This is a genomic window from Lactiplantibacillus pingfangensis, assembly GCF_005404945.1.
GTDB classification, from domain to species: domain Bacteria; phylum Bacillota; class Bacilli; order Lactobacillales; family Lactobacillaceae; genus Lactiplantibacillus; species Lactiplantibacillus pingfangensis.
This window is the reverse complement of record NZ_BJDG01000003.1, coordinates 115343-170855: the sequence shown is the minus strand read 5'-3', so window position 1 is coordinate 170855 and position 55513 is coordinate 115343. Positions and strand designations below refer to the sequence as shown.

The following is a 55513-nucleotide window of genomic DNA, read 5'->3' as shown; positions in this document are numbered from 1 at the left end:
AGTCGGCAGGAATCAGCCCAGAAATTACCTTGTCAGCCAAGACCTGCAGGTCAAATTCAAGCGTAGTTACACTGTCGCCATCTTTCATGATTCTAAAAAACGCCTGCACGTAGCTACCAGCTACCGCAAACGCTTGTTTTGGCATGTCAAATCTGAATTGCCCATTCAGTGGGTCTAAGATGATTCCGTGGCTAGCGTCCAGAATCTTGTGCACCTTGTCGGGCAAGATTCCTTCAAACCAGATGTTGCAACCGGTTAGGTCAAACGGCGTACCGTCCTCGTTTTGGACGTTAGCAAAGACTTGGCGCATAGTGCTTTCATATTGCCGAGCTTGAACCCAGTTAAACTTCGAAGAATCGAAATTAATTTGAAAGTTCTGCACGTTATTAACTAGCGCACGTCTATCTGCACCGATTTTATATGTTAGTGTTTGCATTCTAAATCACCCCCTTTTCTTGTAAAATTTCTGTTACAACAATTCTTATCGACTCATCATCGGTGCCTACAACAATGCGATTAATTCGGGCTCCGAGCTGTTTAAGCTGCTTATCAAGGTTAGCTTCTAACTCTACTTGTAGATCCTTTACTTTGGCATCAGTATCTGTATCCACTTTATCGGCTAACCCATCAATCCCACCTAATAAGGCCTTGATGATCTTAAAATTGCCAACTAGTTGATTTCTAAAATTTTCGTCTAAAACAGTCGAAAATCCATCTGTTACAATGTCTGAAGCACTTGCCATTTGCTCACCCCTTAATATTTGAGTGGAATTTTCATATTTATAGTTCTCATAGCGTTTGCATCCACCGAAAACTTGTGCTCAACGCCGATCGTCATTGTCTTGCCTGAGGTTGCCGAGATGTATGCGTTGCCTACATTGCTCTTGTCGTTTGCTACGCCGTAAAGCCCAGTATCACCAACAATTACATTAGGCGTTCCAGTTGAACTGCTGATTGTTGCCACGTCCCATGATGTATTGGACAATTGTGGGTTAACGCAAACTGCATTAAAGAGCAAGCTCAGATAACCGATCGTGTCAGTCAATTGCACGGCATAGATGACGGCATTAGTGACCGTCCATGAAGCATTGACGGGCATTAGGCTTGCTGACAAGTCCACAACTTTTGGATAAACAGACTTGGCGCCGATTGTCGCAGCAGTTTGCGTCTTGTAAGTAGTAAAGTCGGTTGTGGCGACCTTGCCAGCAATTAGACTATTTAGCGTTGCTTTGTCTGTCGTCCATGTCGTGTTTTTGACAAAGGTTGAGTTAGCGTAGCTCTCCGCGTCTGTGTTGGCCTGGCTGGCAGCACTCGTCGCATAGCTTTTCGCTTGGCTAGTGCTGACCGCCACCGCACTGTCCGCATAAAGATTTGCCGAACTAAGTGCCTTAGAACTACCGCTGTCTGCATAGCTGTTGGCCTTACCAGCGGCACTGGTAACTGAACTGGCGGCCTGAGATTTATAGGCATTGAAGTCGTTAGTCCCAACCTTGGTAGCCATCTGAGACGTAGCTGCGGCTTGATCAGACTTGTAGGCTGACTCGTCAACCTTGGTCGTCAACACTTGAGAAGTCACCGCATTAGCACTCACGGCCTGACTCGCAACCCCAGACACTGCACTGATTTGCGCGATGTTGCTGTTTACTTGGCTTTGGAGCCTGATAACGCCGCTTGAATTTGTAACTGCCGCCGCACTCGTCTTCACAATACTTGCCGAGTTGGCCTCGATTGCACTGGCAGCCGATCCAATTGATGACTTTGCCTCACTCAGCCCAACAGCATTGGTTGACGTAGCAGACTTTAAATCGTCGATTGAACCCTGTGCAGAGCTTAGCTCAACACCCTGCGACTCAATTTGCCCGGCGTTACTTGTCGCGACCTTGCCAGCACTATCTGCCGCTGATTTGCCAACTTCAGCTGCCGCAGAAATAGCTGTAATGCCACTGACCGCCTGACTACTTGAAACGGCCATTGACTCAACAAGCGACGCACTACTATCAAGCTTTAACTTATCGCTCGCCGCCATTAGGCCGTCACTAGTCTTAGTCACAAGGCTATAAGTCCGCAGGCCGTTGAGCTTAATCTTATCGGTGGCAGACATGAGACCGTCGCTTGCCGTGGTTGCATTTGCGTAAAGGTGTAGGCTATCAAGTTTGGCCTTATCGGTGAAAGACATCAATCCATCGCTAACTATCGTTGCCACTGAATAAGTAGGCAATGCGTCATGCCAAGCCTCAACGTTCGCTTTGATTAAATTAAAAACTGCCGCCGGATTACTTTGTATATAGCCGTTCACACCAGCGTCAAAACCTTTAACAGCTTGATAATGTGTTTGTGGATAAAACTCGATCTTATTTGCATCGGCAATCGGCCTAATTTCAGTCATTTACGTCACCGACCTTATCAAGTGCCGTTATGCTAGCAGCCACCCCAGTAGCCAAGTGATTATTTTCATTTTTGATTTGTTTGATCTCTTCAACTGTTTGATTATGGTTCGCTCGTAGGCTAGCCGTAATCATGGCTGGGTCTTCCTTTAGATTCCCAAATGTCACCGTTGAGATCGAATGGTTGTTTTGCAAATACAGCGTTTTGGCTGTGATCCGCGTATTTACGTCAACTCCACTTCGTGTTCGCAAATAACCGTAATTGCCAATCGAAGCGTCATTCTCTACCCCAATTGGCGAAGCTTTACCAAAAGTATTCAAGTTTGCCGTATATTGAATCTTCGGATAGGATTGAACTTTGCTTGGAAGCAACTGTTTTAATTGATCGACAGTTGTAATTGAATCAGACTGGAAGTCATCAGCCTCAATTTCGCCATAAATACTTACATTGGGGTTTGTATAGTCATATATACATACCGGCTTGTCGTTGTCATCATGCTTGCCCTCACCATGAATTTTAGTCGTGATTGTCGTATAGTCTTGGGTCTCAGCTACCGCAGAAACGTCATCGCCATCAACGAATACAAAAGCATCTTTCCTGCCGACAGTTCTGTAGATGTCGATATGGTAGTTTATATTGGTCCATTCAAAGTTAAAGCTGCCTGACAGGGTGTTTAAGAACAAATCTAATCCGTGACCATTTCCAAATCCCTCATCACCGAAATCATGATTGCCAATATTATCGTGGATCGTATAAGTGAATTTGGTGCCACTTACAATCATGTTCATACATGTTTGTAAAGACTGGCTCCCCGTAATCAACGAATGAACCATCTTATCGTCAAGGTCCTGCATGACGCTCAAAAAGGTTAATGAACGACTATAATAGGTTCCCTGTGTGGCTCCGTCATTTTCTGTAACTCGAAACAAATCCCCAGTTTCTGGCAATTCTACTAAACAGCGCGGTGAAAGCATGTTATATGCGGCCAAATTTGATTCTTCGTTCCATGTCGTAAAATCTAACTGTGTGACTTGGCCTAATTGCTGTGTTTCTTGCAAATCTGCTACTTTGAGAGCTTCTGTTGCTCCCGTGTAATCCGTTATGATCAACATTTCCGAAGCCTCCCTTAGTAGTAGAAATGTGTCTTAAAACTGATTGTAAAATTGCTTATCCCACTAACTGATAATTGGTTGTTACCAGGCATGAAATCTAGGTAGGCATGATTTGATTTGCCATACACTGACGTAGAACCAACAGCCATCTTTAATCCGTAAATCATTAATGGTTGTCCTCTAGTGAGTGGTGCAGTAACCGTGACAGTTTGATTTGTTGTCTGATTAGTAATTGACACTGACTTGCTAGTAGCACAATCAATGCTAATTAAAACAGGGTGTTCCTCTGCTCTCAGTGGGATTGTGCTACCATTCCAAACCGTAAAACTTGATTGATTAGTGAACTGGTATTGTGGAATATTGATTAAATTCGCACTCATTCCGAATCCATTCAAGAAGCCTTTATCAAGCGTTGTCAGAACTGTTTCAGCAGCACCATCAATGCACGTCAGGTTGACCGTTGTCGCTTGAGTTCCCCAAAAGTTGGACTGGCGCGAATATGAGTAGCTCTCGGGAACTACTTTCCATCTCAAATATGAAATGCGGGTATTGATAACGTAAAACGGTTCATAGCCCGCAAACGTCTTCAATACTCGCATTCGCATTAATTCGTAATCATAGTTATCATTCGCGACAACCTTAAATACCAGAGGGATTGACGTTTGCTGCATTTGAGTATCAGTTAAGACGGACCGGTACTCACTCATTTGGGTAAAAGTGTACTGGTAATTAGGACCGGGTGGATCAAAAGATATTACCCGAATGCCTAATTTATCCAGATCATAAGTAGTTCCGTCCATTTTCTGAATCAGAATTGTACTCATTAACTTAATCCCCCTTTCTTAGCTTGAATCGTGATGTCACGCTGTTGTAATAACTTCGTCTTTGGATAAATTTCATGCGCAATCACTGCACTGTCAAGCTTTACGGTAAGACTCATATCGCCACCAATAGCAGCGTTACCACTAGTCAGCTGACCAGTCATATTAACGCCACCGCTAGTTGCAAAGCTTGGAGCCGTCCGCTGCATGCCCAATTTTGCTTGATTGACTACTCGCATAGTCTTGGCAATTAAACCATTAGGCGACTTCTGTGCACGTGCTTTGGCAGCTTCAATAATATGTCCGTCGGCGCTAGACCGTGATGGATTTACTACAATTTCAGGTTGACTCTTATCCTCATTAAAGATGTCGAAATCATGATTTGGATTACCCCAACCACCGTCAGCATACCAGCCAACGCGATTACGGTACGCCAGCGCTTGATTAGTACCACCGTAGCGACCATCAACATACGATTTCATCCACTTTAACTGGGTAATCGGATTGGTCCGCCAGTCGCTACCTGCACTAGCCATTTTGCTAGCTGGTAAAGATTGGGGAATCCCATAAGCACCCGAACTTGGGTTTACAGCTCTCGGATTCCAGCCAGATTCTTGTGAGATTATCTTATTGGCCGCAGCGTATTCAGAAGAACTGAATCCTGCTTGTTTTAGCCAATTCATATGACCGCCAGTTGGTTTTGTACCACCAGAACTAGCACCATAAGTCATAGGATTGTAACTTTTACCGCCTAGACCTGCACGCAGTTCATAATGGACGTGCGGCCCACTTGATTGGCCTTCGCTACCAACCCACGCAATCGTTTGACCAGCTTTAACTTTCTGGCCTTTCTTTACTTTCATCCGTTTCATATGACCGTAAATCGTATCTACTGACGCTCCTGATGGTTTAATAACAACCCAGTTACCAAATCCACTTGCAGGGCCTGCCTCTACGACAGTCCCGCCATATTGAGCAGGGATGGGAGTCCCGCGGGGTGCCGCGAAGTCAATCCCTTTATGAAACCCTCCTGATCGTGGGCCATATCCTGATGATTGTTTGAACGGCGATCCAAAATGAGGTGCAAGCGATCCAGAACCACCACCGTCATCTTGGTTGGCTGTAAATTGGTCAAAGAAGTCTTGGACATATTTAATTGCATTTTCAATCAATGAATCTTTAGCACTGCTGGCAATCGCTCCGAACGCGGTTGTGTTATCAGTAAACTTCTTTGCTAGTCCACTAATCCCAGTTGCGTCAGCAATTTTATTTACAACGCCATCCGCACCTTGTGTGACTAAATCGGCAGCACCCTCGGCACCTTTCTTCAAAGTGCTAAAAGTGTTAGTCAGCCAGCCGGGCAAGCCAATTTTATAGCCGGGAAGGCCTTGTGCCATCTTGCCAAATTCAACCGACATACCATGAGGAAGAATTGAAGCACCGGCTGGGATGTTTCTAATTTCCGGCCCATCAGTCCCAATGGGCGTAATCGAACCGTCATTGGTGCCCATGTATTCAAATCCTTCTTCACCAACCAGGGCCGTATGTTCGCCCATTGAACCATTTAAACCGGCGGCATGCTTACTGCCCACTTTCCATTCTGGGATATTGCCCCATTTTTTATTCAGTGCATGTAAAACACCATTAATCCCGCCAATCATGCCATTCCACGAGCTACGCATGTTGGTAATAAATTCACTCCAAGACCCCTTAACTTCACCAGTTTCGGAATCAACAGCACCCTTATGCTCACCAGCCTGCTTGGTTGCCTCTGCAACAACCTTTTTATGTGTATCCTGGGCTTTTTCGACTGTGCTCTTTCGCTGATTTTCCGCTGCATCTATCGTTCTGTCACGCTGGTCTCGGGCGTCTTTGACAACTTCGTTGTACTGTTTTCGGCTCATAGTACCATTTTCATAACGTTCTTTGTCCGCAGCGGCAACAGTCTTCTTGTACTTCGAATTAGCAGAATCAACTACTTTGTCACGCTGTTTACCAGCGTTCTTTATGGTTTCATCGCGTTCTTTGACAGAGTTTTTGATGCTCTCTGTCATTTCCTGTTTTGAAATCTTGGTCTTACGCGACTTCAAGTTTTCAAGAATATCAAGCTGTTTTCCTGACGAAATCTTAGTTGCCTTGGTAACTGAATCGTTCATTTTTGATTCGTCTTTGGACAACGACTTGATATACTTCTTGCGGGCGGCACTAGCATTAGCTTGGTACTGGCCTTCAATTACCTTTTTATCAGATAAGTAAGCCTTGTGATTCTTACCATCAGCCGCACGTGCTTTCTTCAAATCAGCGTTTTTTTGATCCTCGGTCTTCTTCATAGACTTATAGTAAGAATCCGAGTCTTTCTTCATCTGTTTAATGTTTGCTTTTTGGGCGGCAGCCTTCTTCTTATCGTTTTCTTTGCCTTTTTTCAGCATTGAATCCGCTTCGTCTTGAAACATAACATCATTTTTTACTAATGTTTTGTAGTCAGATTTGGAAGATTTTTGCTTATTCCTATAATACTTATCAACAGCCTTACCCATTTGCTGATAAAGCGTATCAGTTGACTGCTTGGCTAAATCTAGGCTTTTAGGATCAGCTTTAATTTTAAGTGCGGCTTCACTATTTAAGGATTTCGATAGCTTGGTATATTGCTTTGAGAACTCCTTAGCGTTAATCGACGGCTTAAACTTACTACTGAATTTGCTTGACAAATCCGTGCCCAAATCTGACATCTGATTGCTCAATTTGGGGAAAGATTCTTTAACACCTTTTTGAAGACCATCACCAATTGATCGCCCTAGCTTACTGCCAATCAATCCACCAGCTGCACCGCCGATAATCGTGCCGACACCCGGCATAATTGCAGACCCAGCGGCTGCACCAGCAATGGCGCCACCGGTAGAACCCGCAAACCCACCTACATGCTTACCGGCCGTGCCAGCAGTCGTCCCAAAAAGTTCAGGAATTGATGCAAGTACACTCATGTACGGGACCATCTTGCTGATACCAGAAACCCCCGCTAAAAGTTTTCCCCCACCAAGACCGCTTGCTGCCTCCAATTCAGCAGTTGATGTAGCGCCACCCTTAGCAAACAGGCGCCCCAGCATTCCACTTGAAGCCGCTGAGCCTGCCACATTGGCGGCTGTTTTACCAACCGACTGAGTTGCGGTAGCTGCAGCGCCAGAACCACCGCCGGACAGATCAACGAGCTTCTGCACGGCAGCAGTTTGAATTAGCGAGCTTCTTAGGCTTGCAAGCATTCCAATGAATTCCATACCTTTTTTTATGGCAAACATTGCAATGAAGGCCTTAGTTAAATTCTCGACCAGAGTTTGATTCTTGGCTAATCCCTTCAAAGCGTCATCAAGTTTATCTAACGGATCCTTGGATTCTTTCGCCTTACTGCCGACTAACCCAAACATTTTGGCAATGTCGTAAATAATATCACTAAATGTCGCCCAGATTGTCTTGCCGATAATCCCAACAATCTTACCGAGATTACCGATAATATCGACAATAGTTTCTTTATGGGCGTCAATGTATCCAATGAGCTTGACAAACCAACTCATCACAGTTGAAATTGCACCAGACGCCACTGCAGCATATTTTTTCATCATGTCATCGCTAAGCAGGTTTTTCATATCGCCAGCAACGCCCTTAGACATTTTGAACGAGGATGCCATAACTTCACCAGTCAACACTGACCAGCGAGACTTGATGTACATTGACATGCCTTGGAAGCTTGTCATGGCTTCCTGAGTACCGCCCTTGTACTTCTTTCCCAAGTAATCCAACGCCTCGGTAAATTGAGTTGCAGTCATCTTCCCAGACGCTGACATAGCGTAAAGCTGTTTCATACTCTTTCCGGTAGCCTGTTGTAAAGCTTCACCAAACATAGGGAACCGGTTAATCATGACACTCATGTCTTCGGCGGACGCCTTGCCACCAGCAACAATTTTCGCGAATTGTTCGCCAGATTCGGCTAAAGCATCGTTAGACATGTGAAGCGTCGATCCTAAGGCAACAAACGAGTCTGTCCAACGCTTGGTTTCCTCAACATTACTGTGAACGTGATAGAAGCTTTGGGCCATTTCATTGATCGTTCCAGCAGCATAAATCGAGTGCTGCGATAACGAATTAATATAATCGACTAATTGTTTGCCATCTTTGGGCGCCTCAGTCGTTAGAGCGGTCCAAACAGTCTTCATAGTATCTTGCTCTTTGTTGTACTCCATGCCGGCCTTGGCAGCGTCTTTTAATCCTGTGACTACCCCTTGAACACCAGCTTGGATCGCACCACCCAAGAAGGTACCGGCCATGATTTCTTTAAGGTGTGAGAAGCCTTTACCAGTTGATTCAGTTTGGTTCTTAAGTGAAGTTAGACCCTCCGACGCTTGGTTTTTATCTAACTTCATTTTGGTAATAACCGAGCGTGGCATTTTACGCATTGTTTCTTCCCAGTTAATGGCTTCACCACGTTCAGCCTTAGCCATCAGCTCGGTACGTTTTTCTTTCGGAATTCGTCCCAGTAATGACTTAAAATTTTTGATACCGGCTTCTTCACCTTTAGCAATCAATTTAGCTTCAACCGGCTGACCGAATTCAGATTTAACCTTGCTATGTGCTTGCTCAGCATCATTCTTAACTTTGCTAGCGTTCTTCTCAAATGATTGGTCCATTTGGTCACCGGCATTAGCACCAAGCGTAGTAAGCAGGCTATTAATCCGCGGCCGATCACTCATGAGTTGCTCGGTTCCAAGTAAAACATCAATTTTAATTGTTCCGTCTGCCATGGATTAATCCTCCTTTGCTTTGACTGCCAGCATGCTAAATACAGCTCCCATTTGGCTGTCTAAATTAGATTGCGTATCATCATCGTCTAGCCGATAGAATTCTTGAGCATCAATCAAATCACTAAGTTCTTCGCCTTCAAGGCCAGTCGTTGAACGCTGACGGATTGCCACAATCCGTCTGAACTGAGTAGATTCACTCAGGCCATTAAACAGTGCCCGAAACTTCTCCCACCGTAGCTTGCCTTGTTCATCAATTAGGTCAATTTTGTAATCGGCCATAAACGATGAGTAAATCGCTTCCGCGTCTTTCTGATAACTGAAAAAGTGCTCCTGAGGTACAGGGTCGCCATTCAGATCAGTTTCAGGTTCATCGTCGCTATCACCATAAACCGTTGCTTGAATATAATCAGAGACCTGTGATACTGCGTTGACTTGCTGATCAGGAGTAGCTTCGGTCCCGAAACCAACAAACATATTAAATGCCTGCTCAATTTTTATGGTGTCATCAACTGATTCATCATCTAGCAGTTCATACCACCGCAGTACATTATCAAAGCTCAAGTCAAGTGCCCACTCTGCTTCGTCAATCTTGATTGAATCTTCAAGTGGCTTTGTTAGGCTCAACATTCACATCACTTCTTACGACGTGCTTTGCGATTGGAATACATCAACTCAATATTATGATCACGGCGCTCGCGTAAAGTGTCGTACTCCCGTGCAACCATATTAAAGGCCGCGGCCATTCGCTCAGTGCTCTTATTAGTGAGTAAATACAGCTTGTCACCCGTTCCCTTGCCAAATTGTTCGTCAAAAAACTCTGTCAGTTCTTTACGCAAATCTGCATACAACTTGACCAGATAGTCGCGTTGCTGGTCAACGGTCTTATCATCAAGTGCTGCCATCTCTTTTTGGTCGCCTAATGCTTTGAGCCGCTTGCTAACGCTAAGTTGAGTGTTTGCAATCTTCAAATTCAAATCGTCGTTGTAATAGAGCTTCTTTGTTACATCACCGATCTTGAACTCCGCAAATTCTTGTGGTCCGCCTGCCAAGTTGATTGTATTAATTGCCATTTTGAATTCCTCCTAGTTTATGGTTATGTATGGGGCCGAAGCCCCTAAATTATGCTGGTGTTTTGGTCTTGCCAGCATCAGAACCGGTACTAATCGTGCCATCTGCACTAGTTGTTTCGTCTTCGTCATATTCAACAGTCTTACCGGACTTATCAGTCATAAGTGGCTTGCCATTAAATGACATCGTGAAGCTAAACGTTTGCTTAGCGTTGGCATTGCCACCCATTGGGACAATGGAAGTCATAGTGACGCTTGCAACGATAGTTGAACCATCTGGATTGGTCCAACGGCCTAAAGTCTTTAAGCTACCGCCGATGGCTAAGAACTTAGACGCCACGAAGTCTTGTGCGGCATCACCGAGAACACGATGACCAGTGAACGCCAAGGTAATCCGTTTACCAGTCACATCGGCATCTGTGAACCCATCTCCATCGTAATATGCAGTGTTATCGTCTGTTTCATTGGCAGCAGGCGTAACACCGGAAATACCAGCCGCTAAAAGTGCCCAAGTTGCTTTGGTTGTATCCTTCGGGTCTTGAGTCCCAGCAGTGTCAATTTCAAATTTATTCTTGTAATTCATTGCAAATTTTGACATTTAATAACTACTTCCTTTCAATTTTGGTATTAAAAAAGACGCTAAGCAGCGTCTAATGAGGTATTAACAATTACAGAAAAACTAAGCTGATAAATCGTGAAGCCTTGAGTGTCTTGCTGTGAGATACTTGGCTGCCCATTGATGTCTAGCGATTGGAACTCAAAACTATGATTGGAGCTGACTAATTCTTCATCAGTCAGTAAATCAAGGTGCCGGGACGCTAGCCACAATACCGCATTAGCCTGCTCCTGATCAGTAGTCCTAATTCCAAGCTCGTAATTCATCTGCCACGTTTGATTGCCAGCATAATCTTCATCAAGCACCCGGCTTCCGGGCAGCGGATAAAGTACAAGTGATTCACTGACAGACAAATAGCCAAGTTTACAATGCAACGGCAACTCAGAAATCGTATTAATTGAATCTTTAAGACGTTCTAGCAGATCCATTACTTCATCATTCCCTTCTTAAACACATCCATCCAGTCACTGATAAACATTGACTTGGCTCTCAAGTCCCAGCGTCTTGAAGTTCCCGGAGTTGTGTAGTTATGAATCCGACTGCTACCAATCATGCCGTAGAATTGAGCCTTAGCGTACGGCATTGCGTAGACAATCGAATCGCCAGAAGAATTTAAATGAGCCGAATCACGTAAGTGGTTCTGTTCCTTGGGGACAAATTGCTCCATGTCAGACATCACTTGATTAACCAACGCATACTGTGCAAGCTTGATGTTCCCGGGGCTTGTCTTTTCCATAAACCCATCAAGATTGACATGTGTTTTTAAAGGCATTACAGCACCTCCAACTCATACGAATAAACTGCATTTCCGAAAGGGTCCCGATTATCAATAATTTTCTGCACAGTGTACTCCATGCCCTCAAATGTAAGCTTAGAGCCAACATTATTCTTGGTAATCGTGGGCAATGGGCTACTAATTCCGGGGTACAAAAAAACAACCGCATTAGCTACGATTGTCCGATCATTGTTGCTCCCAGAGTAGATTGTCTGAGGCTGCACGACGCAATGTTCAATTTTAATCGGATCTAGCTTAAGTGGTTTACCCCAGTCATCCGTCTTAGCCACATCAGTAAGTGTCAACGTTATCGACTGCCGACACATTGACTTAGGTGGTTTCATCATTGATAGCTCACCGCCCGGGTCATCATGCCAAGCTCAACTAGAATTGCCGCAACACCAGTCGCAATCCCCGTCTTGCCGTAGTTAGTGGAACTAACACTTGCATTCTTTTGCAAATGAGTTCGGCCAATCTCAACGCTTGACAGATCGTTATTAGCGATTCCTACCGGAGTGTCAGCACCCAACTCATCAAAGTAGTCGCACTGCAATGCTGCCGCCCGCTTAAATTGTTTAGCACGAAACACAGCGAATGGCTCATCAGATGTCAAATCATCAGTCAAATCGTGATGATTCAAGTCTACGTTGTAAAAGAATCGAGTTGTAATATCGATCTGAGTTTCGGCAGCCTGTTCGTGACGGTTAAACGTATCTTTATCAGTGATTTTTGTGAAGCCCAATTGCTTATACTCATCAAATGTTAGGTAGGCCATCTAACCGCCTCCAATTCAAATAGGATTCTACTTAGTAACACCAGCATCAGGACTTGCTTCAACTGCGGGCATTTCGGCGCCAGGAGTTAATGATGGATCTAGTTGAGCTGTATAAGCAACTACGCCAATGCTTCGAGGGTCGATGCCATCAACAACTTCCCAAGTAGTTGCCTTAGCGAGTTCATCAATTGTGGGGAAGCTGGCTTTAGCTGGTGAAAAACCAGATTTTACGCTAGTACCAACAACGTGGATAGTGCCGACACGTTTTTGAATAACGGAATCTTGACCACCATTTTTTAAAGGATCGTATTTTGTTTCAGTTGAGCGCATGTTAGTCGAATAACGCACCGCACCCGGCGCAAAGATATAGCTGGTTGTAACCGGTTTTGTCTTATCAGATAGGTCGATTTCGATGTCATCGTCTAACACAATGCGTAAACCGTTATACGCTTCAAAAGGTGTCACACCATTTTGTGGTTGGATGGTTTCAATCAGCCCTTGAACTTTCATGAGTGCGTATGTTGCGGAGTTGACTGCAATCGCACCAAATGTCGTGTCCTGCAAGTCACCCATTAATCCAATTGCACCAGTAAAACCTTTAGCACCAAACATTGGTTCTGCTGGCGAGATCTTAGTTTGGTCATAGACCTTTGAATTGGCAATCTTAGTGACACCCATCACGCCCTTAAGGACACTCAATAAGCCCTTCTGATCAGCACGTTGCCAGAAAGCTGCAAACTGATTACCAATTGTCTCTTGAACTGGTGCGCCAGAAATCATAGTGCCCAAGTCTGTGTAACCATATGCCTTCGTTTGGTAAAATTTAATTCCTTGCTGCTTACCAGAAGTAAGATTGTTTACTTCAATATCATCGCTATCAGTCCAATTGTCTGGGTCCCCGGATAAGTCATTTAGAAATGGAATTGTAATGCGAGTCCCTGCTTCTAGTAAGTGTGGTCCAAGATCAGGATCTGGTGTTAAAATTCCAGATTGAACGAATCGGTTAGTCTTGATGATACGATTCGTAACGTAGTTTCCGAATACTTCAGGGATGATTAAATCCGATAAATGTGTTTCTGCCATTTGTATGGCCTCCTTAATTATTTGCTAACGTTTCCCACTTTTTAGGATCTTCACGATAAAGCTTCCCTTGTTCCGCTAAGGTCATATCGCTCAACGCCTTATGACCATCACCACCACCAGACGGGTTACCACCGGCAGTAATGGTTACTTTATTCGTTTTCTTCTCCGCTGCTTGACCAAACAAGTAGTCGTGAGACTTCTGCAAGCCCTCAATTTGTTCCTTAATACCCGACAAGTTGCCGTCATCGCCTAGCTTGATGGTATCACGGTCCAGAAACGGCATGATTGCCTTAGCATCACGCGCGTTTGCATCACGTAGTGCTAATTGAATTGCGTTATCTGTCCGAACTTGTGTTAACTCAGCGGCACTTTCGCCATCCTTGTCCTTGATGGCTTGTTGAAGCTCAGCAATTTGTTTGTTTAGCTTTTCAGAATTGCCCGCCTGAGTGCCTAACGTTTTGATCTTTTCATCACGCGACGTTACTTGTGTCTTAGATGACTCAAGCTCTGATTTAGTATCTGCAAGCTCTGACTTCACTGGTTCCAAGCCAGCGTTATAAAGCTTCATCACCTCGGTCGTTTGTTTATCGTCTAACCCTAATTTTTCTAAATCCTTACGTTCCATGTCAATCGCTCCTAACGTTATTTATTACGCGGTAACGGCCGCGCGAATTGATTGCATAAGTAATGAGCAGTTTAGCGACATGCTCAGGTCGAATTGCTTAAACTAATACATCCGATCTTCATACCCTTCTGGGATTTCAACCGGATCATTATTTTTGATACGTGTTTCGATAAATGCGGCCAAATTCTTCGCACCACTGATCGAAACATCATATCCATCACTACGTGTAATATCTAAATGCTCATATAGTGGGAAATCAACCTTGAAGTTATCTTCGTACCTCTGAATTGCGGCATTCATGATCAGTGCTGCCCCATCTTCCACAAATAGCATTATTTTTTCGCCTCCACCATTGTATCAATCAACGAATCGCATATTTTAGCGGCATTTGGGAATATTTCTTTAATCAGTGCCAACGAAGCTGGGTTCGCTGCCCTTGATGAAGTATACTCGGCAAAAAATTCAGTCTCTTGCTTGCCATAATCCTTCCAATATTTTGACCCATGGCCAGTGTTCCACGGATAATCAAACGCATCATAGCCCGTGCCTTCAATCATGTCAGACACATTACTATATTTCCTCATATTCTCCAAGGCTGTCGGCTTGGTATCACGAATAAATTTGCGTATCTTTTCGACACCTTCCCACGATTTGCTATCCTCTTCCATCCAAATTGCTTTTTCAGCCTTTTTACGTGGCTTCTTGCCCATCTGCATTGGAGACTTAGCTTCACCGTGATTAATGTAGTCAAATAAATCCTGCTTAATGGCTGTCCCAAGATTAATTGCTGGATTTCCACTAAGGTGAGACGCCTGTTCATCAAATTTGTACGTCTTTCCAGCTAAACGTTGCTTGATTTGACGGCCAGTTGGTATCAACTGTTTACCAAACATATCATTCATAGATGTGCTGTCAATTGCATGCCCAATTTCATGATAAACCGTCTCCATTGGCTCACTTATTTTATTGCCTTCAAAAGCAGAATTACTTAAATGAACCGTACTAGTGCTAGCGTAATTATCACCGGTTTTAGACACGTTTTCAAACTTAAGGTCTTGACCATAATTGGCATACAACTTGCGAAGTTGTTCATCTTTTAAGTTTGAAACACTACTCTTGAATTGTTTATAATATTCGTCACCAAAAGCCTCTTTGATATTAGCCTTATCAAAAGCATTAACGATGTCCGAATCTTTGACAGATGACTTGAACTCGGTTTTATTTGGTTCTTGTGTAACCGGCTTTTGTTGAGTGATATTTGAACTATAAACTTGTTCCCGACTATAATCTCGATGTAGGAATTCATGTCCATTCACTAATTCTCGTAACGATTTCTGTTGGTTACTAATCAATGATTTGTAGTGGGACACGCCAGCATCATCTCCCAACTCCTGCGCAGCAGCCAACTTTTTCTTAGACTGCCGGATTGCTCGTTCATAGCCACGTTGTTTAGCTTGAATGTCGCCATTGGCTTTGGCTTCCTCAGGGTCATATTGTGGCTGGTTATTTGTGTTCACACCCTCAATAAATGGATAGAGTGTATGGCTACAATTAACGCCTTGTGTCCCAGCAGCCGTCCCATAACCATGGTTAAATAGGCTGTCATACTTTGGATTAAATGTATCACTACCTGGCTCCGTCAGATTGACTACTTGGCCTTGTATTGGTGCACAAGCTTCACGGGCGGCTGGATGTGAGCTCATCACAGCTAGTGTTGTCCCGTAGTCCTTCATCCGCTTTAAACGCAAGTTGTTAAATGTCCTATGGGCTGTCGTCTGGATAACAGTTCGAGCATAGCCCTCAATTGACCAATTATGACCACCTTTATCAACTAAGTTAGACTTAATGCCGGAGCCAACCATTTTATAAACGGCTTCGTTTAACGCCTTTTCGTGCGTTTTAAGCCCAACCGTTGTTTCCATGGTAGTTTGCTTGATAATGTTCTGATAAGCTCGCATTGCACCATTCTGCCCGTAATTAGTGGATAAGAGCGACTGATTGACCGAGTTATCTAGGTCACACCACGTCTGATTCTGAATCGAATTCAATGTGTCCCTAATTTCAGCGTCAACACTCACCTTTTTTTGCAACTGCTGGCTTAACGTCGCGTCAACCTCATTAACAATCTGCAATCCATTATCGTGCACAAGCTTTTCGACGGCTTTTTTGGACCGGCCTGCATATTTGGCAACCAGCCCAACTACTTGCTTGTTAAGAACACCCATCTTAGACAACTGTTCTACTTGCCAGCGAACCGCATTATTACTGTCCACTTGGTCAAGGCTGGATGATTTGAGTGCCCGAATGATTCTGACATAAATGTCTTGCTCAAGTTTTGAGTAAATGTCAACCGCGGCATTTGCGTCCTTCATCATGGAATCTTGGGTAATCATTCACCATCACCACCGCCTAAGTCTGCCATTTGCTGGCCTTCAAATGTGTCAGTCGGTGCCTCTGCCTGAATAAGCGCTAGTTCGTCCTTTGCCTCTTGCTCAGACATGCCGTAATTGCGGCGTAAAAATGTCAGCTTAGATAGTGCACCAGCCACCAGAGTTTTCGTATCCTCTTCGAGTTGCTTGTCTTTATCAACAAATACCCCATCATCAAAGTGACATTCAATTTCAATTGGGGTAGCAGCTAAGTCAATCTTAAAGAGTGGTTTGTCGTCAAATAGCTGTGGCGCACTAGCCAATTCAAAAATTGACACACATAATTCGTCGATTGCCTTCTCAACCATCGTCAGATAGCTACTACGTGTCTGATAAGTCATTGAGTTATTGCTGACAACCTCAGTAGCCGTTTTAACACCGTCAGATGAATAAGAAAACGTCCCTGATGAAAGGCCAATCTGGACTTCGAGTTCTTTGATGAAGTGATCAATTGCGTCTTTATACTGAACAGTCCGCAATGGTGTCGTCATATCTTTTATGCCAATGCCATTACTATCATCAGATAAAACCCCAGTGAAGACGTTTTGGTCGGTATCGAAATATGGTTTATGTTCCTTATCGTATTTGAGCATCTCCGGTTGAACTGCGATGTGCTTCTGACCAATCTTGATTTCCCAGTAGAACTGATCGTGGGTCTCGTTGATGTCGTCCAGAACGTGCTTAGCATTATCCACAATGCCGACACCTAGCGGGCTCTCAATATTGATGTTATTAGCTCCCGGCGTCTTAAAGTAAGCAAATAACGGGCGCTGCAAGCCATCAATGGTAACTAATGGTTGTAGGTCCGCATATACTGGCAGTGAACTAAGCGCTACTTGGTCGCCAACTACGTCTGGGCTGTCGGACTTATAAAGCTCATTTGTAATCTGATAAACCTCACCACCACCCCACTGATGGAATTCAAGCAAAGTGTAGTATTTAGTCACATCGCCTTCTGTCCGTTGAGTTCGACTAGCGATAGCGGCTTCTGAAATGCTGTTGGTGTTAGATTGCAGCGGGTAAAATTGATCCGCTCTTACCCAAGCAATCTTAATATGATTTCCGTCAACATAAGGCCGCATTGCAAAGCCACCTAAGGCAATACCTTTCTCTAATGCTTCTTCAAACTTATTCTTGAAGTCGTTTTCTAACAACACTCGATTTAAGAACTTGTCCGCCGCTTCATTGCCATTAACATGGATTTCGGCTTTCTCGTTAAAAACCACTGAGGCAATACGCCGTGCAGCAGTCTTAGTCATGTTGATCGTGTTCTTCGGCCGACGTTTCATGTCACCACCATTTGCTTGATATTCAACGTAATGCTTTTTATCACTGTAATAATCCAGATTACGTTGAATCCGCACATATTCATCTGGATCAATGCTAATCCGATAGTCATCTGTAATCTGTCCTAATGAGTTAGTTTCTGGCACAGCGTTCACCCCTTTCCTAAATAGATTTTTAATCCGTTGAATTAGTCCCAATCATTTCACCTCCATTTCAAATCGAGGTCAGCTAAGTTGTCCAAGACAAAATATTGAAACGCGTCGCAAGTATGATCATCAATTTTGATGACCTTTGGCTTATCGGTTTCAAGCGTGTTTCCATCCCACTGATACTTACGATGCTCATCAATAAATATTTTGTTGGCCTCGTTATCGAGGTAATAAAAACGTCCAGTGGCTAGTAAGTCCTGGACGTGGTCAATCATCTTCGTTTTTTCAACTTTATGAACGTGGTGCCAATGCCGACCATACTTTTTGAAATATTCATGGTCAATGGCGTAATCAGAAGTCGCTTCATCGGCCGAGCGTTTCCAAGCCACCTTGTTCCATTGGGCTTCACGGCTTTCTTCAAACTTATACAAATCGTCTGCAAGCTCACTAGGCGGCTTCTTAACCGATTGATGTGCAGGGCTATAGTAATAAGTATCTAGCAAAATAACTCGCTTCTTAGCAGTCAATGCAATGCACAGCTCAGTCGTCGCAGACACTTGCTGACCAGTATCTTGACTAAAATATAGTGACTTGATGTAATCGTCATCTGGGAATGCAACTATTGGGTGAAACAGCTTTGCATTATAAATGTTGGTGCCAAGTCCTATCACCTCGCCACCGTACATCCACCGGTAATAGTCATAGTCATTATTTTTAACTTGATTTATTTCTGCAATATAGTCATTCGAGAGCAGATTTAACTTGTCATCAAGATAAGTCGAGTGATCAACGTACCAATTATGCAAACCTGCACGGCCTTCAACCCATTCATTAATCCATTCATAAGGATTTTTAGGAGGATTGTAACTGTAATAGGTAATAACATGCAGTCCGGTTGGCAATTTCTTACGTGTAAACGAAGCACGCACAGCATCAACCTCGGCCCAGCTATTAAACTCAGCCAGTTCTTCGAACCACAACCAGCGGACATAACCTTTTGCGATAATCATTGATTTTAGCTTTTGAGGGTCATCAACGCCACTAAAGTAAAATGCAGTACCTGTTGGAACATGTGTGATCCGGTAAGGTGATGTTTTAAAAGTGAATAGGTCTTGGACATGTAATTCGTAAATTGCCCACTTTATCTGCTCATAAATCGAAAGTTCGATAGTATTCGCAACCTTACGCATGATTAAAGCATTGCCGTTTGGGTCTCCTATAAAGTCCAACACTAGCTGTAAGCTGATGACTGATGACTTGGTTGATCCACGTCCACCCTTTAATACCTTGTTAAGCGCGTTTGAGTATAAAACATCGTCAAAATGAGGATTAATCATAGCATCAACATCCACGTTAATCTCCATCCTTGTCCCTCCGGTCACTTCGTATAAAGTTTATTGTGAAATTATCGCCACTAGATTTGTTTTCACTTAGGTATCTCCTTAGCTCGGCCATCGCTTTCTGCTTGTCGTAAAGCTCGACCACAACACCCTCTTTGCCGATGTGAACGCCTTTTAAGAGTGATGTGTCAACATCATCAATGTCTTTGAGCTGTACAAACGATACCTTTCTTTTCAGATAATCTCCGGTTATCTTATCTTTAACAGGCTTATGCCAGCCATCACGTACTATTTCTTCGCTAGTTCCAAAATCGATGTAGTCGCCCAAATCAGCAAAAGCCTGTTTGGCATATTGCCTTGCGACGTCCTCAGCGGTCACAAAAAGATCAGTACGCTGTTGCTTTTTAAGCTCGATAAGCTGCGCTTTGACCTTGGGATTTCTTAGGCACTTACTACCCTCTGACATTGCTGTCTCATAGCTACACTGATAAGCTTTCTGGTACGCCCACGTTGCGTTAAATCGTTGTAAATAAAAGAGACAGAACGATTTTTGCTTATCTGTAAGTTTGTCGTTTGCCTCTAATTCATCTACTATTTTGGGTGCAACTTTGGGTGCATTTCTTTTTCGTTTTGGGTGCACCTCTTTGGTTGCGGGTGCACCCCGTTTCCAATGGTCGCGAGTGCGCCAAGATTTTAAGGTGTTGACCGGTACGTCGTATTTGGCTGAGATGTCTTTGTACTTCATTCCAGCCGCGTAATCCTGACCAGCCTGTTCTCGTTTATCCATTACATATCACCACACCTCATTTTCCTTTTTATATAGAACAAAAAAAGAACCCTCACAATTAAGTGAAGCTTCTAATTCAAAAAATGTAAAACGACTTGTACCACGCTTGGAATCACAATAGCACCAATTGCTATTGCCCAAGTCTTCCACTGCCTGTGGTCAGCTCTTATTTCATCTCTAATTTTGTTAACCGTTTCTTCTTGACTTGGCAAACCATCAATTTTTTTATTCAATTCTTTTATAGTTGTTTCAATACGTTCCATATTCTCTTTTTGATTTTTTTCTTGGGTATCAATGATTTCTTTAGTCATAGCAATTTGTTGCTCAAGGTGTTGATTTTGCTTATCAATAAGCTTATTGAGGGATTCATAGTCTCTTCCGTTTAAAAAACCATTATTTTCAGACATAATAGACCCTCCATCCAATTGGTAATTTAAAGTATCATGAGTTCCACGATTCTCAATTTTGACACTTGAACTTTTAATATTGGGATTAACAGTTTGTATATTAATTGGACTACTATTTATAGATGATGCTACCACAAAAGCTCCAAAAACAGCAGTCAAAAGCCTTCTTTTATCGTTAAAAGGCACGTTTTCTTCATTGAAATCTGGATCTGCGTCAAGAAATATATTATTAGTAGGCTCCATGAGTTTAATCGACTCTATTTACAGTTGCTTCATTTTTATCTGAAAAGGTTCTAAACTTTTGGCTTTGAACAGGATCACCATCTATGCTAAATATTGCAGTGTATCTTCCTGATTTTTGAAAGACTACATTTCTGAAATCAAAGTTGATGTTGAAGCCACCCATATGGGGCGCAGCAAACGATTTAACGTCACCCTCAACCTTACTAATCTCGTTGTTACTTTCATCTTCAATCGCCAATTTAATATGATGATCGGTGTCAAAACTCAAACCATCAGTTAGAACAGATATCGAAAAAGAAAGTGCAGTGGGTACAATGGGCATTCCAAGTGTCAAAGTAGGATTTACTAATCTCACTGTATCACCTAATCCGTTAGGGTTATTTACACGGTCAATGTTTTCAGAAACAACAATCTGAGCAGATAATTTCGATGTAGTCATACCTTAAGTCTCCCTATTAATTAGATTTTTAACTAAATTAATTATACAAAAACTCCCGCCATTAAGCGAGAGTTTTTGTATAATATTCAATCTAGAAGTCTTCGAGGTCACGCATTGTGCCTTCTCCAATAACAATACCTTCTTCAGCATTTTGTTCTTCAATTGTTTCTTCAGTAATTAACTCGTCGTCCATTATTTCACCACCTATTCATTACTATACTTAGTGGAATGATAGGCGTTAACGATTGATAATTCCAGCAATTACTCTCAAAAACATTTCATGAAATATCGCCGGCGGGTTTCGAACCCGCATCACATTGTGGCTTACCAATTAGCCCACGGCGACACCTGTCTGTAATTAATGTTTGGAGGGCATTAATGCTATTCATACCTACTTGGCATACTACCAATTTACCACGTTTTTATAGGTCAAAAGTGCACAGTTAGTGCAAATTATCATACTTCGTAAAGTCCGAATCCCTTGGCACAATCCTCAAGAAACAATCGCTTTAAATCAAAGGCTTTCCGGCGACTTACATGGATTAACTGATTCATTACCAATCCGTCAATTGTGTATTGCTGCCGTTTTCTAAAATACAACTCATTCACAATAACCTCTGTATCATCACCCACACCGTCCAAGCAGTCATCAATCACGTCATGTTGCCGCCTAAGCGCATTGATTCGCCGGTCCTCATCAATCGTAATGAGGGTGCTAAGCGTCTGATTGTTGTACTTGTACTGAGCACGGCCACCGCCGACATTCTCATCGCTTTGTCCTGATGGATAACGTAGTTCTTGCTCCCGTTCTTCGATATACTTGTCAATCTTTGGATAGTCCCGCAAAATGTCTTCCACTTTGCGAATTGTCGATCGTTTCAAGCCACATTCCTCCTAGCTGCCAATCAGCATCACAATGCCATCTTTTTCATCAATCACTTTGCCATTCAAGTCATCAAGCCACAGTATCGAGTTAGTTCGGCTGTCAAGAATAGCCACTGGTGCATCCGGATCCTGAAGTTCAAGCAAGTTGATTAAATCTTTAATTGTTATCGGCACATTCACATCTCCTAGTAAGGGCTAACTGCGTATAGTTTCTGCTCCTCACGATCCATTGAGCGGACCATACTTTCAATAATGGCAACTCGTTCTCCCACGGTAAGTTGGTGCTTAGTGCTTCGACGTACTGATCGCATGCCGTCACCGTCAACAATATATACGCCTAGGCCACCTAGAGTATCGCCGTGGCCTGTAATCTGCCCGTACACTTCCGTGGTAGTCAACAAATAGTTATAGTTACCCCACCATGACTTACGGGCGTGACTTTTAAAGTCGGCATAGCTAGTCTTAATCTCATAGCAGCGGATCACGTCGGCCTTATCATAAGTCACGTAGTCAACAATCTCTCGATGGTCATTTGCCATTCCCAGGCCAAGGGTAACTTCAAAACACCCATAAACGCCTAATTTTTCATGAGTAAAGTCCCAAAGAACGTGTTCAATATGTTTAGTCTCAGTTGTTTTAGTCATGTCAATCTCCTAATCCCCAGCAACTGTGTACTCCTTACCGTCAACAATATACAGCTCTTTCCACACATCGTAATAAATACTTGGATAGGTTGCTTTTAACTTTCGCCTTGCTTGTCTGAACGACAATCCGCATATTGATACCAAGTACCAAAAATCATGATCATAGCATTTAATCTGGTCACTAATCATGCTTCACCACTTCCCGTACTTCAATCTGAGCGCAAGCCAAATAATTCCCCAAATTAGTGCATAGGCAATGACTATTCCTAGTAATCCTAGGCCGATCCACGTAAAGATTTGTCCCGGTGTCGCAGTCCAAATTAGCTCAAATATCTTTTGCATGTTTTGCCTCCAAGAATTCCCGTTCGGTTTGCCACTTCAATGGGTGCCTGACCTCTGACACTTCCCAGTCGTCATAAGCACCCTCGTCTTCATCATATATAAGGGCCTCAAACTCGTGTGGGTTTTTCTTGCTTCCACACGGTCGAAGCGCTGAAAGGCTCTCATAAGGGTTCAGTTGACTACCCGGATAGCTTCGAATGAAATAGGTTGCTGGGAACCAACCAAACGACTTGTCGATTATGAAATTGCCATCTTTGTCATATTCGCCCGAATAGCCCGCCATGCGCGAGCCGCAATCTGTATTGCTCCATAGAATAGGCCCGCGCTGTTTTATCTTCTTCCACAGAATTCGCTTATTCATGCTGTCACTCCTCAAAGTTTTCAAAAGCATGATCGATGTACTCGACCATCAAGTCACGATGAAGCTTGCACGCAATGACCCAACAATAACTCAGGCACTTATCATCACTAATTGGATTGTGACCTTCGGCTTCATCCGTTAACCAGCTATATGCCTGATCAACGACAATTTGAGTGATTTTGCGTGCCGACCGCTTACCATTCGCTAATTCGGGCAAAATATCTTCATCGATAAAATCGCTTACGACCGATGGGATTAAATCTAATTTACTCATCCCTAGTCCTCCCCGAAAGTTTCGAACGCCTGCTTGCGCTCTTCGTTGGTTGGCTCCTTGACTTCAATCAATAAAACGCCCCCCTCAATATCCGTTATCATCGGCATCTTGCTCACTGTCACCACTATGTTCCACGAATAAAAGCGGATTGTAGTGGTAGGTCAAGTAGATAGCATCGTTGTGATCAAATCCTTGCTCAATACATTTGTCGTAGTAAACTTTCTGGGCTCGTACGATTGCATCCGCCGAGTCCATCAAAGTAGCCATAAACAAACCCATTTCGTTATTCACTACGATCACCCACCTTGTATGGCACATAGTCGTGCAGCATTCTCGACCGCTCACTGGCGGCCTTGCTGTGCTTGTCGGCATTCTGGCGCATCCGCCGAGCTTTTTTCTTTAGTGTCGACTTTTTCGTGTGCTTTCGTTGCTTCGTCATTCACTTTTCCTCCAGAATAAAATAGTTCCCAGTTTTTATTGCCACAATCCGTGCATTGATCCATGTCCGCGAGTGCCGCACAAATCCCTCAGCAGCATTAGGCGTCATTTCACCGTTGATGACATAATTTAGAATATTGAGTTGATGCTCAGTCAAGCCGACAATCTGCGCATCAACGTCACCGTCCATCGCGGTAATTTGCTGGATTTCCGCCAATACTTCTGGCGGGGCGTTAATCAAACTTTGATATTTCTTTTCGGCATCATGAATTTTATTCCACGGCAATTCGTGGCGATACTTTTTCATGCTTAATCGCCTCCAACTCCTTTTCGTAGTGATCATGCTTAAATTCGGTACAATTGGGACATGGCGCCACGGTCACCACACCCGGCATAATCTCCTGCTGCACAACTCGTGCGCCACCACATAATTTGCATCCCATTACGCATCGCCCTTTATGATTAGTTCCACATTTAGTTTTCTATCCGTTTTACTGCCGCTATAGCGGAACAAAGCATCCAAATCACGCTCGAATCCAAAGACTTCCCCTGTCACTAGATTGAGCAAGGCGTACCCGTCATTGCCAAACGTTTCGCCATCAATTCGGCAAACCATATAGACTGACTTTCCGGACGCGAAAATATTGCCAATCTTGTACCCTTCCATTTCACTTGCAGCTCGTTTATCAATAATCTTCATACGTTCCGAACTCCCTTCATCTCGTCAAATAGCAATTGATGATCTTTAATCTTGCTCAATAGCCGGTCAATAATCTTCTTGTCATACATGGATTCCAATTGGCCTCGCGTGTTATTGGTAGTGACAATAGTTGAGTGCTTCACCTCATTGTACTCAAAGTCGCAGCGGGCATTGGCAACTTGATACATCATCGTTTGTAAGTCACGGTGCACCGGCCGATAATAATTATTCTCGGTTGGCTTACCGCCCTCGGTGCCGAAGTCATCCAGAACTAGCACGTCCACCGACTTCATGGCCTTAGTGATCTCAATCAACTTGATCCGTACGTCCGGCGCCTCATACTTGTCGTTGACCAGCCGGAGTAGCTCGGCCGTCGAAACAAACATGACTGTCTGACCTGCCTGCGCTAATTGATCCGCAATCGCTAGCGCCAGTGAGGTCTTGCCAACACCGTATATGCCAGACAATAGCACATTAAATTTGGCAGTTTTTAGTTGCTTGGCTAGTACAAATGCTTGATTTCCAAGCCTTTTAGCTACCTCGATATTTGTTTGCTTTTGTACGTCCCAATCGCTAAATTTGAACTGCAGTCGCACGTTTCCCGACCAGACCGACATGGCACGATAGTAGCGTTGATGATTGACCACCACAGCCTGCTGGGCTCGTTTTAATGTCGCCTCGTCCAATTGTTCCTTGGTTGGCAGTTTACTCACGTCAATGCCCTTAGCCGCCGCAATCGCCTGGACTTTAGCCGGATCAAATAGTTCTTTAACTCGTTTCACCAAACCAGTCCTCTCGTGTTGTTGGTACACTCTGCTTTGGTCCGTTGTTCAGGTAGCCCTCAAACTTGGAAGCACGAAACAGCGTAGCCGGGCGCAAATATTGATTCATATTAGGATTGTTCAACCATGCAGCGCACTGATTATCAATTGCCTGCTTCATGTCATCAACGGTATAGCCACCGTCCTTATGACGAGCCACCACCAAGCGCTTGTTAGAATCAGTATGCTTAAACTTCTTACCAGTCTTCTCATTGAGGTAGTCAATTACTGTTTGCCAGTCGAACTGTTCGGCGGTAGCCGGACTATGTTCTTTACTATCTGATTCTGTTTCTGAATCTGATTCTGAGTCTGATTCTGTTGCGTTACCTTCCGTTACTGTAACGTTACGGGTAACGCTACTCTCGATTTGCTGTTGCTTCTGCTTATCCCGAAAGCGTTGAACCCGTTCAGCCGTCTGGATTCGCACCTTCTCCATGCCCTCGATATTTTGGTGCTTATCCCAGTTATTAATGCTGATTACGCCGTTCTCACTAACATCAATCATGTCAAAGTTCTCTAGCGTCTTCATAGCCAGTCGAACTGTGTTGATAGGCCGATTGAACAACGCTGCTAGCATCTCGTCTGAATACGACATGTCGCGTTGAATGTAAATCAAGCCCGAATCATTAGTTTTACCGGCCAGCACTAGCAATCGGATCCAGATAACAATGATTGCATCAGCTTCCGGCATCGATTCAATTAACCGAATCTTTTCATCATCGAACATGGCTGTTTTAAGTTTTATCCAGTGAATTCCTGCCAATCTATTTCACCTCAATCCAACACGGAATCGCGGCGAAAAGGCACCACAGTGATTTTCATGCCGATAATCCTGTCCGCAAACTTTGCTAGGTCAGCCCGCGCATTCTTTTTATTTGAGTAAACGGCAATTACGCCATTACAATCTGACAATACATAAACCATAATTACCTCCAATCAACGGCCCTTCCAGCCGTCCGGTGGATTCAGTCACTGCTGTAATTACCTTTCAAGCCAATTCGTTTTAACGTTTCTACGTCCAGCCTTATGCCGTCCACTGGTACGTGGTACTTAGCGCTAAATTTATCCGGTCCGATCTGCTCGATCTCCCCATGATGTTTACGACACAACGCCATTACATGCCGTTTAGTGTGGTCAACGATAGTCCGATTCATTCCGGCACCAATAACATCAACATGATGAATGTCGGCCCGATTACCGCAAATCATGCAAACTCGATGGCGACAGCACTCAAACAAGTAATACTCCTGATCACGGGGCAATAGCTCATAGCCCTTCTTAAACGGCACACGCCACTCAAACATGAAATCGATAACTAGGTCGAGCAATACATTTGCGTCGCTAACACTCGATTTTGTGACGTCTGACAGACTTATCTGCTTGCCATTCGTATAAATCTGATACTGCAAGTAAAAGAGTGACTTCAAATAGTCTTGAGGTGTGACCGACCAGTCAGCGATGTCATTTAACAGCGCGAAGAATAGGCGTCGCTGTTGTGGTCTAGCTTTGCGCGTGTCGGCTATTTCCCAGTCCATGTAGAATTGGTCTCGTGTACCGCTAACAGTCTCTACATGGTCCAAATTGGGCATTTCGTCCAATTCTGTGACTAGATAAATCTTGCCTTCACTCTCGACTAGCTGAGTTCTTGATTGTTGCATTTAATTCACCCGGTGTAGTGTTGAACCGTCTTGCAACTTAGTCATTAAATCGTTCCAGTTAAAAGGGCATATTGTCCGGAACATCATCGGACATGCCTCCCCGATAGTTCGCGTTGGAATACCCAGCACCAGTGTTGTTTGACAGTGGTGCTTGTGTGCCAAACGCATTGGTCTGACCAGCAGGCTGGTTCCCAAAACCACTGGCGTTTGGTTTAACAGCACTTTTACTGCCAAATCCGTTACTTGGTGTGTTTGCCTGTCCTTGCGGGCGCATCTTGCCGTTTGGCTTGCTCCCGTCTGGCATAAATGCTTGATACCCTCGAACAACAAGGTACGTCTTGCCGTTTTGACCAGTCTCCCAATCAACATTCACAGCCAGTCTGTTACCAACTGCTTGACTAACAAATTGTTCAACTGAATCAAACGCCGTTCCATCCGCAGCGCCTAATGCCACAGCAATAGTGCTAAATCGCTTGGCCGATTGGTCCGCTTTCTCTTTGGTTGACCCGTCCCAAACTTCATTGTCGAATCGAATCTGACCGCCAGCATACTTACCATCGATAACCTCGTAGTCAAAAACCGCCATCGGCTTACCAGTTTGCTTACTATTGGTGAATTGAGAACTAGGCGCAACAACAACGTTGTAGGTACCCGCTTCCTCTACTGTTTGTCCGAAAACATTCTTTGAATCTGCTGTAAATAAAGCCATATTTATTTCTCTCCCTTAGGTTTAATTAGTTCATCCGCATTAATCAACTTACGTTCATCAATTCTGTTTTTCGCATGATTGCCCTTCTCCGGATCCATATCGATCATCCGTTTACCATCTTTCAGATAAATCCGACCAACTAGGTCAAACAATCCTGTGAAAGCATTAAAGGTCTTCTCATTCATATCGGCTGCGAATCGACCATCGTTATTCATGCCGTCCGAACCGTTATCAATCTGATGGGCAGTTGCATAGATGGTTTTGCCGCTCTCTTTTAGGATTGTTCCAAGGTCACGAAACCACAGTTGCAACGCTTGATAGTTTTGTCGGTTATCCTTGGAATCATTGATATTTGCTAGTACCAAGTTCTGCAGGGCCGTCACGTTGTCAAGTACAATAATTTGATACTTGGGATTAGCAATTGCTCGCATAATCATTTGTTCAACGAGTCCCTGCACATTTGGTGCATCCTGATGTTCAAAAATAACAACATCTACATCTTTGTTACCAATCAGCACGTTACTCGACAGGTCAAAGCTGAACAGTAACTTGTGTCCTACAAATTGTCTAACCAAGGACGTTTTGCCAGTTCCGCCGTCACCATAGATAAAATACATATTTGGAATCACGGGAATCTTCCCATCCTCATAAAACTTCATATTGTCACCTACAAATCAAATTTAACGGATTCACCGGCCGGCTTTTCGGCCACACCATCCACAATTTGACCGTCATCTAATACAAATTTACCGTTGATGATTGAGCCAGCTTTCTTCAGGTCCTTCTTGTTGACTTCCTCCTTAACTCGGATAAATTCTTTGATGCCCTGATCACGTAACGATTTCAGCACAGTCGCATCCTCATACTTCAATCCGGCAGGAGTTTTACGAGTTGTGACCTTACCGTGTGGCGTATCGATTTTGAACTTTTTGTCGTGCTGGCGTTCCCGGTAAAGATAATCTTTAAGCAAGTTCTCAAAATATTCCCGACTTGCTTGGTTTTCAGTTAGCTTCCGATCCCGCCACGCAATGGTCTGGTCCATATCTGCCTTGGCGGCATTCTGAACCTCCGTATTGTGTTCCTCAATAGCCTGTAGCTTTCGCATTGCCCAATCGGCAGATTGCAATGAGTCAATCTGAAAGCCCTCATGCTCACGTTCGTTAATCGTGGTCAGTTCTTCTTTTAACAATGAGTTCAACATTATTCGATCCCCCGTAATTCATTAAGTTGTTCGTCAGCGTCGTCAAGCAATTTGTATAGCCGTGTCAGTGAAACCGTGTCACCAATCCAGATAGTTCCGATTAGGACTTCAAGCATATTAATCCGTGCGAGTGTGGCATTAATCAACGACTTAATTGCCATTAAAACCACCCCCGAACTCGTTGCCAAACACTCGGCTTGGGCGTATGATAAACACGTAGATAAATTTGATTAACTTCTAATTTAGTACCCGCTACTGGCTGCAACCGGTGGTGGGTATTTTGTTGTTTGAGCCAAATTTCAAATGGTACTCTGCTTACTTTTTTCATAAAATCCTCCTAATTTACAACTTTTAGCGCTGACGCAAACATTACGAATTTTTTGCCACGATTTCCTTTTACAATTGCAACTTGGCGTGAAGTCTTGCCATACGGATCCGGCTTGATTTCCATTACTTGGCCGGTGCCACCTTTGACCATCAGCCGACCCAGTGCATAAACGCTGGAATAGCTCACACGATCGCCAACTTTAACCATCAAATCGACCTCCTAAATTCCAAACATGTTAACGACTTCTTTGACCATTTGCCACCAGCCAACTTGGATTGACCGGACTAGCAAACCGAGTAAAACGATTCCGTATAAAATTTCCATTTTAATCCTCCGTCTTGAACATGGATCAACAACTACCCGCCTAGGTTTTTAGTTATTCAATTGCTGATGATCCATTAACCACTTGCTAACAGCTGGTGCATACCACTTTCCGTCACCTTCAGGCTTGGGGAAGCCATTCTTATTGCGATAATGCTTGTCAAACGCATCAACTTTAATACCAAACTCGGCATCAAATTCTTTACGTCCAATCATTTTATGATCAACAGCTTGTTGACTACGCCCATCCGCGATTCCTTGTTCATATGCTTGCGTGAAGAGTTTCGACAAAGCACTTATCAAACTGTCCATCCCGGTCACTCCTTTCGGTGTACCTTTAATTGTTAATTCCACCCAACTCGCCTCCTATGCTGGCTGTTCAACTAATGGCATGATTCCCTTTGACTTTAAAAAGTCGTATAAGAACTTTTGCCCCGCCTGCGTCCACTTCATCGTGTTACGTACCTGCTTGATGCTATCGCTATTCGTATACTCGTATGGTTCAACGTGCGTATAGCCTTCGTCTTGATACTTCGCGTACAATAGCCACGTTTTGCCTTGCCTGTATTGAATGCCTAAACCATGTAGCAACTTGTTAAACTCACGTGTCGAGTAACCGTAGTTCTTAGCAATCATTGAGATTGTTTCCAGTCCCTTGTTAGCTAACATGCTATCGGTGTAATCCGCCTTGGGCTGTAGCACTGAAATTTTTTCTGCTTGATCAGCAGCCAAACGTAATGCTTCTGGCAACGTAGATGGCACTTGAAATTTAACTTGTTCTTCCATAGAGTTGAATGCCTCAATGTACTGAAGTTTAAATTTAAGTGCCTTATCTCCCGTGAATCCCATTGCTAGCAAAGTGAAACCGTCACGATTCATGTAGAAAGCCCGGCGATTACGGCCGTAGCTATCTGGAATATTTGTTTCACTGAACATCTGCGCAAAATTGCGCACATCTTTTTTAAGATTAGTGATAGCTTTCAAAACATCTCGATGGTTCTTTTCAAATACCTCTGCCACTTGCAAGCTACTAGTAACGGCTTGCTTATTCTTCATAATTACTAAATCATTCATGTGATCATTCCTTTCATTGAATTCCTAAAATTTTGGCCATTTGTGACCGAATCCGTCTTGACTTGGGTTCGTTGCCACCTTTGATTGCACGGTTAACTTGTGAAGGCATGACCTTTTCGGACTTAGTGGTAAGCATTTCAGCCATTTCTTTTTGAGAAATTTTGTGGCGGCTCAATGCAGTTTTGTATTTAATTTCAATTTCCAATGCGACATCTTCGATTGTTTGTTCTGGCATTTTTACTCCTCCTTTACACAATTTATTCATCAAGTTATTGACTTTAATTAAACTATAGTTTAATATTGAGGCGTATTAAATAAGCAATTCAAAACCTACTACTACCGCAATTCCTCGCCAAAGTTATTGTTTTGATAGATGTGTTTTTTTGTTGCTTAATTACTTGATGAACTAATAATACAACTATAGTTTAATAATTGCAACATTTTTATAACTAAAGTTTATTTGTTGTTCATCAAACATGGGAGAAATACCATTATGACAATGTTTGATAGAATAAAAGAAATTTCTAAAAAGAGAGGGTTAACCCTTGCCCAATTAAACGAAAAAGTGGGATTTAAACAGAATGTTATTTATTCGTGGAAAACAAAAACACCTTCTGTCGACAAGGTCAAAGCCGTTGCTGATGTTCTAAATGTTTCTGTTGATTACTTATTGGGCAATACAGATAATCCAGAGCCCTCTACTTCATCTGATGACTTGACAAAGAATCAAAAATTAATTGCCTACTCCATTGACCCGGATATATCAGATGAGGAACGTCAGGCCATAATAAATATGGTCAAGGAAGCAATGAAATTTCGTCGTAGACTGTAGGTGACCGGTATGACAGACTTGGAAAAGATTGAAGATATGTATCCACAACTTAAATTTTGGGGTATCGAAGTCAACAATCCACACTATCACGGCTGTATCGTCGGCACTGACGTCTATATCAATACTCTTCAAGATGACATTGATTGGCTTAAAACAGCATTGCATGAGGCTTCACACTATGAAAATAATAGCGGCAACCTAACGAACGCAAGATTAGTGGAAGTATTACGCGCTGAAGGATATGCTGACAGGCAATCTATACGGAGTTTCAATATTATGTTCGGATAACTTATAGACCAGATACGGATGTCGGTAAAAGCTGAAATTTATTGGAGGAATTTATTATGAGTAAAAAGGTGACAGGGGAAGACGGGAAAACTTATGTTGTTAAAGAGAAAAAGCCTTGGTACAAAAAATGGTGGGTTTGGGTCATTGCAATTATTGTTGTAATTTTTCTATTTGCTATGTTTGGCGGATCTGACTCTGATAGTAGCTCTAGTAACACCAGTTCAACCGCAAAAAGCTCTAGCAAAAAGAAACAAACCGTTGAAAAAAACACAGCTAAAGCTGTGATACTCGGAGCGGGAACTTATAAAGTCGGCCGTGATATTCAACCAGGACGCTATGTTATTCGAGCAAAGTCTGGAAGTGGGAACGTTTCCGGTGACAATGACTTAAACCTTATCCTTGGAACCACAGTTGACAATGATTTAGGGCAAGTCGACAGTTACACAACCGATTTAAAGAAGAATGCTGAAGTTAAACTAGAAAGCTTGCAGTCTGTTACTTTCACTCCTACACCAGCCAAGCGCTCGTTTAAGACGACACTATCCGCAGGAGACTGGGTAGTAGGGAAAGACATCAAAGCTGGTCGTTATGAAATCACAGCCCTACAAGGTAGTGGTAATTTAACTACTGATGATGGAGATCTTAATGAAATTCTGGGTACTACTTCCGATAAGGATTCAGGACAAGTGACAAAAGTTAATGTTGACTTGTCAAATGGACAAGTTCTCAACAATGCACTTGAAAGCATTAAGCTAACCGCAAAATAGTAAATATATTTTGCACCCTGCCCACTACCAGCCTAGCGGGCAACATGCGAGCGTAGTTCAACGGTAGAACATGTCCATCAATAATAGAGTCCCCGCTCTTAACAACTACTATGCAGGTTCGACTCCTGCCGCTCGCATTAAAATAAAGAAAGAAGGCATACTATGCATCAAGATATTTCAAGGTACGAACTAATAGAAGATATTATCAGTGACTTAACAGTCTTTGTAAAATCTGACGCCATTCTCTACCTATCAAAAGATAGCTATTCCGAAGCAGAATACGACCGTATGCTTAAAGGAATTAAAGACGATTTGGTGACACGCTTCAAGCAAGGAAAGGAATAGTAAAATTTTGCAAGTCAAGCCAATTGAATCATTTCAGTTGGCATCTTGCGAGCGTAGTTCAACGGTAGAACAGTACTCCTTTGAATTGCTAACTAGATACTTTCAGATGTAGGTCCGACTCCTGCCGCTCGCGTTGCAACAAAAAAAGCACATCCCCTCCCGCCAAGAAGTAAGATGTGCTGCCAATAAAAGCCAGTGGATTGCTCCGCTCTTTTTACATACATAATATTATCACAACTAAGGAGGTGATGCCTGCAAGTCCTTAAAATTCTACCCGCCTAGGTGAAATTTAAGGAGGAAATATAAATGGCAAGTATTAATAAGCGTGGTAAAAAATGGAATGCGCGTGTTTCATATTACGATGATTTAGGGAATCGTAAATTTATCAATCAAGGTGGTTTTCGAACTAAGCGTGAAGCTCAAGAATGGGCTAACCAAAATGAAATTGATGTTAGCAATGGTATAAATCCAAGATTAGGTAAGCAACTATTTACGGATTACTTTTTAAAATGGTATCAGACTTATAAGGAGCCAATTTTAGCAAAGTCCAGTCGATTACGTTATCAGTATACACTTGGAATTGTTAATAATTATTTTGCGGGCAAACGGTTAGATGAAATAACACGCACCGATTATCAGAAGTTTCTAAACGATTATGCCAATCCTGTAGGTCGAAGCCCTCGTTCGCTTAGCAGCTCCGAAAAAGTTAACGTGCAAATTAAGTCAGCCGTCCAATATGCTATTGATGATGGTATTATTAAGCGCAATTTTACAGCGCACACTAAAATTAGTGGGCGCCCAGAAAAGCCTAAAGAAATGAAATATTTAGACGGTAAAGATGCGGAAAAGCTGACTTGCGCGCTTGAATCAGACTTAACGTTTGCTCATTTAACTAAGCTGATGGCGTTGGTTAGTTTGCAAACTGGTGCTCGTTACAGCGAAGTTGCCGGTCTAACATGGGATTGTTTCTCTTTTGACTTCAAAACCCTGAGAATCAATAAGACCTGGGATACATTACAACGAAATGGATTCGCTGATACCAAAAACGAACAGTCCAAGCGGCTAATAAAAATTACTGATCACTTAGCTGATATTTTAAAAAGTTTTCACGCCCTACAGATTATAAAGTTAAAAGAACTAGGAATTGATAATCCACTTGATTTAATATTTATTAATCAGTATGGACGTGTACCGGACAACACAAGCGCCAATCAGACGCTTCACAGAGTTTTAAAACGTATTGGGTCTAAAGATATTACCTTTCACGGACTGCGCCATACACACGCTTCATATTTGATTTACAAAGGTGTCTCAATTTACTATATCTCTGAACGATTGGGTCATTCTAATTATTCTACAACCATCCGTGTTTACTCGCACCTTTTGCGAGAAATGGAAAAAAAGGAGACGGTCAAAGCCCTTGTGGCTCTAAGTTCGATGGACGGTTTGGTGCACAAGTCGGTGCACAAATCTTACAAAAACGCCTAATGTGCACCAAAATTTGCACCAAAATATCCTTTTATACCGTTTTTTAGCGTTTTGCCAAAAACAAAAACCGCTTCATACCAACGTTTTAAGTTGATACGAAGCGGTTAGTTTGATATAAATATGACCCCATCCGGACTTGAACCGGAATCAACCGCTTAGGAGGCGGGTGCCCTATCCAGTTGTGCTATGAGGCCAAAATCAATCCGCTAATTATCATCTCACGGATTGAAAAAATTTTCAAACTTTACTTGGCAGCACGGTCGCGATTCTTTTTCCGCATGCCTTTTTTCTTCGAATGCTTATTGTGACCCTTATGTTTCTTAGGGGCATTAAATTCATTGGCTTTTACTGGTACCGCACTGCTTGGTGTTGCGCCACGTTTAACCGTATCAGGATGACCGGCCCCTTCAACACGATGCCGACCAGTCGGTGCGCCCGCATCGGAACTTGGGTGATCAAAGGTTAAGGCTGGTTTGACCTTTTCTGGTTTCGTATCAACAATTTGATAATCAACCAAGTAGCCTGGTTTCAGGTCATAGGCGGTGGGCTTCATCATTTTCTTGAAGTCCCGGATATCATGGTCATCACCCATGGTTAAGACCAAGCCTTCAGCCCCCATCCGGCCCGTTCGACCACTCCGGTGAATATAAGTTGTCACATCTTTTGGCAGTTGATAGTTAATCACAGCCGGCAATTCAGGAACATCCAGTCCCCGTGCCGCCAAATCAGTCGTCAACAAGAGTTCGACTTTTCCTTGCCGGAATAGGCGTAAGGCCTTTTCACGCTCAACTTGACGTTGATTACTCGTTAGCGCGACATAGCTCACATGCTGATGGCGTAATTCAAGGGAGACATGTTGCAATTCTTGCATTTTATTGAAGAAAACGAGGGCGCGTAAATGATCGACACGACTAATTCGTTTCAACAAATCAACCCGATGCCGATTGCCGACTTCCATCGTCCGATGACGGACCACCCCTTGTGTTTGATCAATGGCGCGGACGTCAATTTTTTCAACATTTTGACCAAACCACCGTGGTAATTCGTCCAAAATCTTCGTTTCCGTCGCTGAGAAAAAGCCTAATTGTAACGTTTCAGCAAAAGTTGCATCCAAGATTTCGCGAATTTGGTCCAAGGTTTCATCGGTTAGTAATTCATCCGCTTCATCGACAATCATCAATTTCAAATGGCCCAACTTAAGTTTGCCATCCGCAATCATATTCGTCATCCGTCCAGGGGTTCCCACCACAATTTCTGGATGCTTCTTTAACTTTTCGGCCTGCCGTTTGACATTGGCACCACCAGTAATTGCCAACACCTTCGCATCAATCAGCTTGGCCCAATCACGGACCACATTGGTTGTTTGCATCGCCAACTCTTGTGACGGCGCTAAAATCATCGCCTGGGTACCTTCGCCGACACGAATTGCTTCTAACATTGGCCAAGTAAACGCTAAGGTTTTCCCTGAACCAGTCGGCGCTAAGCCTAAAACAGAAAGCCCTTCAGCCATTGGCGTTGCGACTGCCGTTTGAATCGGTGAGAATTCGGTGAATCCCGCCGCGGCAAATTTTTCTTTAAATACGTCTAACATAGTTCCTCATTTCTATTTAGCGGGCAACTGTCGTTCAGCATCACTGAAATAAATGTGACCGGATTGCCGTAAATTAAATAATAGTTGATTGACATTGCGGCTGAGTTGCCGCCAATTTTGATAATCGGTTTGATGACTAACTGGATCGTTAATGACGGCCGCAAAATCACGGGCTTCGGCCAACATGGGATTAGCGTCGGGCTGAACCCCAATCGTTGTGACCTGACCGTCGGCGTCGTGATAAGCCACTTGCGCCAATTCAGCGGGGTTATTCATAACGATGGCATCGCGCAACCCATTGATTTCAGACGGTAAAAATGACTGACTCGTCTTGCCAACATTCAAAGTCACGGTAAACTTAGGATAGCGCAACACGGCCACCCCTTTGCCATCCACATTGGTTCGCGTCAGCGTTGGGGTATACGTCGCGGTATCCGGCATGCCAAACCAGCTCACGGCATCATAGGCCAAGTAAACACCCAAGTCTTGCAGGGCACCACCAGCAAATTTCAACGAAAAAACATTCGGTGTCTCACCAGCCAAAACCGCATCATATCTGGACGAGTACTTCATATAAGTCAACGTCGCCCCTTGGATCTGAGGCATTTTTGCGAGCTGAGCTTGAATCTGCTTGAAGTTAACTTCATGAATTTGGCGTGCCGCTTCGAACAACAGGCAGTGCGGATGAGCGGCCAAGCAGGCATCCAGTTCCGCAAATTCAACTGGATTCGTCACTACAGGCTTTTCAACAATCACATGTTTTTCATAGGCCAAGGCCAACTTCGCTTGTTCAAAATGTAAGCTATTCGGTGACGCAATATAAACCGCATCAAAACTACCTTTGGCAAAGAACTCGGTTAACTCATCAAAGGTTTCAGGGGCATGATTCGTCGCCGCGAAGGCCTTTGCCCGCGCCATCTGTCGTGAATAAACTGTCGTCAACTGCCACTCACCAGACGCGTTCGCCGCATCAATAAATTGTTGCGTAATCCAGTTCGTCCCAATGATTCCTAATTTTAACATACTCAACCGTCCTCCAAATCAATGTAACCGTTTTTATTTTGACCGTTGTACTTTAGTTATACTCATAGTTTACCCCATTTAGGCCCTGTTTCGGGACTTTCGACCGTAAAATCGTAAAGATTGCACTGCCTTCAAGCGACAGTGACAATCAGAAACGCCACTCACAACCACATCTCAATTTCTCTTGTTTTCGTTAACTAGGCCGCCCAAGATTTTACGAAATATTACTTTCTTTACTAATAGGTAACAGTGGTCTAAAACCTTTGCTAAGAAACAGGTTATTGCGTGACGGCGTCCTTTCATTAGTGGTATATTTTAAGAGTAAACTTAATGAAAGAAGGTTGATCCGGTGAAGCGACGTGGCGCCATCCTATTTGGCTTATCATTATTGGCAGGACTCTCAAGCACTTTTCTCCGTAAACAGCACGCTTCAAAAACGACAACAGGTGATTTAGCTGTCTTTTATGCTGGGACATGGACTTATCGCGACGAAGAACATCACCGGGATCACAAGCTTGAAATTGATCCAAATATGATCATTCGTATCGACGGACGGGCCATGCCAGCAACGGTGGAATCCATTTCACCTAGCGAACTTGTCTTACTGGATAAATACGGCTTTCACTTACAAGTTAAAGCCAATGAACAGCGACCAGTGAGTTTATTTGACGAAGCGGACAATCGCAATTACGTGATTCTCTCCCCAGGTATGCTCAACAAAGCTGCTGACTAAAAATTGCGACCATAACCGGTCGCAATTTTTTATTGGTCTAGTTTAATCCTGCAGCCACTAAATCTTGATAGTCTTGATTGGAACCGTTAAAAACGACCCCAGTAAATTCTTGACTCGTGCCATTTTGACGGTACACCGCGCGATCAGAATAATTCATGAAGATCACCCGTTTCGGCTGATGATGGGTGTCGCTAGTCGCTAACCACAATGGCGATTTAGTAATCACCGGTTTAACCAGCTGTTTCGTGACCGCTGGTGCTGCCCAGATGACACAAGTTCGATTATAATGCTCAGTTAATTTTAATACCAAGGCACGCAACTGCGTCTGCGTTTTTCGCAGCGAGACCGTTTTCGCGGTATAGTCGCCATAATATTGAACTTGAATGGCAATCGGCAGATTACCGATATTGTTTCCAACCACTTTTTCAAAATAAGCCGCTTGCGCCTTGCCAGAACTGGAAAAACTGAATACTTGTGAGACCCCGACACCAAGGTTAGTGCCCAGAATCCGTGAATAATTGCTGGCAAAGTTATCATCTGTATAACTGGCCCCTTGCGTTGATTTGAGATACACAAACTTCAAGCCATCGTGCGCCAGCGCATCAAAGTCCAAATAGCCATCATTTTGTGTGACCGCGATACCGCGAATATTAAAGCCTTTGACTACCGCCGTTTGGCGATTATGTAGCCCTTGTAGGCCGCCCCAAACAAGCCCAGCAATGAGCAACAGGCTTATCAACCAGCCCAAACGACGGCGCCATTTAGCCCCGCGAGTTTGCGCATATACTGGTCGAAAATGCTGTCGTTTCGTCATATCACCCATCCCATCTGACTAGCAAATTTTATCTAAAGTTCTGTCCGTGTCCGACTGATTGTTTGGCGAACACGACCCAAACTCGCCGCCATTTTCACATTGCCATGAACGGCTGTCATTAAAAATAAACTATCAATAATACTCATTTGCGCAATTAGCGACGTTAAGCCTTCCGAACGGTAGTTAACTTCTTCCGCCACGGAAATGAACGCGACCGTGCTGCCTTGGGCCAACGGGGAATTACCAAAACTCGTTAAAGCAATCACCGGCACCTTTTGGGCAACTAATGTCGCTAAGAGCTGTAACGTCTGCTGATTGCGACCCGTATGTGAAATCACTACCGCCACGTCTTTCGCAGTCATTTGAGCGGCTTGCATCAATTGCATATCATAGTCACTATTTTGGGCGCAAAAAATCCCAGTCCGGACAAACTTGTGATAGCCATCCAAGGCCGCCACGGCTGACCCACCCAGCCCGTAGAAGCCGATCGTGTGGGCAGTCGTGAGTAAGTTGACGGCCTTTGTCAAATCAGCTTCGGTCATGACCTGGCTCGTTTGGTCCAGTGAACTGCGAATACTGCTAAAGGTCGAATCCGCAATTCCTTTAAACGTCGTCTGCTTTTCAACATCCTGAAAAGTTTCGGCGTTAGTTCGCTCCTGCGGTTCTGCGGCAGTCAACTCCCGTGAAAAGTCGCGGAAGCTATTAAAACTAATACGTTTGACAAAGCGTGAGACTGTCGCTGTTGAAACACCTACCGCCGCTGCCAAGTCTGAAATTGATTGGGCCGCCGTCTTCACGGGGTCCTGAATAATGTAATCCGCAATTTTGCGATCGGTGTGACTCAAATTAGGATAGTACGACCGAATCAAGGTCAAAACGCGATTACGATGTGTGGCTTTTGCAGACACGCTGCCCCACCTCCATGACCAAATTTTACCACAGTTCTTAACTCCCCGTAGATTTCTCATTGCGACCGCTACCAAAGATGACTAAACTAAGAGTATTAAAGCCTCTGAAAGGAACCCAATTATGACAGAAATTATTGGTGTCGACATCGGCACAACTAGCACTAAAGTCGTCTTATACGATCAAGCGGGCACGATGATTGCCAGTGCCAACCACGGCTATCCACTTTATCAAACGACGCCTGGCATGGCCGAAGAAAGTCCCACGGCCATCTATGAGGCGGTGATTGCTGGACTGACAGAAGTGACAGCGAAAGCGACGCAACCAGTGGCGGGAATCAGTTTTTCTGCGGCGATGCACAGCTTGATTTTACTTGACGACCATTTCACTCCGCTGACCCGCATGCTTACTTGGGCAGACAATCGGGCCGCGGCGGCCGCAGCGCAATTACGCGCACGGCCCGACGCCCACGACCTCTACTTGCGAACTGGCACACCAATCCATCCGATGACGCCACTTTCAAAGTTAGTTTGGCTAGCAACGACGCAGCCAAAATTGCAGGCACAGGCCCGTTGGTTCGTCGACATCAAAGCCTACATTTTACAACGGCTCTGTGGTCAATTGGTGACCGACTATTCAATCGCCAATGCAACTGGTCTCTTTAATTTACATCAACTCACTTGGGATCAGCAAGCCTTAGCGCTCGCGCAGGTCCGCGCCGATCAACTGCCACAATTGGTCGACACCACGACGCAACTCACGGGCCTAACGCCGGCATTGGCTGATCAGCTTAAACTCGCGCCAGAGACGCCGTTGATTGTGGGTGCCAGTGATGGTTGCCTGGCTAATCTGGGTGTCAATGCCATTGATCCTGGGATCGCCGCCGTCACCATTGGGACTTCGGGCGCGGTTCGCGTGATCACTGATCAACCGCAACTCGATCCCGAAGGCCGGCTCTTTTGTTACTACCTCGCCCCCAAACGCTGGGTCATCGGTGGACCGGTGAATAATGGTGGCAACGTCTTGCACTGGGTTCAAGAAACCTTATTCGCCGCTGAAAAAGCCACCACTGGTCACGATAACTATGACTTAATTACGGGTCTGGCGGCCAAAGTTCCGGCTGGGAGTCATGGGCTGCTCATGCATCCATATTTAAATGGTGAACGCGCGCCACTTTGGGATGCGAATGCGCGTGGCGCTTATTTCGGATTAACCGCCCGGCATACGCGCGCAGAAATGGCCCGCGCGGCATTGGAAGGCATCTGTTTCAATCTGGCCCACGTTGCCAAAATGGTCCAAGCCTTGACTGGACCCTTTACAAACTTGCAGGCCAGCGGCGGCTTTACGCGTTCCGAAACATGGCTTCAGATTTTAGCGGATACCTTTGACACGACCGTCACCATTCCGGCCAGCTTTGAAAGTTCCAGCTTGGGCGCGGCAATTTTAGGCTTTGACAGTTTAGGCGTCATTTCCGATCTGAGTGCCGCGCAAACGATGGTTCAACCCGATCAACAACGGCAACCAAACGCGACAAACGTTGCCGTCTATCGCGACTTATATCCGATTTATGAACAGTTAGCCACGGCTTACCAACCCATTTATCAACAATTAGCGAAATTTAACTAAAAATAGTGTCCAATTACGTCCGTGCGATACATGCACGCATAATTGGACACTATTTTTTTGTCTGTCGACAACGCTAGTTCGCGCCCATCAGTGATTTCGTCGGCGTCTTTTTCTTACTATCCAAAATATATTCCTGGATGAGACTCACAATTTGTTCATTTTGCGGCAAATCAGAGTGTTGGGCATTATCGCCGGTCACGGTGACCTCCGTATAGTGCTTCACTTGACCTTGATAGACGTACTTTCCCGCTTCAACACTTCGCGCGGGCACTAATCCATCAGAATCATAATTTTCCGTTCCGGCAACCGAATAGACGGATAATTGCTTTGGAATGCGATCACGGTAATCAATAAAATCTGCTAACATTTGCGTCTTGTGACTCAGGTTGGCTTCCGAGAAATTATACGGTGAGCCAATTGTCATTAACTTTTTAACCGTAATATCATCGCGCGTAAAGTAATGCTCAAAGAAATACGTGTAAATCAAGCCACCGTTCGAGTGCCCGATTGCCTTAAAATTATTAAATTGATAACGCCGCGCGAGTTGTTTAAAAGCTAATGAGAACCATTTGGCTTGTTTTTGAATATTATCGTAACCATCTTTATTATTCTGAAAGCCGACGACGATAAACGGTTCGTTATCTCGTGGCCGTAAAGTCCCCGTAGATTTGATGGTGCCATCGGTTTTGACCGTTAACTTGATCAAGCTATGCCGCTGTTTATCGGCTTTATTCAACTGGGTGACTAAGCGATCAAACCGGTTCTGCGTTGCACTACTGCCAGGAATCAAAATAACTGGCGATAACTTAGAATCATGTCGGCCGGCCATCGACTTAACGTTAGCTTGCGTCCATTGATAAGCTGGAAAAATCAACGCCACTAAAAAGATTGCGACTAACACAAGCACCCACAAACTATTACGACGACGCCGTTGCCAAAGGTTAATTTTCATCACCAGTCATCTCCAATCGCAAGGTTTCTTCATGGGCGGCATGCAAGGTCGCCTCGGCTAACCGCATGAACGGCAAATAAATCAAAACGGAAATGGTTAAATCTAGCACACCAATAAAAAGTGCCACTAAATTCCCATTCGTCCCAATGAAAGCAATCAGTGGCCCAGGTGTACCCAGTGGCACCGGATAGACCATTGGTGGCAGCCACTGCAACCAAATTGCCAATCCGCCAATCGCCATGTTGACTAATGGCGCCACGATAAACGGTATCGCATAAATCGGATTATATAAAACTGGTAGCCCAGTCATCATTGGGCCACTGCTGTTAAACAGCGCCGGCACTAGACTCCAACGAGCCACAATATGATAATTATGATTATGACTACTCATGATAATTGCAATGATTAAAGCTAATAGCATCCCAGTGCCACCGAACGTCCCAAAGGCCTTATACAGCGTGTTCACGGTATAGGGAAACGGCACGTGATAAGCAGAGTGGTGACTAAGGGCATAATTTAAATTCGTGGTCATTGAGGGGGCGTTCACTAGCAGGCGTTGTTCTAATGGCCCGGCTAGTCCTAGAATTTCCATTAAGAGTGTCAACGCCGCCAGTCCAAACGTTAGGCCAATATTATGACTGGACATGGCAATTTTTTGTAGTTGTACTGCCGTCTGTTCCGAATAATCAACTAACATAAACCAATTGAGGGCCAAGCCGACACCAACAGCCAGCATAAAACTCAAGGCCATCGGTAATAGCGAGGCAAATGTCCGATCTAAAATTTGCGTGGTGTGGGTCTCACGAGAAGCATCCGTCGACTTGCCAAATAGCCGGAAAAGCACACCGATAACGATGCCAATCAAAATCGCACTCGTGAACCCATTCGTGCCTAACAATACTGGATTAAATGTTTCTTCCCGCTGATCTGAATACTCATAGGCGATCAGTAACAAGGCAATCGCCCCGCTCAATCCCGCCAACTGGTCATCGCGATGATAAATTTTGGCATAATACTTAGCAGCGCCAAAGGCCGCAATAATGGCCACACTATCTAAAGTTAAGTTGGCGAGACTGTCAAATGGATAATGCAAATATTTATAGTATGGCACCCAAGTTGACAGGTGAAAGATGCTCGCCAAAAATCCCGTTTTCGTTAACAGTGTCAGTTGAATGATCTGACAAAAACTCCCAATCAAGACAAACGGGAAGGTCAGCATGACTGTCCGTTGTATCACCCGATAAAAATCAGTTTGCCTAATTCGTAAGACGGTTGGTACCAACCGATTAATTATTTGTTGCTCACTGATTCTCATGACCCCATGCCCCATTTTTCCATTTACTTGTTGCTTTGATTATAGCCTTTTCAATCTGCGAACGAAAAGAAAAACCGATTGTTATTTTCAGAAAAAAAGGCCTTGACCCATTTTCAGGTCAAAGTCTTTACTTGATTAATACAAATGAATCGAACCAGAAGTCGTCCGACCCTTAACGGTATAGTTTGGCGTGGTGCCGACTTGTCCAGTCTGGTAGCCATCCGCAATGTGTTCTGGCTGCGAATTGCTTGGTGCAATGACCCGGCCACTGCGTGCTTCAAGTTCATAACGATAACTCGCATCGCGTGGCAAGCTGAATTTAATCGACCCACTTTTATCACTCAAGTTTAAATCACCGGTTAGTCGGTCAAAGGCCAGTTTCATCGCACCAGACTTAGCTGTCCAGCTCCCACCGCCGACCAACTGAATCCCTTGAATACTCCCGCTGATGACAGTCACCGTGAATTGACCGGCTTGGACTGCAGCCATTTTAAGGCGCCCACTTTTGACCAACATGCCAAATTGATCCGTCACTTGAACATGTGCCATGACCAAACTGCCGGAAACAACGTCGGTGCTCAAAGCTTGTGCTGAGAGTGTATCCAGCTTGCAACTGCCGCTCGTGACCCGCAAGTTGACCACGTTTAATTGCTTCAGACCAGCCATTAGGACGGTGCCGGAAGCACTAGCCAGTTTCAAGTTGCCGACATATTTTGCAGGGATCAAAATTTGGGCATGCACTCGCAATGGAATCAAAAATGGGATTTTTCCTTGTTCAATGCTCAAGGCACTGCCCGTTTGGACCGTCGTGGCCTTATAAGCGGCATTATTGTGATTCATGTATTCGCGAACAATAATTTCATCGTCACCACCAACGGTTGGCAACACTTTGACTCGCGCAGACCGATAACTGATTGAGACCTCGTCAATGTCAGCTACGGCAAACCGCTGTTCTGTCACTAAGGCTAAATTATCATGATAGGCCCCAGCTAAATTCAATGGTTGCACGGGCGTCCCAAAATCGGGCATCGTGTTGGCCGATTGCTGGTGATTGATCCCTTCACCGTTGATCGTTAAATCGCCCAATTTTAGCCCATTTTTATCCGCTTTAATCGCACCATCATTAATCGAAACTCCGGTCGCATCCGCACTAAAAACGTGGCCACCTTTGATCGTGATGCCGTCAGAATCAATTTTCAAGGTATCCCCATCGTCGATTTCAAGCCCGTCACCATCCATCACCACATGATGGGCATGTAATTTCTGATCGTTGCCGTTTTCGCTGTTGACTTGTTGGATCAGTTCATTGATATCGCCAAAATCACTAATGGCTTCTGCAACTGCGGCCTCTGGTTCCAAACCTGAAGCACTTTTATCGTTGGCGGCTTCGTTTAAATCAGTCGCTAACTCCGTTTTCAATTCGGTCATTGCTGGCGTCATCGTTTGCGTTTTAAAATACGTGTTCAGCCGCATGGCGACTAATTGTTCAATCTTTTCTGACATCTGCCTCAATCCTTCCTAAAATCAACTCGTCAATCACTTTTTTTGCAAAGTGCCATTCGGCGACATTCCGCCCCAATGTTTGTTGGCCTTGCGCGGTAATTTGATAATATTTTCGCCGACCGCCTTGGGTTTCATTTCCCCAGTAACTCGTAATTTCACCGTGCTGCTCCAACCGGCGAAATACCGTGTATAGCGTGGCTTCATTGATATCATAAGCGCCATGACTCAATGTCTTAATGGTCTTCGCAATCGCATAACCATAACTTTCTCCCTGATTCAAAATATTCAAAACGATTGTCGTGGTATGACCGCGGATCGTTTCTTTTGAAATTTCTGGTTGCATACTGACCTTCCTTTCAAATTAAGTATTGTGTGTCACACAGTAATTCAATAAACATAATTTACCACCAATTACTGTGTGTGTCAAAGTAATTGTCACAAAAAAAAGGCAATTCACTAAAATTTCGCTTTTTTGCGACAAAATATCAGAATACTGATTTTCGTCTTTTATCTTGCTGACCTATCCTGTGGTTATCACCCACAGGAGGTCTAGTCAAAATGGAAATTATTCAACAAACTGCTTTCACTGGTGCGGACGGCATCCAACTGACAACCGTTCCAGATAAACAACCAACTGCCACCCAGATTCAGCTCAAAACGGCCTATACACCGGTCTTACCATGGGATTGGCGCAGTGCGACCGGTGAACTCGCCGGACTCAATCCGGCCAGACCACCTTATGTGCTCAGTTACGCGCTCACCGGAATCGTGACTGCAGTAGGCCAATTACGACGCACAACGTTACTTGGACAACGTCTGTTAACCGTTAATTTTCATGGCTCGGCACGTGAACAAAATTTATTGGCGCCTTCTCCACTTGTCTTACCGGTACCAGACCAAGTTTCTCTAGCCGCCGCAACAACTTTGATTGGTGGTGCCGACGCCGCAGTCAAGCTGATGCAAGCAGCCAAAATCCACGCGGGAATGACCGTACTTGTCACCGGGGCGGCTGGGGGCGTTGGCAGCTACCTCGTTCAACTATTACATCAACAAGGCGCAACCGTACTCGCACTGAGTCGACCAGCCAATCGTGACTGGTTAACCCAACTGGGTGCCAATGATACAATCGACTACACCACCGACCTGACCACACAATTGCAAGCGGCGCCCAAAGCAACGGTCTTATTAGATACCATCGGCAACACCCAGCTGCTGAACAGCTTGGCAGCCGGGCAGCCACAGTTACAAGTTTGGTCAATTGCCCAGCAAAATTGGCAACCACTAGCTGCCACGCAAGCTTTCCACTTCGTCAACGGTCCCATTTGGCCGCAGCAGTATCGTCGGCTACTCGACCAACTTGCCACTGGCCAGCTCACCGCGGCAATCGCAGCAACGTATGATTTTCATGACGTCCGTCAGGCACAGCAAGCCGCACAGCAGCCGGGTCAACGAGGACGGACGTTACTGCGCTATTCTCACTAGAATTGATACAGTTGTAGCTTGAATAACGCTGCTAAGAGCTGTCCCTCGGCTTGCGCTGTTTGGGCAGCAATTTTCTCGCCACGTTGATCCAGAGCGGCCGCCATCAACACTAGCGTATCTGCCAATAAATAATGTGATTGCTGCTTAGTAATTAGTTGCACCCCGGCCTGCAAGGTCTGTGTAGCTAAGTCAAATTGCCCAGCCTTAAACTGGCAAAGTCCTAATTGATAAGCCACACAGTTGAAGTTTTCATCATAAGGTAATGCCGCAATTAACTGTTGCGCCTGCTCAAATTGTTGCTGGCCTAATTTGACGTGACCCGCTTGCAGATTGAAGCAGCCACTCGCACTCAGAATTAGTGGGCGCAAACCGTCTCGCTCGTCAACTAAGGTCAAACTTAACTTTAAGTCACGTTGGGCCCCGCTAGCATCGTGACGACCCTGATAATTGGCCACGCCACGATAATAGTAAAAGATGGCCAAATCGCGGTCCGTGATCAAGTGGCTGGCTAATTCTGAGGTCGCTAAATAATCCGCCAAGGCCCGATAGTCATGTTGATTGCACATTTGTTCAACTTGGCGATTAAAAGCCACCTGCTGCGTAATTTCCGGGTAATGGGCCAAGACAGCCTGATCCATCGACAAGCCGAGCCGTTGACATAAACGAGCAAAAACGACCGCATTCGGCAAATAATCTCCAGCTTCAATCGCAGAAATTAAAGATTGTGCACAAATTCCTGCTGCCAATTGTTTCTGCGTTAACTGTTTCGCCCGTCTAGCTTGTTTCAAATTTTGGCCAAGCTGAACGGAAAATGTTGTGTCATCACTCATTCAAAAATCCCCATTCTGAAAGGTTGTGTTTCCATGATATTAACGACTTGGCTAAAACTTATTTTCACCTTGCTACTGACTGCTTGGGTCATTCGCGCCATCGTCATCGTTGGATTGTTGCTGATAGCTTATCACATTTATCGCCGTCATCAACTTTAAACTCACGGCTTGAAAAATCGGCCTGTTCGACTTGCGACTATTTTTCTTCTTACAAACTAATTTGAAGATATATCCTAGTAAAAAAATGACTGTTTCCTCAAAATTGAAGAAACAATCATTTTTTACTTTAAGCAATATTTTCCTGATCAATCGCTAATTGCATGACCTGCGTAAAACGGGTATCCAATTCAGCTGGCGATAACGTAAAGAAACCACCAATTTCTTGGATGATAAATCCAAATAATGTTGACCGATAGAGTGTATTTTCAACCCGTGAACTATCATCTAATTGTAATGGTCGGAACATATCTTGATATAACTTAATTAATGCCTTTTGTGTCTTTGGACTCTTAACTGAATCTGTCATGCTTAACAATAATGGCGCTAATCCGACGTGTCGTTTGCAAGCATCCCGAAATTCTTGTGCAAAGACCATCAGCTTTTCTTCCTTGCCAGCATCATTCAACTTTTCAGTTAATCGATCCGAAACCCCCTGGACGAATTGTAACCCAACCTGATCTAATAGGTCGCTCAAACTATCAACATAATTATAAATTGATTGTGGCCGAACGTCTAAAGCCACTGCCAAATCACGAATCGTCAAACCATTTAGACCATTCGCTTCAATTAATTGATTGGCGGTTGCTAACACTTTTGCTTGGGTTAGCGTTCTTCTTTTAACCATGTTATTTCCCCTCACCCTCAAAATTCATTCACACATTAATTATAACCTATTTTATGAGGTTAGTTATGCGAACGCGACCCTTGTTTGTCTTTTTTTAAGAAAAATCATAAACTAATTCAACCAGTTTATAATTTACCTTAAATGACCCTCAACCATTACAGTCATTTTGGAAACTTTTTTGCCCAGCGGTTATAATAATTAGATTTTCCCTAGTGTCTAATAGCAAGCCATCATGTTATGGTTAGCTTATGCTATGAAAACGAGGTAACTTTTATGCCGACTACATCTAAGAAAACTGCTAGTGTTTCTACCCGTGTAACGCCTGAATTAAAAGCTCAAGCCGAAACGATCCTTGATCAATTACAACTTCCAATGTCGACCGCAGTTAATCTGTTTCTACAACAACTTGTGAGTCAACGTAAAATTCCTTTTGAAACTAATCTGCCTGATTTGCCACTCAATTATGACAGTCTTTCCAAGGACACCGTTAATGTCGCAATCAGAAAAGGACTCACCGACGGCAAAAGGTTTTCAGCCGCTCAAATCAGAGCAGAACTGATTGAAGATAACTAGGGTCCGTGACAACTTAAAGCCACAATTTGCCAGCTAAATATGATAATAAAAAAGCAGTGTGAAAATCAAAATTCGATTTTCACACTGCTTTTCACTTAAATTTAGTCTTTAACTAACACGGTAACACTTTCGATATGTGGTGTTTGTGGGAATTGGTCCACTGGTTGAACGGGTGCGGCAATATGATAGCCGTGTTCGCCAAACCGTTGGACATCACGCACTAGCGTTGATGGGTTACAACTAATGTAAACTACGCGCTTTGGCCCCATTTCGGCGGCACTTTCGATGAAGGCTTCATCCAACCCTTTACGTGGTGGATCAACGACAACCACATCCGGTTTGAGACCGTCTTCGGCCCACTTAGCCATCGCTTTTTCAGCGCTGTCCAAGACAAACTTGGCATTTTTGATGCCATTTTTGTCAGCGTTTTGACGGGCATTGTCGATCGCGGCCGGCACAATATCCACACCGTAGACTTGCTTAGCATGTTGCGCCATGGTCAAGGAAATCGTCCCAATCCCGGAATAAGCATCAATCACAGTTTCATTACCAGTTAAACCAGCTTGGTCAATTGCGAGTTGATACAATTTTTCGGTTTGTTGTGGATTCACTTGATAGAACGATTGGGCAGAAATTGCAAAGGTCAAGCCTAACAATTGGTCATTGATGGTTGACTTACCAGCCAACACATTGTTAACCGGCCCTAAGATGACGTTAGTCCGCTTTTGATTGACGTTCTGGATGATTGAGACGACTTCTGGTAAAGCTGCCTGAATCTCTTCAACAACGACATCAGCCATTGGCAAATGTTTCGTCCGTGTGACGATCACGACCATCATTTCGTGACTGTAATAGCCACGACGAACCATAATCGTCCGAATCGTCCCACTGTGATGGAATTCATCAAAAGCCGCTTCATGATACTTGCGTAAAATGTCGCGAACCACAATAATAGCATGATCAATCGCTGGATCTTGAATATAGTAGTCTTCAATTGGCATTAATTGGTGACTGCTCTTCTTAAAGAAACCAGTGGTTAACTTGCCTTGAACTTGGCGAACTGGAACTTGCGCCTTATTCCGATATTGCGTTGGATTTGCCATGCCAATGGTTGGTAACACTTCGACATCATCCATGTGAACCTTCGCAAACAATTCCGCAATTTGATGTTGCTTGAATTTCAATTGTTCAGAATATTCCAAATGTTGTAGTGGGGCAATCCCAGTCTGACGGTAAACCCGTCCCTTAGGATTGACCCGATGGGGACTCACTTGTTCAATCTTTTCAACATCACCAAAAGCAAAATTCTTCGTCGTTTTAGTCACTTTGACGGAGATTCTTTCTTCTGGTAAGGCATTTTCAATGAAGATTGGATAATTGTCAACTTTGGCAACACCCATGCCTTGATAAGTTAAGTCCATGATGGTGACATCTAAGACTTCGCCTTTATAAACTGGTAAATCAACTTTCATGTATTGGTTTCCTCTTTTTACTTTCTTTGGTTACGCGAACTGTTTTTTTTATTTTTTTGAAACGTGCTTATGATGGGCAGTCGGCTCCGCAGGCTACACGACAGTCTGAATGCAAAAAACGCATTAAGACTATCGCTAGGCCTTACTCACCGACTCCCGCCCATCAACGCACTCTAAAAAAATTACCGTCCACCATTGTATCGGTAAACGGTAATTTAAGCAAGTTATTCAGTTTCTGAATCGTCTGTATCTGCCGGTAATTGATCGACCGCTGAGACGAAGTTTCGTTCGGCATTTTGTAATTCTGGGTCCGTGATGGCCTCATCTGGAATCCGATCCGTGTCCGCATACATTTCGATATGTTGCTTTAAATCACGGAACGTCATCGGCGCATCGCCACCATATTCCCCATCAATATTGATCATCAAACGATCATCTAACGCCCGCGCAACCACTTTTCGGGTCTTCACATAAATGATGCTTGGGTCATTGATATGTTTCCCACCGTTTAAGACCAATGTCATCAAATGGAGCATTTTCGCGACGTTACTCGTTTTCACAATAATCATCGTGAATTTGCCATCATCCAAAGAAGCATCTGGCACGATTTGTTCGAAACCACCAACCGAATTCGTCAATGCTAAGAAAAACATTGAGGCTTTCCCAGTAAAATGGCCCCCCTCATACTTCAGGTCCATTTCAACTGGTTTAACCCGTGGCAATAATTCGGCGCCTTTAGCGAGGTAGGCTGCATATCCAAAAATGGATTTCAGCTGTGACGGCACATCATAGGTGAGCTCCGTCAACAACCCACCGGCAGCAATATTAATAAAGTATTGCTCGCCGGCCTGGCCAATGTCCATATGAACCGTTTGATTCTTCAAAACCACTTTTGCCGCCGCAACCGGATCATTACGCGGAATGCGTAAGGCCCGGGCATAATCATTGGTCGTACCAGCGGGGATGATTGCCATGCGTGGCCGCCGCTTTAAACCGGCAATGCCGTTCACAACTTGATTGATGGTCCCATCACCACCTGCCGCTACGAGTAACTCAAACCCGTCTTTGGCACACCGGCGCGCCTCATCAGCCGCTGAATTGGGCGCTGGCGTTGTTGCATAGGTACTGGTTTCGTACCCAGCTTGTTCAAAAATTCCAAGAATTTCAACGAGGTCATGAGCTAATGCTTCACGCCCCGATGTCGGGTTATAAATGATTCGTGCCCGTTTACGCATGTTTCTTTTCCTCCGCGTCTCGCAGTAAAGAATTGGTGCCGACGTTTCTAACTAGACAGCCGAAACGTGCTTATGATGGGCAGCGGCCTGCGCTTGCTACGCCACCAGTACCATGCCAAAAACGCATGATACTGATGGCTAGGCAATGCTCAGCAGCTCCCGCCCATCAACACACTCTTTTGATTACCGTGCTTTTAATGATGTCATCAATAATTTGTTAACCACTTTAGGATTAGCTTGGCCGTGAGTTTGCTTCATGATTTGACCAACCAAGAAACCAATCGCCCGATCCTTACCATTCTTGAAGTCATCAATGGATTGTTGATTGTTATCTAAAACATTATCAATAATCGGTTGCAACTTCGCTGGGTCTGATAATTGAATCAAGCCCTTGTCATTGACCCACTTAACGGGTTCAGTGCCTTGCATGATTGCCTTGAAGACCTTCTTGGCGATTTTACTTGAAATCGTTTCGTCGGAAATCATTTTAATCATGCCAGCTAAGTTCGTTGGGGTTAACTTGGTGTCTTGTAAATCCACTTTATTCTCGTTCAAGAACGCATTCACGTCCCCTTGCAAGTAGTTTGAAGTCAACTTAGGATCGGCCCCTTCTTTGACGGTAGCATCAAAGAAGTCTGACATTTCCTTCGTCTGGGTTAAAACGCCAGCGTCATAAGCCGTTAAGCCAAATTCGTTGACATAACGGTCGCGACGAGAACCTGGCATTTCAGGAATCGTTTTTTGAACCGTCTTAATCCAATCATCACTGATTGACACTGCTGGCACATCTGGTTCTGGGAAGTAACGATAGTCATCGCTACCTTCCTTAACCCGCATCAAAATCGTTTGACCGGAAACTTCGTCAAAACGACGCGTTTCTTGTTGCACTTGACCACCAGACATCAACACCCGTTGTTGGCGTTGTTCTTCAAACTCAAGTGACTTCTTAACGTAAGTGAATGAGTTCAAGTTCTTCATTTCAGTCTTAACACCAAATTTGTCAGAACCGGCTGGTCGGATCGAAATATTCACATCGACCCGCATTGAGCCTTCTTCCATCTTAACGTCGGAAACGCCGGTAAATTGAATCCGTTGACGCAAGGCTTCACAATAGGCGTAAGCTTCAGCTGGCGAATTGATTTCTGGCTTTGAGACGATTTCAATCAATGGCGTCCCTTGCCGATTTAAATCGACATATGAGTAGTCATTTTCATGAGTGTTCTTCCCAGCATCTTCTTCAATATGCATTTCTTCGATGCCAACTTTTTTCTTTTGACCATCGACTTCAATTTCAATCCAGCCATCGTGCGCGATTGGTTTTTCATGCTGCGTAATTTGATAAGCTTTTGGGTTATCTGGATAGAAATAGTTCTTGCGGTCAAAATAAGTTTCATGTTCAATTTCAGCATGTAACGCGGTCGCAGCTTTAATCCCTGCTTCGACAACGCCCTTATTAGCCGTTGGTAAGACCCCAGGATAGCCCCAATCGATCACGTTCGTATTGGCATTTGATTCCGCACCAAATTGAACGGGTGAAGGACTAAAGATCTTTGAATTTGTTTTTAATTCAACGTGGACTTCAAGTCCAATTGTTGTTTCAAAATTCATTAATGCTGACCTCCTAAATCTGGGGTGGCTTGATGAAAATCAGTGGCTTGTTCGAAGGCATAGCCTGCTTTATAGAGCGTACTCTCATCAAATGAGTTACCAATTAATTGTAGTCCGACTGGCATGCCATCTGCAAAACCAGCTGGAATTGACATTCCTGGCAAGCCTGCTAAGTTTACAGGAATCGTCAAAACGTCGTTCATATACATCGTAATTGGATCTGAAATTTCGTCACCAATCTTAAATGCTGGTGTTGGGGCGGTTGGTCCGATAATTAAATCATAATCTTCAAAGACTTTCTTGAAATCATTAATAATCATCGTCCGAACTTGGCCAGCCTTGTGGAAGTAAGCATCATAGTAACCAGCAGATAAGGAGAACGTCCCTAACATAATCCGGCGCTTAACTTCATCACCAAAACCTTCGGAACGACTACGAACATAGACATCTTCCAAGTTTTTGACATCTTTTGCCCGGAAACCATAACGAATGCCATCAAACCGTTGTAAGTTTGAGGAAGCCTCAGAAGAAGCAATGATATAGTAAGCCGACACGCCATAACGGCTATGTGGTAAGGAAACTTCTTCAACCGTGGCACCTAAGTCTTCAAACTGCTTGACAGCAGCTTTGATCACTTCGCGTACCTTAGGATCAATCCCGTCATCCATATATTCTTTTGGTAAGGCGATCTTCATCCCTTTAATATCGCCAGTCAAGCCAGCGGTAAAGTCAGGAACTTCACGTTCAGACGACGTCCCATCATGCACATCGTTACCCGCAATCAAGTTCAACGCAGCCGCATTATCTTTAACGGTGCGCGTCATTGGCCCGATCTGGTCTAAGGAAGACCCAAAGGCAATCAAGCCCCAACGAGAAACCCGGCCATAAGTTGGCTTCATCCCAACAATCCCGTTAAAGGACGCTGGTTGACGAATTGAGCCACCGGTATCAGAACCGTATGCAACTGGCACGATCCCAGCTGCAACTGCAGCAGCAGAGCCGCCAGACGACCCACCAGGCACGCGACTAACATCCCAAGGATTCTTCGTCACTTTAAAGGCTGAGTTTTCGGTTGAACCACCCATAGCAAATTCATCCATGTTAGTTTTACCGACGATAATCATGTCATTTTGTGTCATCTTATCCACAACTGTGGCGTTGTAAACTGGCACAAAGTTTTCTAACATTTTAGAAGCAGCGGTAGTGGTTAAGTTCTTGGTCACAATATTATCTTTGACCCCAACCGGAATTCCCGCCAAAACATTATCAGCGTTAATTCCTTTAGCATCCAAGGCCTTGGCGGCGGCTAAAGCTTCGTCTTCGTTTAAATTCAAAAATGAGTCGATTTTAGCATCCGTTTGCTTTAAGTTTGCAAAGGTCGCTTGAGTTAATTCTGCCGCGCTCAGCTTTTTAGCAACTAAGTCACTGTGTAGGCTAGTCAAATCTTGGTTGAAAAAGTCCATTATTCGCCATCCCCACTTTCATCAATAATTGCTGGCACTTTAATTAAGCCGTTTGCGGTTTCTGGCGCGTTCGCCAATAAGGCGGCCCGCTCGTCACTCTTCACGGCAACATCTTCGCGTAAAGCGTTGTGGCGATCAGTCACGCGTGAGGTAACCGGAATCCCTTCAGTATCAACTTGACTTAATTCTTCAAACATCCCAATAATTTTTTCAAGTTGACCGGTAAAGGTTTCCAGTTGGTCCGGCGTGAATTCAAGTTTTGCCAACCCAGCGACGTGGGCGACTTGTTCGGCATTAATGCGTTCTTCAGCCATCAAATTTCCTTCTTTCTACATTGCTTACTTAATCATGAATTAGTTATCGCCCTGGTCACTAAAGACGTGGGTGTAATAGGAACTTCCTTTGGCTGTCCGAGCTAAGAAGCTTTGAACAGTCCCATTCGCACTCTTAACAGTGATTTCAACTGGCACACCAGATGGCAAATACCGTTTAGCGGCAGTTGCTAAATACTGGGTAAAACTGATAATTTCGGTCTCACTGTAGAATTTAGTAGTAATATTCACACTCAACTTGCTGAGCGACTTGTCTTGGTAATGCGCATTCGCGGTCACCCCAGACAAGTTCGGGAAGAAGTTTTGAACGTGCGACTTGAAGGAGCTAAAGTCAGCTTCATCATTGCTATTCGCACCAGAGTTCTTCGATTCAGTCGTTGCTGGGAAGACGTAATTTTGCCAATTTAAGGCTTTCCAGTTAGAAATCGACGTTGACCCGTTCTTAGAAACGGCGTAGGCAATCATGTTCCCACCTACTAGACTATCATTCGACGACTGCTTGTAAAGCGCCAAAACGATTGGCACATTCTTTAAAGCTGACTGTTGACGCAACCGTTGTAGCACGGTATTCGCCATTTTCTTACCTTGTTCAGTTAAAACGGTAT

At 44.1% G+C, this 55513-nt stretch carries 70 protein-coding genes and 4 tRNA genes (2 of these 74 cut by a window edge); 12 read left to right on the top strand and 62 right to left on the bottom strand.

Annotated elements, in window-relative coordinates; translation table 11 throughout:
- The 45 genes from FFM74_RS02165 to FFM74_RS01970 all read right to left on the bottom strand — a co-directional run.
- Positions 1-436, bottom strand: the 5' portion of a protein-coding gene (locus FFM74_RS02165; protein ID WP_137624982.1) for a phage baseplate upper protein. 668 nt of this gene lie to the left of the window's left edge; only the first 436 of its 1104 coding nucleotides appear in the window; it begins with the start codon at positions 434-436; the stop codon falls past the left edge of the window.
- Between the two features lies 1 nt (position 437).
- Positions 438-743 (bottom strand): hypothetical protein, encoded by a 306-nt coding sequence (locus FFM74_RS02160; RefSeq protein WP_137624981.1) that lies wholly within the window; start codon positions 741-743, stop codon positions 438-440.
- 11 nt (positions 744-754) lie between these two features.
- Positions 755-2386: a serine-rich family protein gene (locus tag FFM74_RS02155; RefSeq protein WP_137624980.1), complete on the bottom strand. Its 1632-nt coding sequence runs from the start codon at positions 2384-2386 to the stop codon at positions 755-757.
- Complete coding sequence (locus FFM74_RS02150) at positions 2379-3497, bottom strand: phage tail protein (RefSeq protein WP_137624979.1); 1119 nt, start codon at positions 3495-3497, stop codon at positions 2379-2381. Before FFM74_RS02150 ends, FFM74_RS02155 begins: the two co-directional genes overlap by 8 nt.
- A 14-nt stretch (positions 3498-3511) precedes the next feature.
- The gene (locus FFM74_RS02145; protein WP_137624978.1) at positions 3512-4321 is read right to left on the bottom strand and encodes a phage tail domain-containing protein; all 810 of its coding nucleotides are present in this window, start codon (positions 4319-4321) and stop codon (positions 3512-3514) included.
- Positions 4321-9108 carry an aggregation-promoting factor C-terminal-like domain-containing protein gene (locus tag FFM74_RS02140; protein ID WP_137624977.1) on the bottom strand — a complete coding sequence of 1596 codons (4788 nt, stop codon included), beginning with the start codon at positions 9106-9108 and terminating at the stop codon, positions 4321-4323. The genes FFM74_RS02145 and FFM74_RS02140 overlap by 1 nt, the downstream gene beginning before the upstream one ends.
- Before the next feature lie 3 nt (positions 9109-9111).
- Positions 9112-9735 carry a Gp15 family bacteriophage protein gene (locus tag FFM74_RS02135; protein ID WP_137624976.1) on the bottom strand — a complete coding sequence of 208 codons (624 nt, stop codon included), beginning with the start codon at positions 9733-9735 and terminating at the stop codon, positions 9112-9114.
- Between the two features lie 5 nt (positions 9736-9740).
- Positions 9741-10178, bottom strand: a complete 438-nt coding sequence (locus FFM74_RS02130) for a hypothetical protein (RefSeq protein WP_223877135.1) — start codon at positions 10176-10178, stop codon at positions 9741-9743.
- Positions 10179-10227: 49 nt separating this feature from the next.
- Positions 10228-10773 (bottom strand): phage tail tube protein, encoded by a 546-nt coding sequence (locus tag FFM74_RS02125; RefSeq protein ID WP_137624975.1) that lies wholly within the window; start codon positions 10771-10773, stop codon positions 10228-10230.
- Between the two features lie 41 nt (positions 10774-10814).
- Positions 10815-11219 (bottom strand): phage tail terminator protein, encoded by a 405-nt coding sequence (locus tag FFM74_RS02120; RefSeq protein WP_137624974.1) that lies wholly within the window; start codon positions 11217-11219, stop codon positions 10815-10817.
- Positions 11219-11563 carry a minor capsid protein gene (locus FFM74_RS02115; RefSeq protein ID WP_137624973.1) on the bottom strand — a complete coding sequence of 115 codons (345 nt, stop codon included), beginning with the start codon at positions 11561-11563 and terminating at the stop codon, positions 11219-11221. The genes FFM74_RS02120 and FFM74_RS02115 overlap by 1 nt, the downstream gene beginning before the upstream one ends.
- Complete coding sequence (locus FFM74_RS02110) at positions 11563-11913, bottom strand: putative minor capsid protein (RefSeq protein ID WP_223877134.1); 351 nt, start codon at positions 11911-11913, stop codon at positions 11563-11565. The genes FFM74_RS02115 and FFM74_RS02110 overlap by 1 nt, the downstream gene beginning before the upstream one ends.
- A complete protein-coding gene (locus FFM74_RS02105; protein ID WP_137624972.1) occupies positions 11910-12341 on the bottom strand; it encodes a hypothetical protein in 432 nt (143 codons plus the stop codon). The genes FFM74_RS02110 and FFM74_RS02105 overlap by 4 nt, the downstream gene beginning before the upstream one ends.
- Before the next feature lie 27 nt (positions 12342-12368).
- Positions 12369-13424, bottom strand: a complete 1056-nt coding sequence (locus tag FFM74_RS02100) for a replication protein (RefSeq protein WP_137624971.1) — start codon at positions 13422-13424, stop codon at positions 12369-12371.
- Positions 13425-13437: 13 nt separating this feature from the next.
- Entirely contained in the window at positions 13438-14049 is a 612-nt protein-coding gene (locus FFM74_RS02095) for a phage scaffolding protein (RefSeq protein WP_137624970.1), read from the bottom strand.
- Positions 14050-14151: 102 nt separating this feature from the next.
- Positions 14152-14382: a hypothetical protein gene (locus FFM74_RS02090; protein WP_137624969.1), complete on the bottom strand. Its 231-nt coding sequence runs from the start codon at positions 14380-14382 to the stop codon at positions 14152-14154.
- Complete coding sequence (locus FFM74_RS13860) at positions 14382-16442, bottom strand: phage minor capsid protein (RefSeq protein WP_137624968.1); 2061 nt, start codon at positions 16440-16442, stop codon at positions 14382-14384. The genes FFM74_RS02090 and FFM74_RS13860 overlap by 1 nt, the downstream gene beginning before the upstream one ends.
- Entirely contained in the window at positions 16439-17962 is a 1524-nt protein-coding gene (locus tag FFM74_RS02080; RefSeq protein WP_171000627.1) for a phage portal protein, read from the bottom strand. The genes FFM74_RS13860 and FFM74_RS02080 overlap by 4 nt, the downstream gene beginning before the upstream one ends.
- A 5-nt stretch (positions 17963-17967) precedes the next feature.
- Positions 17968-19278, bottom strand: coding sequence for a PBSX family phage terminase large subunit (locus tag FFM74_RS02075; RefSeq protein WP_137624967.1), 1311 nt, complete (start codon positions 19276-19278; stop codon positions 17968-17970).
- Entirely contained in the window at positions 19268-20041 is a 774-nt protein-coding gene (locus FFM74_RS02070; protein ID WP_137624966.1) for a terminase small subunit, read from the bottom strand. Before FFM74_RS02070 ends, FFM74_RS02075 begins: the two co-directional genes overlap by 11 nt.
- A gap of 71 nt (positions 20042-20112) precedes the next feature.
- Positions 20113-20691, bottom strand: coding sequence for a hypothetical protein (locus FFM74_RS02065; RefSeq protein ID WP_137624965.1), 579 nt, complete (start codon positions 20689-20691; stop codon positions 20113-20115).
- Positions 20692-20695: 4 nt separating this feature from the next.
- The gene (locus FFM74_RS02060; RefSeq protein WP_137624964.1) at positions 20696-21130 is read right to left on the bottom strand and encodes a DUF6941 family protein; all 435 of its coding nucleotides are present in this window, start codon (positions 21128-21130) and stop codon (positions 20696-20698) included.
- A gap of 286 nt (positions 21131-21416) precedes the next feature.
- A tRNA-OTHER gene (locus tag FFM74_RS13620) sits at positions 21417-21476 on the bottom strand.
- Between the two features lie 110 nt (positions 21477-21586).
- Entirely contained in the window at positions 21587-22012 is a 426-nt protein-coding gene (locus tag FFM74_RS02055) for a transcriptional regulator (protein WP_137624963.1), read from the bottom strand.
- A gap of 12 nt (positions 22013-22024) precedes the next feature.
- A complete protein-coding gene (locus FFM74_RS13615) occupies positions 22025-22189 on the bottom strand; it encodes a hypothetical protein (protein WP_171000626.1) in 165 nt (54 codons plus the stop codon).
- Between the two features lie 11 nt (positions 22190-22200).
- Positions 22201-22659, bottom strand: a complete 459-nt coding sequence (locus tag FFM74_RS02050) for a hypothetical protein (protein ID WP_137624962.1) — start codon at positions 22657-22659, stop codon at positions 22201-22203.
- A 325-nt stretch (positions 22660-22984) separates the two neighbouring features.
- Positions 22985-23362, bottom strand: a complete 378-nt coding sequence (locus FFM74_RS02040) for a hypothetical protein (protein ID WP_137624960.1) — start codon at positions 23360-23362, stop codon at positions 22985-22987.
- A 4-nt stretch (positions 23363-23366) separates the two neighbouring features.
- A complete protein-coding gene (locus FFM74_RS02035) occupies positions 23367-23636 on the bottom strand; it encodes a hypothetical protein (RefSeq protein WP_137624959.1) in 270 nt (89 codons plus the stop codon).
- Between the two features lie 84 nt (positions 23637-23720).
- Positions 23721-23927 carry a hypothetical protein gene (locus FFM74_RS02030; protein ID WP_137624958.1) on the bottom strand — a complete coding sequence of 69 codons (207 nt, stop codon included), beginning with the start codon at positions 23925-23927 and terminating at the stop codon, positions 23721-23723.
- The gene (locus tag FFM74_RS13610; RefSeq protein WP_171000625.1) at positions 23920-24075 is read right to left on the bottom strand and encodes a hypothetical protein; all 156 of its coding nucleotides are present in this window, start codon (positions 24073-24075) and stop codon (positions 23920-23922) included. Before FFM74_RS13610 ends, FFM74_RS02030 begins: the two co-directional genes overlap by 8 nt.
- Positions 24076-24381 carry a hypothetical protein gene (locus tag FFM74_RS02025; RefSeq protein ID WP_137624957.1) on the bottom strand — a complete coding sequence of 102 codons (306 nt, stop codon included), beginning with the start codon at positions 24379-24381 and terminating at the stop codon, positions 24076-24078.
- Positions 24347-24517, bottom strand: a complete 171-nt coding sequence (locus FFM74_RS13605; RefSeq protein ID WP_171000624.1) for a hypothetical protein — start codon at positions 24515-24517, stop codon at positions 24347-24349. Before FFM74_RS13605 ends, FFM74_RS02025 begins: the two co-directional genes overlap by 35 nt.
- The gene (locus FFM74_RS02020) at positions 24517-24774 is read right to left on the bottom strand and encodes a hypothetical protein (RefSeq protein ID WP_137624956.1); all 258 of its coding nucleotides are present in this window, start codon (positions 24772-24774) and stop codon (positions 24517-24519) included. The genes FFM74_RS13605 and FFM74_RS02020 overlap by 1 nt, the downstream gene beginning before the upstream one ends.
- Positions 24771-25556 (bottom strand): ATP-binding protein, encoded by a 786-nt coding sequence (locus FFM74_RS02015; protein ID WP_137624955.1) that lies wholly within the window; start codon positions 25554-25556, stop codon positions 24771-24773. Before FFM74_RS02015 ends, FFM74_RS02020 begins: the two co-directional genes overlap by 4 nt.
- Positions 25543-26358 carry a phage replisome organizer N-terminal domain-containing protein gene (locus FFM74_RS02010; protein ID WP_137624954.1) on the bottom strand — a complete coding sequence of 272 codons (816 nt, stop codon included), beginning with the start codon at positions 26356-26358 and terminating at the stop codon, positions 25543-25545. The genes FFM74_RS02015 and FFM74_RS02010 overlap by 14 nt, the downstream gene beginning before the upstream one ends.
- A gap of 202 nt (positions 26359-26560) precedes the next feature.
- The gene (locus FFM74_RS02005) at positions 26561-27253 is read right to left on the bottom strand and encodes a putative HNHc nuclease (RefSeq protein WP_137624953.1); all 693 of its coding nucleotides are present in this window, start codon (positions 27251-27253) and stop codon (positions 26561-26563) included.
- A gap of 58 nt (positions 27254-27311) precedes the next feature.
- Positions 27312-27962, bottom strand: coding sequence for a DUF669 domain-containing protein (locus FFM74_RS02000; RefSeq protein ID WP_137624952.1), 651 nt, complete (start codon positions 27960-27962; stop codon positions 27312-27314).
- A 2-nt stretch (positions 27963-27964) separates the two neighbouring features.
- The gene (locus tag FFM74_RS01995; RefSeq protein ID WP_137624951.1) at positions 27965-28621 is read right to left on the bottom strand and encodes an AAA family ATPase; all 657 of its coding nucleotides are present in this window, start codon (positions 28619-28621) and stop codon (positions 27965-27967) included.
- A gap of 8 nt (positions 28622-28629) precedes the next feature.
- Complete coding sequence (locus FFM74_RS01990; RefSeq protein ID WP_223877133.1) at positions 28630-29151, bottom strand: host-nuclease inhibitor Gam family protein; 522 nt, start codon at positions 29149-29151, stop codon at positions 28630-28632.
- A gap of 11 nt (positions 29152-29162) precedes the next feature.
- Entirely contained in the window at positions 29163-29324 is a 162-nt protein-coding gene (locus FFM74_RS13600; RefSeq protein WP_171000623.1) for a hypothetical protein, read from the bottom strand.
- The gene (locus FFM74_RS13595; protein ID WP_171000622.1) at positions 29324-29491 is read right to left on the bottom strand and encodes a hypothetical protein; all 168 of its coding nucleotides are present in this window, start codon (positions 29489-29491) and stop codon (positions 29324-29326) included. Before FFM74_RS13595 ends, FFM74_RS13600 begins: the two co-directional genes overlap by 1 nt.
- 9 nt (positions 29492-29500) lie before the next feature.
- Positions 29501-29698 carry a hypothetical protein gene (locus FFM74_RS01985; RefSeq protein ID WP_137624949.1) on the bottom strand — a complete coding sequence of 66 codons (198 nt, stop codon included), beginning with the start codon at positions 29696-29698 and terminating at the stop codon, positions 29501-29503.
- Positions 29699-29863: 165 nt separating this feature from the next.
- The gene (locus tag FFM74_RS01980; protein WP_223877132.1) at positions 29864-30166 is read right to left on the bottom strand and encodes a hypothetical protein; all 303 of its coding nucleotides are present in this window, start codon (positions 30164-30166) and stop codon (positions 29864-29866) included.
- Between the two features lie 12 nt (positions 30167-30178).
- On the bottom strand, positions 30179-30886 hold the full coding sequence (locus FFM74_RS01975; protein WP_137624948.1) for a phage regulatory protein/antirepressor Ant: 708 nt from the start codon (positions 30884-30886) through the stop codon (positions 30179-30181).
- A 13-nt stretch (positions 30887-30899) separates the two neighbouring features.
- Positions 30900-31121: a hypothetical protein gene (locus FFM74_RS01970; RefSeq protein ID WP_137624947.1), complete on the bottom strand. Its 222-nt coding sequence runs from the start codon at positions 31119-31121 to the stop codon at positions 30900-30902.
- Positions 31122-31379: 258 nt separating this feature from the next.
- Between FFM74_RS01970 and FFM74_RS01965 the strand changes: the two genes are divergently transcribed.
- The 7 genes from FFM74_RS01965 to FFM74_RS01940 all read left to right on the top strand — a co-directional run bounded on the left by FFM74_RS01965 (position 31380) and on the right by FFM74_RS01940 (position 34606).
- Positions 31380-31718, top strand: coding sequence for a helix-turn-helix domain-containing protein (locus FFM74_RS01965; protein ID WP_137624946.1), 339 nt, complete (start codon positions 31380-31382; stop codon positions 31716-31718).
- Between the two features lie 9 nt (positions 31719-31727).
- Positions 31728-32006, top strand: coding sequence for a hypothetical protein (locus tag FFM74_RS01960; protein ID WP_137624945.1), 279 nt, complete (start codon positions 31728-31730; stop codon positions 32004-32006).
- 56 nt (positions 32007-32062) lie between these two features.
- The gene (locus FFM74_RS13700; protein ID WP_179951379.1) at positions 32063-32773 is read left to right on the top strand and encodes a hypothetical protein; all 711 of its coding nucleotides are present in this window, start codon (positions 32063-32065) and stop codon (positions 32771-32773) included.
- Between the two features lie 46 nt (positions 32774-32819).
- Positions 32820-32910 (top strand) — tRNA-Ile (locus tag FFM74_RS01950).
- Positions 32911-32935: 25 nt separating this feature from the next.
- Complete coding sequence (locus FFM74_RS01945) at positions 32936-33118, top strand: hypothetical protein (protein WP_027822546.1); 183 nt, start codon at positions 32936-32938, stop codon at positions 33116-33118.
- A 47-nt stretch (positions 33119-33165) separates the two neighbouring features.
- Positions 33166-33251 (top strand) — tRNA-OTHER (locus tag FFM74_RS13590).
- Positions 33252-33424: 173 nt separating this feature from the next.
- On the top strand, positions 33425-34606 hold the full coding sequence (locus FFM74_RS01940) for a site-specific integrase (RefSeq protein ID WP_137624944.1): 1182 nt from the start codon (positions 33425-33427) through the stop codon (positions 34604-34606).
- A gap of 121 nt (positions 34607-34727) precedes the next feature.
- On the opposite strand, the gene FFM74_RS01935 is transcribed toward FFM74_RS01940, so the two are convergent.
- The 3 genes from FFM74_RS01935 to FFM74_RS01925 all read right to left on the bottom strand — a co-directional run bounded on the left by FFM74_RS01935 (position 34728) and on the right by FFM74_RS01925 (position 37220).
- Positions 34728-34800, bottom strand: a tRNA-Arg gene (locus FFM74_RS01935).
- A gap of 50 nt (positions 34801-34850) precedes the next feature.
- Entirely contained in the window at positions 34851-36197 is a 1347-nt protein-coding gene (locus FFM74_RS01930) for a DEAD/DEAH box helicase (protein WP_137624943.1), read from the bottom strand.
- Between the two features lie 12 nt (positions 36198-36209).
- The gene (locus tag FFM74_RS01925; protein WP_137624942.1) at positions 36210-37220 is read right to left on the bottom strand and encodes a Gfo/Idh/MocA family protein; all 1011 of its coding nucleotides are present in this window, start codon (positions 37218-37220) and stop codon (positions 36210-36212) included.
- Between the two features lie 349 nt (positions 37221-37569).
- Here FFM74_RS01925 and FFM74_RS01920 point away from each other — a divergent pair, with 349 nt between their 5' ends.
- Positions 37570-37953, top strand: a complete 384-nt coding sequence (locus tag FFM74_RS01920) for a DUF4828 domain-containing protein (RefSeq protein ID WP_137624941.1) — start codon at positions 37570-37572, stop codon at positions 37951-37953.
- A gap of 37 nt (positions 37954-37990) precedes the next feature.
- Here FFM74_RS01920 and FFM74_RS01915 read toward each other — a convergent pair whose 3' ends face one another.
- Entirely contained in the window at positions 37991-38767 is a 777-nt protein-coding gene (locus FFM74_RS01915) for a GH25 family lysozyme (protein ID WP_137624940.1), read from the bottom strand.
- Between the two features lie 32 nt (positions 38768-38799).
- On the bottom strand, positions 38800-39675 hold the full coding sequence (locus FFM74_RS01910) for a MurR/RpiR family transcriptional regulator (RefSeq protein ID WP_223877131.1): 876 nt from the start codon (positions 39673-39675) through the stop codon (positions 38800-38802).
- Between the two features lie 121 nt (positions 39676-39796).
- On the opposite strand from FFM74_RS01910, the gene FFM74_RS01905 reads away from it, so the two are divergent.
- Complete coding sequence (locus FFM74_RS01905; RefSeq protein ID WP_137624938.1) at positions 39797-41299, top strand: gluconokinase; 1503 nt, start codon at positions 39797-39799, stop codon at positions 41297-41299.
- Between the two features lie 73 nt (positions 41300-41372).
- On the opposite strand, the gene FFM74_RS01900 is transcribed toward FFM74_RS01905, so the two are convergent.
- From FFM74_RS01900 to FFM74_RS01885, 4 genes are all read right to left on the bottom strand, one after another.
- Complete coding sequence (locus FFM74_RS01900; protein ID WP_414672066.1) at positions 41373-42251, bottom strand: alpha/beta hydrolase; 879 nt, start codon at positions 42249-42251, stop codon at positions 41373-41375.
- Entirely contained in the window at positions 42241-43566 is a 1326-nt protein-coding gene (locus FFM74_RS01895) for a PTS transporter subunit EIIC (RefSeq protein ID WP_137624936.1), read from the bottom strand. Before FFM74_RS01895 ends, FFM74_RS01900 begins: the two co-directional genes overlap by 11 nt.
- Before the next feature lie 135 nt (positions 43567-43701).
- Positions 43702-45069 carry a DUF4097 family beta strand repeat-containing protein gene (locus tag FFM74_RS01890; protein ID WP_137624935.1) on the bottom strand — a complete coding sequence of 456 codons (1368 nt, stop codon included), beginning with the start codon at positions 45067-45069 and terminating at the stop codon, positions 43702-43704.
- The gene (locus tag FFM74_RS01885) at positions 45053-45412 is read right to left on the bottom strand and encodes a PadR family transcriptional regulator (RefSeq protein ID WP_137624934.1); all 360 of its coding nucleotides are present in this window, start codon (positions 45410-45412) and stop codon (positions 45053-45055) included. The genes FFM74_RS01890 and FFM74_RS01885 overlap by 17 nt, the downstream gene beginning before the upstream one ends.
- Positions 45413-45627: 215 nt before the next feature.
- Here FFM74_RS01885 and FFM74_RS01880 point away from each other — a divergent pair, with 215 nt between their 5' ends.
- The gene (locus FFM74_RS01880) at positions 45628-46551 is read left to right on the top strand and encodes an SDR family NAD(P)-dependent oxidoreductase (RefSeq protein ID WP_137624933.1); all 924 of its coding nucleotides are present in this window, start codon (positions 45628-45630) and stop codon (positions 46549-46551) included.
- Here FFM74_RS01880 and FFM74_RS01875 read toward each other — a convergent pair.
- A complete protein-coding gene (locus FFM74_RS01875) occupies positions 46548-47381 on the bottom strand; it encodes a helix-turn-helix domain-containing protein (protein ID WP_137624932.1) in 834 nt (277 codons plus the stop codon). The two genes, FFM74_RS01880 and FFM74_RS01875, sit on opposite strands and share 4 nt — an antisense overlap.
- Positions 47382-47414: 33 nt before the next feature.
- Here FFM74_RS01875 and FFM74_RS13815 point away from each other — a divergent pair, with 33 nt between their 5' ends.
- Positions 47415-47540, top strand: a complete 126-nt coding sequence (locus tag FFM74_RS13815) for a hypothetical protein (protein WP_263405147.1) — start codon at positions 47415-47417, stop codon at positions 47538-47540.
- Positions 47541-47667: 127 nt separating this feature from the next.
- On the opposite strand, the gene FFM74_RS01870 is transcribed toward FFM74_RS13815, so the two are convergent.
- Positions 47668-48225, bottom strand: a complete 558-nt coding sequence (locus FFM74_RS01870) for a TetR/AcrR family transcriptional regulator (protein WP_137624931.1) — start codon at positions 48223-48225, stop codon at positions 47668-47670.
- A gap of 273 nt (positions 48226-48498) precedes the next feature.
- Between FFM74_RS01870 and FFM74_RS01865 the strand changes: the two genes are divergently transcribed.
- On the top strand, positions 48499-48798 hold the full coding sequence (locus tag FFM74_RS01865) for a type II toxin-antitoxin system RelB/DinJ family antitoxin (RefSeq protein WP_137624930.1): 300 nt from the start codon (positions 48499-48501) through the stop codon (positions 48796-48798).
- A gap of 101 nt (positions 48799-48899) precedes the next feature.
- Here FFM74_RS01865 and rlmD read toward each other — a convergent pair whose 3' ends face one another.
- The 6 genes from rlmD to FFM74_RS01835 form a co-directional block, all read right to left on the bottom strand.
- A complete protein-coding gene (rlmD, locus tag FFM74_RS01860) occupies positions 48900-50270 on the bottom strand; it encodes a 23S rRNA (uracil(1939)-C(5))-methyltransferase RlmD (RefSeq protein WP_137624929.1) in 1371 nt (456 codons plus the stop codon).
- A gap of 224 nt (positions 50271-50494) precedes the next feature.
- Positions 50495-51505: a diacylglycerol kinase gene (locus tag FFM74_RS01855; RefSeq protein ID WP_137624928.1), complete on the bottom strand. Its 1011-nt coding sequence runs from the start codon at positions 51503-51505 to the stop codon at positions 50495-50497.
- 183 nt (positions 51506-51688) lie between these two features.
- Positions 51689-53113 (bottom strand): Asp-tRNA(Asn)/Glu-tRNA(Gln) amidotransferase subunit GatB, encoded by a 1425-nt coding sequence (gatB, locus tag FFM74_RS01850; RefSeq protein WP_137624927.1) that lies wholly within the window; start codon positions 53111-53113, stop codon positions 51689-51691.
- Positions 53113-54576 carry an Asp-tRNA(Asn)/Glu-tRNA(Gln) amidotransferase subunit GatA gene (gene gatA, locus FFM74_RS01845; RefSeq protein WP_137624926.1) on the bottom strand — a complete coding sequence of 488 codons (1464 nt, stop codon included), beginning with the start codon at positions 54574-54576 and terminating at the stop codon, positions 53113-53115. The genes gatB and gatA overlap by 1 nt, the downstream gene beginning before the upstream one ends.
- Entirely contained in the window at positions 54576-54890 is a 315-nt protein-coding gene (gatC, locus tag FFM74_RS01840; RefSeq protein ID WP_137624925.1) for an Asp-tRNA(Asn)/Glu-tRNA(Gln) amidotransferase subunit GatC, read from the bottom strand. Before gatC ends, gatA begins: the two co-directional genes overlap by 1 nt.
- Positions 54891-54929: 39 nt before the next feature.
- Positions 54930-55513 carry the end of a CamS family sex pheromone protein gene (locus FFM74_RS01835; RefSeq protein WP_137624924.1) on the bottom strand. 592 nt of this gene lie beyond the right edge of the window, so 584 of the gene's 1176 nt are visible here — the last part of the coding sequence; its start codon lies off the right edge, out of view; the stop codon is at positions 54930-54932.

What these genes read in the sequence shown, in the direction of transcription:
- FFM74_RS02160 (WP_137624981.1), bottom strand. Translation starts at nt 743, where the DNA reads ATGGCAAGTGCTTCAGACATTGTAACAGATGGATTTTCGACTGTTTTA.
- FFM74_RS02155 (WP_137624980.1), bottom strand. Translation starts at nt 2,386, where the DNA reads ATGACTGAAATTAGGCCGATTGCCGATGCAAATAAGATCGAGTTTTAT.
- FFM74_RS02150 (WP_137624979.1), bottom strand. Translation starts at nt 3,497, where the DNA reads ATGTTGATCATAACGGATTACACGGGAGCAACAGAAGCTCTCAAAGTA.
- FFM74_RS02145 (WP_137624978.1), bottom strand. Translation starts at nt 4,321, where the DNA reads ATGAGTACAATTCTGATTCAGAAAATGGACGGAACTACTTATGATCTG.
- FFM74_RS02140 (WP_137624977.1), bottom strand. Translation starts at nt 9,108, where the DNA reads ATGGCAGACGGAACAATTAAAATTGATGTTTTACTTGGAACCGAGCAA.
- FFM74_RS02135 (WP_137624976.1), bottom strand. Translation starts at nt 9,735, where the DNA reads ATGTTGAGCCTAACAAAGCCACTTGAAGATTCAATCAAGATTGACGAA.
- FFM74_RS02130 (WP_223877135.1), bottom strand. Translation starts at nt 10,178, where the DNA reads ATGGCAATTAATACAATCAACTTGGCAGGCGGACCACAAGAATTTGCG.
- FFM74_RS02125 (WP_137624975.1), bottom strand. Translation starts at nt 10,773, where the DNA reads ATGTCAAAATTTGCAATGAATTACAAGAATAAATTTGAAATTGACACT.
- FFM74_RS02120 (WP_137624974.1), bottom strand. Translation starts at nt 11,219, where the DNA reads ATGGATCTGCTAGAACGTCTTAAAGATTCAATTAATACGATTTCTGAG.
- FFM74_RS02115 (WP_137624973.1), bottom strand. Translation starts at nt 11,563, where the DNA reads ATGCCTTTAAAAACACATGTCAATCTTGATGGGTTTATGGAAAAGACA.
- FFM74_RS02110 (WP_223877134.1), bottom strand. Translation starts at nt 11,913, where the DNA reads ATGATGAAACCACCTAAGTCAATGTGTCGGCAGTCGATAACGTTGACA.
- FFM74_RS02105 (WP_137624972.1), bottom strand. Translation starts at nt 12,341, where the DNA reads ATGGCCTACCTAACATTTGATGAGTATAAGCAATTGGGCTTCACAAAA.
- FFM74_RS02100 (WP_137624971.1), bottom strand. Translation starts at nt 13,424, where the DNA reads ATGGCAGAAACACATTTATCGGATTTAATCATCCCTGAAGTATTCGGA.
- FFM74_RS02095 (WP_137624970.1), bottom strand. Translation starts at nt 14,049, where the DNA reads ATGGAACGTAAGGATTTAGAAAAATTAGGGTTAGACGATAAACAAACG.
- FFM74_RS02090 (WP_137624969.1), bottom strand. Translation starts at nt 14,382, where the DNA reads ATGCTATTTGTGGAAGATGGGGCAGCACTGATCATGAATGCCGCAATT.
- FFM74_RS13860 (WP_137624968.1), bottom strand. Translation starts at nt 16,442, where the DNA reads ATGATTACCCAAGATTCCATGATGAAGGACGCAAATGCCGCGGTTGAC.
- FFM74_RS02075 (WP_137624967.1), bottom strand. Translation starts at nt 19,278, where the DNA reads ATGGAGATTAACGTGGATGTTGATGCTATGATTAATCCTCATTTTGAC.
- FFM74_RS02070 (WP_137624966.1), bottom strand. Translation starts at nt 20,041, where the DNA reads ATGGATAAACGAGAACAGGCTGGTCAGGATTACGCGGCTGGAATGAAG.
- FFM74_RS02065 (WP_137624965.1), bottom strand. Translation starts at nt 20,691, where the DNA reads ATGGAGCCTACTAATAATATATTTCTTGACGCAGATCCAGATTTCAAT.
- FFM74_RS02060 (WP_137624964.1), bottom strand. Translation starts at nt 21,130, where the DNA reads ATGACTACATCGAAATTATCTGCTCAGATTGTTGTTTCTGAAAACATT.
- FFM74_RS02050 (WP_137624962.1), bottom strand. Translation starts at nt 22,659, where the DNA reads ATGACTAAAACAACTGAGACTAAACATATTGAACACGTTCTTTGGGAC.
- FFM74_RS02040 (WP_137624960.1), bottom strand. Translation starts at nt 23,362, where the DNA reads ATGAATAAGCGAATTCTGTGGAAGAAGATAAAACAGCGCGGGCCTATT.
- FFM74_RS02035 (WP_137624959.1), bottom strand. Translation starts at nt 23,636, where the DNA reads ATGAGTAAATTAGATTTAATCCCATCGGTCGTAAGCGATTTTATCGAT.
- FFM74_RS13610 (WP_171000625.1), bottom strand. Translation starts at nt 24,075, where the DNA reads ATGACGAAGCAACGAAAGCACACGAAAAAGTCGACACTAAAGAAAAAA.
- FFM74_RS02025 (WP_137624957.1), bottom strand. Translation starts at nt 24,381, where the DNA reads ATGAAAAAGTATCGCCACGAATTGCCGTGGAATAAAATTCATGATGCC.
- FFM74_RS13605 (WP_171000624.1), bottom strand. Translation starts at nt 24,517, where the DNA reads ATGGGATGCAAATTATGTGGTGGCGCACGAGTTGTGCAGCAGGAGATT.
- FFM74_RS02020 (WP_137624956.1), bottom strand. Translation starts at nt 24,774, where the DNA reads ATGAAGATTATTGATAAACGAGCTGCAAGTGAAATGGAAGGGTACAAG.
- FFM74_RS02005 (WP_137624953.1), bottom strand. Translation starts at nt 27,253, where the DNA reads ATGCAACAATCAAGAACTCAGCTAGTCGAGAGTGAAGGCAAGATTTAT.
- FFM74_RS02000 (WP_137624952.1), bottom strand. Translation starts at nt 27,962, where the DNA reads ATGGCTTTATTTACAGCAGATTCAAAGAATGTTTTCGGACAAACAGTA.
- FFM74_RS01995 (WP_137624951.1), bottom strand. Translation starts at nt 28,621, where the DNA reads ATGAAGTTTTATGAGGATGGGAAGATTCCCGTGATTCCAAATATGTAT.
- FFM74_RS13600 (WP_171000623.1), bottom strand. Translation starts at nt 29,324, where the DNA reads ATGGCAATTAAGTCGTTGATTAATGCCACACTCGCACGGATTAATATG.
- FFM74_RS13595 (WP_171000622.1), bottom strand. Translation starts at nt 29,491, where the DNA reads ATGAAAAAAGTAAGCAGAGTACCATTTGAAATTTGGCTCAAACAACAA.
- FFM74_RS01985 (WP_137624949.1), bottom strand. Translation starts at nt 29,698, where the DNA reads ATGGTTAAAGTTGGCGATCGTGTGAGCTATTCCAGCGTTTATGCACTG.
- FFM74_RS01975 (WP_137624948.1), bottom strand. Translation starts at nt 30,886, where the DNA reads ATGAATGATTTAGTAATTATGAAGAATAAGCAAGCCGTTACTAGTAGC.
- FFM74_RS01970 (WP_137624947.1), bottom strand. Translation starts at nt 31,121, where the DNA reads ATGCCAGAACAAACAATCGAAGATGTCGCATTGGAAATTGAAATTAAA.
- FFM74_RS01965 (WP_137624946.1), top strand. Translation starts at nt 31,380, where the DNA reads ATGACAATGTTTGATAGAATAAAAGAAATTTCTAAAAAGAGAGGGTTA.
- FFM74_RS01960 (WP_137624945.1), top strand. Translation starts at nt 31,728, where the DNA reads ATGACAGACTTGGAAAAGATTGAAGATATGTATCCACAACTTAAATTT.
- FFM74_RS13700 (WP_179951379.1), top strand. Translation starts at nt 32,063, where the DNA reads ATGAGTAAAAAGGTGACAGGGGAAGACGGGAAAACTTATGTTGTTAAA.
- FFM74_RS01945 (WP_027822546.1), top strand. Translation starts at nt 32,936, where the DNA reads ATGCATCAAGATATTTCAAGGTACGAACTAATAGAAGATATTATCAGT.
- FFM74_RS01940 (WP_137624944.1), top strand. Translation starts at nt 33,425, where the DNA reads ATGGCAAGTATTAATAAGCGTGGTAAAAAATGGAATGCGCGTGTTTCA.
- FFM74_RS01930 (WP_137624943.1), bottom strand. Translation starts at nt 36,197, where the DNA reads ATGTTAGACGTATTTAAAGAAAAATTTGCCGCGGCGGGATTCACCGAA.
- FFM74_RS01925 (WP_137624942.1), bottom strand. Translation starts at nt 37,220, where the DNA reads ATGTTAAAATTAGGAATCATTGGGACGAACTGGATTACGCAACAATTT.
- FFM74_RS01915 (WP_137624940.1), bottom strand. Translation starts at nt 38,767, where the DNA reads ATGACGAAACGACAGCATTTTCGACCAGTATATGCGCAAACTCGCGGG.
- FFM74_RS01905 (WP_137624938.1), top strand. Translation starts at nt 39,797, where the DNA reads ATGACAGAAATTATTGGTGTCGACATCGGCACAACTAGCACTAAAGTC.
- FFM74_RS01900 (WP_414672066.1), bottom strand. Translation starts at nt 42,251, where the DNA reads ATGAAAATTAACCTTTGGCAACGGCGTCGTCGTAATAGTTTGTGGGTG.
- FFM74_RS01895 (WP_137624936.1), bottom strand. Translation starts at nt 43,566, where the DNA reads ATGAGAATCAGTGAGCAACAAATAATTAATCGGTTGGTACCAACCGTC.
- FFM74_RS01890 (WP_137624935.1), bottom strand. Translation starts at nt 45,069, where the DNA reads ATGTCAGAAAAGATTGAACAATTAGTCGCCATGCGGCTGAACACGTAT.
- FFM74_RS01885 (WP_137624934.1), bottom strand. Translation starts at nt 45,412, where the DNA reads ATGCAACCAGAAATTTCAAAAGAAACGATCCGCGGTCATACCACGACA.
- FFM74_RS01880 (WP_137624933.1), top strand. Translation starts at nt 45,628, where the DNA reads ATGGAAATTATTCAACAAACTGCTTTCACTGGTGCGGACGGCATCCAA.
- FFM74_RS01875 (WP_137624932.1), bottom strand. Translation starts at nt 47,381, where the DNA reads ATGAGTGATGACACAACATTTTCCGTTCAGCTTGGCCAAAATTTGAAA.
- FFM74_RS13815 (WP_263405147.1), top strand. Translation starts at nt 47,415, where the DNA reads ATGATATTAACGACTTGGCTAAAACTTATTTTCACCTTGCTACTGACT.
- FFM74_RS01870 (WP_137624931.1), bottom strand. Translation starts at nt 48,225, where the DNA reads ATGGTTAAAAGAAGAACGCTAACCCAAGCAAAAGTGTTAGCAACCGCC.
- FFM74_RS01865 (WP_137624930.1), top strand. Translation starts at nt 48,499, where the DNA reads ATGCCGACTACATCTAAGAAAACTGCTAGTGTTTCTACCCGTGTAACG.
- rlmD (WP_137624929.1), bottom strand. Translation starts at nt 50,270, where the DNA reads ATGAAAGTTGATTTACCAGTTTATAAAGGCGAAGTCTTAGATGTCACC.
- FFM74_RS01855 (WP_137624928.1), bottom strand. Translation starts at nt 51,505, where the DNA reads ATGCGTAAACGGGCACGAATCATTTATAACCCGACATCGGGGCGTGAA.
- gatB (WP_137624927.1), bottom strand. Translation starts at nt 53,113, where the DNA reads ATGAATTTTGAAACAACAATTGGACTTGAAGTCCACGTTGAATTAAAA.
- gatA (WP_137624926.1), bottom strand. Translation starts at nt 54,576, where the DNA reads ATGGACTTTTTCAACCAAGATTTGACTAGCCTACACAGTGACTTAGTT.
- gatC (WP_137624925.1), bottom strand. Translation starts at nt 54,890, where the DNA reads ATGGCTGAAGAACGCATTAATGCCGAACAAGTCGCCCACGTCGCTGGG.